The organism is Mesorhizobium sp. P2_E6 (assembly GCF_056403835.1).
In genome coordinates, this window is the sequence record NZ_JBFUEQ010000014.1 from 114,373 (window position 1) to 169,041 (window position 54,669).

Below are 54,669 nucleotides of genomic sequence, written 5' to 3' on the forward strand. Positions count from 1 at the left end.
CGCACCAAACACCCGCCGGATGACCTTCAGCCCGATTGATGCCATAGTGAGAATCCATCCATACGTTCAAGCATGAACATAATAGTTCAAAGATGAACAATAAACAAGAGTTACCTTGGGACAACCCGCGTTTTCGCAACTGGGTCGCAGTGGCGCGCGCCTGCCATGTGCTTGAACGCACGCTGGCGACGAAACTGGCGCCGCTCGACCTGAAGCCGGCGCAGCTCGACGTGCTGATGAACCTCTATCGCCACCCCGGCATGTCGCAGCACGACCTTGCCCGCAAGCTGCTCGTCGGCCGCTCCAACATCACCATGCTCCTGCCGCAGTTGGAGGCGCGTGGCCTGCTGCGCCGCGAAGGCGACGAGAAGGACAAGCGCATCCTGCGGCTTGCATTGACCGAAGCCGGCGAGGCGCTGCTGATGCAGGCGCTGAAAGTGCACATGGCGCTGATCGAGAAGGCGATGAGCCAGTCGACACCGGAACAATGCGACATGATCGGCGAGCAGATGCGCAAGATCTATGATGTGCTGAAAGACGCCTAGAGCCGGATGATTTCAGGTCGGATCGACCTGAAATCTGAATCCGCCTCTAAATCAAAGAGATAGAGCATGATGTCGTCCGAAAACCGCTTCACACTTTTCGGCATCATGCTCTAGCCCTTTCAGCCCCGAAACCTACCACATCGTCTTCTTCGCCCGCTCCGGCCATTCCTTGTCGTAGGTCTCGCCGTCGATGTTCCTGCGGCTGGTGATTTCCAGGATCTGTCCGGGCGTCGGCAGCGACTTCGGGTCGACATGCCTCGCCGGGTTCCACAGCTCGGAGCGGACAATGGCGCGGGCGCATTGGAAGTAGACCGTATCGATATCGACGACCGTGACCGAGCGCGCCGCCTTGCCGTCCACGGTGAACGACGCGCACAGCGCTGTATCCGTCGTGATATGGGCCCGACCGTTGATGCGCAGCGTCGTGCCGGAGCCCGGCACGAGAAACAAAAGACCGACGCGCGGGTCGCGGATGATGTTTTTCAGCGAATCGGCGCGGTTGTTGCCGCGACGGTCCGGCATCATCAGCGTTTTCGGATCAACGATGCGCACGAAACCGGCGAGATCGCCGCGCGGCGAACAGTCCAGGCCCTCTGGTCCGCTGGTTGCCAGCGCGACGAACGGCGAGGCCTCGATGAAGGCTGCGTATTCCGGAATGACGTGATCGAGTTCCTTGACCAACGAGGCTTCGCCAGGAACGCCATAGAGTGCCTCGATCTGCTCGACCGTGGTGATGACCGACATCTTCCTCGTCTCCAAACCTTTGCCGGCGCTACCCCACATCGACGACGTTTTGACGACAGCGACGGCCTAGCGATCCCGGCTCAAACCCTTTTCAGCAAGCTCGGCGAGATAGGCATTCCAGCGCTCGTCCTTTTCGTGGCCGAGCGTGTGCAGGTAATTCCAGGTGAAGATGCCGGTGTCGTGGAAATCATCGAAGGTGATGCGCACCGCGTAGTTGCCGACCGGCTCGATCTTCAGGATCGCCACATTGCGCTTGCCGGGGACCGTCACCCGCTGGTCCGGCGAATGGCCCTGCACTTCGGCCGATGGCGAAGCGACACGCAACAGCTCTGCCGGCAGTTCGAACGGCCGATGATCGGGAAAGGTGACCGACAGCAGTTTGCGGTCCTTCGAGACCCGGAGTTCCCTGGGTGCGGTCATGATGTTCGATCCCGTGGCAATCCACCCTTCCCTACGCTGCTTCGCCGGAAGGGAAAAGGCCGTTGAGGTGAGCCGACATGCGATGTCGGCCAGGGAATGTTACCAAAGATCGAGAAGCGGTATCTTGAATGGCAGGCCGGATCGTATCACATAGCGATATATAACGATGCCGCTCACGGCCACGGGAATTGCTTGAAGCATGGACATGATCGATCCTTTTGGGCGCACCATCAGCTATCTCAGGGTGTCGGTCACCGACCGCTGCGACTTCCGCTGCACCTATTGCATGGCCGAGGACATGGCCTTCCTGCCGAAGAAGGACCTGCTGTCGCTGGAAGAACTCGACCGGCTGTGCACGGTGTTCATCGAAAAAGGCGTCAGGAAATTGCGCCTAACCGGCGGCGAGCCGCTGGTTCGCAAGAACATCATGCACCTCGTGCGCCAGCTGTCGCGGCATCTCAAAAGCGGCGCGCTGGAAGAATTGACGCTGACCACCAACGGCTCGCAGCTGTCGCGCTTCGCCGCCGAGCTCGCCGATTGCGGCGTCAAGCGCATCAACGTCTCGCTCGACACGCTCGATGCCGACAAGTTCCACAAGATCACCCGCTGGGGCCATCTCGACAAGGTCATGCAAGGCATCGATGCAGCACTTGCGGCCGGGCTGAAGGTCAAGCTCAACGCGGTGGCGCTGCGCGATTTCAACGACGCCGAACTGCCCGACATGATGCGTTGGGCGCATGGCCGCGGCATGGACCTGACGGTCATCGAAACCATGCCGATGGGCGAGATCGATGCCGACCGCACCGACCAGTACCTGCCGCTGTCGCTGCTGCGCGCGTCGTTGGAACGCCAGTTCACGCTGGCCGACATTCCCTTCAAGACCGGCGGCCCGGCCCGCTACGTGCATGTCGCCGAGACCGGCGGACGGCTCGGCTTCATCACGCCGATGACGCATAACTTCTGCGAAAGCTGCAACCGCGTCCGGCTGACCTGCACCGGCACGCTCTATATGTGCCTCGGCCAGGAGGATGCCGCCGACCTGCGCGCGCCCTTGCGCGCGTCCGAAGGCAATGAGCTGGTCGCCGAGGCCATCGACGAAGCGATCGGCCGCAAGCCGAAGGGCCATGACTTCATCATCGACCGCCGGACCAGCCGCCCCTCCGTTTCGCGGCACATGAGCGTCACCGGCGGCTGATCTTTTCGCGAAATTCATGCAGGATCGCCTCCGGGTCATTGGCTTCGAGGCGGGATATGCTGAGTCGTTCCTCATTTCTGGCGGTTATCGCAACAATTGCAGCGACAAACGCCATTGCCGCGCCATTCACTTACACCAATGAGCGCTTCGGCACCGTCTGCACCTTTCCCAACGACATCTTCACCGACCGCCAGCCCGAGCCGGAAAATGGCGACGGACAGGAATGGCTGAGTGCCGACGGCGCTAGCCTGATCTGCTCGGGGATCCTCAACGTCGACGACGACACGCCCAAGGGGTTCGTCTCGGCTGAGAAAGCCAGTAATGAACCCGGCTACAAGGTCACCTACAGCAAGGCCGGCAAGGACTGGGTGGCGCTGTCGGGCTTGAAGGATGGAAAGATCTTTTACGAGCGACGTCTGTTCGGCCGGGATGGCGTCATCCGAACGGTCTGGATCGATTACCCGCCGGCCCTGAGATCGAAATACGATCCGCTGGTCGGCGCCATCGCCGGCAGCCTCAAGGGACCATGAGCATTTTCGGCCACACCGTGGACAAATCTCCGCACGCGAATGTTCGCCTGATTTACCGGTGGCGTTTTCCCGCTTAGCCTCCGTCTCGTAGCGGTCTTTCGCTCCGGGGGAATACACCATGCGCAAACTTCTTCTTTCGTTCGCATTGCTTGGCCTCGCCACCTTGCCCGCTGCGGCCCAGTCGATCGGCGGCACGTATACGGTCGCCGGCACCAATTTCGACGGCTCGGCCTATGGTGGCGAAGCCACCATCACGCTGACCAGCGGGACGACCTGCGCGATCCATTGGGAGACGGGCGGCTCGTCCTCGGACGGTATCTGCATGCGCAACGACGACGCCTTCTCGGCTGGCTATGTGATGGGCAAGGACATCGGCCTTGTCGTCTACAAGGTCGAGGATGACGGGTCGCTGCACGGCCTGTGGACGATCGCCGGCAAGGAAGGCAACGGCACCGAAATTCTGACGCCGAAGAAATAAGGTCCGCCGCCATGGCAGGCGATATGCTGGGCACCGGACAATCCTGTGGCCCAGCCCTTTGCTGTTGCTGTTTCATGCCCGACTGCTACAGGCTTCATGCAAAGCAGAGCCGGTAGTCATCTTGCCCCTTTCTCCAAACCTTCGCGGCGCGTTGTTCATGGTTGTGGCGATGGCCGGCTTCACCCTCAACGACGCCATCACCAAATACTCGTCGCAATCGATGAACATGGCGCAAGTCATGCTGATCAGGGGAGCGTTTGCCACCCTGTTCGTCGGCTCGCTTGCCTGGCAGCGCGGTGCCCTCGTTCGGCTGCGCTCGATGCTCGAGCCAATGGTGGCGCTGCGCGTCCTCGGCGAAGCCGGCGGCACGGTGACGTTCCTGATCGCGCTCGCCCATTTGCCTATCGCCAGTGTCTCGGCGGTCCTCCAGGCGTTGCCGCTGGCGGTGACGATGGGCGCGGCACTGGTCTTCAACGAGGGCGTCGGTTGGCGGCGCTGGCTGGCCATCGCCATCGGATTTGCCGGCGTGCTGGTCATCGTGCGGCCAGGTTTCGAGGGGTTCAGCGTCTACTCGCTGGTGGCGCTGGCCTGCGTTGCCTGTTGTGCGGTACGCGATCTTGCCACCAAGCGGATTCCCAAGGCCATTCCGACGCTGCTGGTGTCGACCGCCACCGCGTTTGCCATGACAATCCTGGGAGCCGCGTTGCTTTCACCGATGGGGGGCTGGACGCCGATGACGGGAAACAGCACAGCCTTGTTGGCGCTCGCCGCGGTGCTGGTGCTCATCGGCTACCAGTTCATCATCATGGCGATGCGGGCGGGCGACATCTCCTTCATCGCGCCGTTCCGCTACACGGCCCTGATCTGGTCGATCCTGCTTGGCCTGTTCGTCTTCGCCGACATTCCTGACCTGCCGATGATCGTCGGCGCCACGATCATCATCGGCTCCGGCCTCTATGCGCTCTACCGCGAGCGGGTCGTCGGCCGGCGCAAGATCGTCGCCGAAAGCACCGGGCCAAGCATGGTCCCGGATGGAATCTAGCCGGCTCTTGTGATTTCCGACGGCTGGCGTACAGGCTCGGTGGCATGAAGCGAGATGTTGCAGGGATCATTCTGGCCGGCGGCCAATCAAGACGAATGGGCGGTGGCGACAAGAGCCTGTTGCCGCTTGGTAGCGGTCGCGTGCTTGACCAGGTCGTGTCGCGCCTTGGCCCGCAGGTCGCCCCCCTGGCGCTCAGCGCCAACGGCGACGCCACACGCTTCTCACGCTACGAGCTGCCAGTGCTTGCCGACACTGTGACCAGTTTTGCCGGACCGCTTGCCGGAATCCTGACCGGCCTCGAATGGGCCGCCGCCAACACGGCTTGCAAGGCTGTCGTCACCGCTGCCGGCGACACGCCCTTCCTGCCGCTGGATCTTGTCGAACGACTGGCGACAGCCACCGATCAGCGTCCTGGTTCGATTGCCGTTGCTTGCTCGGCCGGCAAGCGCCATCCGACCTTCGCGCTGTGGCCGACGGACTGTCGCGACGCCTTGCGGCACTTTCTGGTCGATGAGGATATCAGGCGGGTTTCGGCCTTCATCGACCGGCATGGATTTGTCGAGGTGGAATTCCCGGTTCCGCAATCCGCAGGCCAACCGGTCGACCCCTTCTTCAACATCAATGTGCCCGATGATCTTGTTCAGGCTGAACGTTTGTTGCGGAGCATGAAATCATGAACAGACGCGTCTTCGGCATCACCGGCTGGAAGAATTCCGGTAAGACGACGTTGACCGAAAGGCTGGTCACCGAACTTGTCCGGCGCGGCTGGAAGGTGTCGACGGTGAAACACGCCCATCATGACTTCGACATCGACAAGCCGGGCGCCGACAGCTTCCGCCACCGGCAGGCTGGCGCCACCGAAGTCGCGATCGTGTCAGGAAACCGTTGGGCGCTGATGCACGAACTGCGCGGTGAGAATGAGCCGACGCTGGAGGCGATCCTGTCTCGGCTCGCACCGTGCGATCTGGTGCTGGTCGAAGGCTACAAGCGCGAAGCCCACCGCAAGATCGAAACCCGACGGCTGGAAGCGAAGGACCGCACACCGCTATCGGCAACGGATCCCAACATCGTCGCTGTCGCCGCCGATTTTGCGGCCGAAGGCGAGCTCTTGCCGGTGTTCGATCTCGACGATGTGAAATCAATAGCCGACTTCATCGAGCGGGACATTGGGCTCGTTGCTTGAGAGCTAACGCTGCGGCAGAATAGCCTTGCCCATTTTTGCGGTTTTGCAGTTGCTTTTTTCTTGGAAAGAGTGGGAGTATCGCGCCAGCGGGCGGTCAAAAGCACCGCCCCACAGAGCCGTTTGGAACGACGGCCGGGACCATAAAGAGAGGACTATCATGCGTATTGCACTGCGTATCGCGCTTGCCGCATCGGCTGCGCTGCTGACGCTCGGCGTAGCCCAGGCCCAGGAAAAGACCCTGAGGATCGGCACCGAAGGCGCCTACCCACCCTTCAACAACCTCACCGCCGATGGCCAGCTCGTCGGTTTCGACATCGACATCGCCAAGGCGCTTTGTGACCAGATGAAGGTCAAGTGCACCTTCGTCGCCCAGGATTGGGACGGCATCATCCCCGCTCTCCAGGCCGGCAAGTTCGACGCCATCGTCGCCTCGATGTCGATCACGCCGGAGCGCAAGGAGAAGGTCGACTTCACCAACAAATATTACAACACGCCGTCGGCCCTGGCCGTGCCTAAAGACAGCACCCTGAAAGGCGTGACCAAGGCAGATCTCGCTGGCAAGACCATTGGTGTCGCCACCACGACCACGCATTTCAACTATGCCTCGAAGACTTACACTGACAGCACCGTCAAGGGCTATCCGAGCAGCCCCGAGGAGCAGGCAGATCTTGCCAATGGTCGCCTGGACGCCATCGAGGACGATATTGTTGTGCTTCAGCAGTGGCTGGATTCGCCTGATGGCGCATGCTGCAAGATTCTCGGCCAGCCTTCGCCGCAACCGGTCGACATCTTCGGACCGGGCGCCGGCATTGCCGTACGCAAGGGCGAGACCGATCTCGTCAACAAGTTCAATGCGGCCATCGAAGCCATTCGCGCCAATGGAAAGTACAAGGAAATCAACGACAAGTACTTCAAGTTCGACGTCTTCGGCGCCGAATCCTGATAATATGACAGAGGCGGCGGGGGTCTCCCGCCGCCTCTAGGTCTTCTGTGATCGCCGTGGAGACAAGACCAGTCAATGCCAGCCCAGAGCTTATGGACACTTCTTAGTTGGGGACCCGATGGCTGGCTTGATGATATCGCTTATGGCGCCCTGGTTACCGTCGCGCTCGCACTCGCCACGCTGCCGATCGGGCTGACGATCGGCTTTTTCATTGCATACGCCAAACAGTCCGAAGAACCCTCGCTGCGCCTCGCCGCCAACATCTACACCACGGTCTTCCGCGGCCTGCCGGAACTGGTGACGCTTTTCCTGTTTTTCTTCGGCGTGCCAATTCTGCTGCAGCATCTCATCCGATATTTCCGGCCCGACGCGACCATCGACGTCAACGGCTTCGTCGCCGGCATGATCGTGCTTTCCCTGATCTTCTCGTCCTATGCCAGCGAAGTTTTCCTGTCGGCATTCCGCGCCATACCGAAAGGCCAGTATGAGGGCGGCTATGCCATCGGCCTTTCCAACTGGCTGACCATGCGCAAGGTGATCTTGCCGCAGCTGCTTCGTATCGCGTTTCCCGGTCTCGAAAACTGCTGGCTTAGTCTGCTCAAGGATACATCGCTGGTGTCGGTCGTCGGACTCGCCGAGACGCTGCGCAACGCGGGTGTGGCGGCTCGCGTCACCAAGCACTCGTTCCTGTTTTACAGCGTAGCGGCCCTGGTCTTTCTCGGCCTGGCCATCGTTTCGTCCTTCGCCACCAGCGCCATCCTGCGCTCGCTCGGCCGGCGGGAGGCACAACGATGAGCGCCACAGCCACCATGGTCGAACGGCCACCGCCACGGGCGCGGGGCTGGCCGCGTCCCCGCATCGCCGGCTATGCGCTCGTCGGCCTATGGATAGCCTTCGGCCTGGGTATTGTTGCCTATCTCGTCCTTGCCTGGAATCCGGCCTTCTTTGCCAAGTATGCGCCGGCCTATCTGAGCGGGCTTGGGGTCACCCTGTGGCTGGTCGCCATAGCGATGGTGCTTGGGGCAATACTGTCGCTCCCTGTCGCCTACGGCCGTATGTCCAGGAACCGGATCTTGTCCGGCCTCGCCTATTGCTATGTCTACTTTTTCCGTGGCACGCCGCTGCTGGTCCAGACGTTTCTGGTCTATTACGGCGTCGGCTCTTTCCGGCCGCAACTCAGCGAATTCGGCATCTACCTTCCCGTCTTTAGCGATGGGCTGTCCGTCGCCCGATTCACGCTTTGGGATTTTTTCAAGGATGCATTCAACTGCGGCGTCTTTGCCTTTGCGCTCAACACCGCCGCGTACCAGGCCGAAATCCTGCGTGGCGCCATCGAGAGCGTGCACAGGGGCCAGTGGGAAGGCGCTGCTTCCCTGGGCCTGCACAAACTGCAGACCTTGCGCAAGATCATCCTGCCGCAGGCCTTGATTGTTGCCTTGCGGCCTTACGGCAACGAACTCATCTTGATGATCAAGGCTTCGGCCATCGTCGCCATCATCACCGTCTACGACCTGATGGGCAACGCAAAGCTCGCCTTCGCCAACTCCTTCGACATTCAGGCCTATATCTGGGTCGCCGTCGTCTACCTCGTCATGGTCGAGATATTGCGTCATGGCATTGAATGGATCGAACGCCGGATCACCATTCACCTGAAACGCTGACTGGTTCCATATACTGCCTGCACCAGTCGATGAGCCCACAGGCGTCTTGACGAAATGAGCGCAGAGCCTAGAGCTTTTGCAGCAAATTTCGTTTCCGTCTGAAGGATAAGATCATGGCATCTGTGGCATTTCTCGGTCTTGGCGTGATGGGTTATCCGATGGCCGGGCACCTCAGGAACAAGGGTGGCCATGACGTCACCGTCTACAACCGCACCAAGGCCAAGGCCGAGCAATGGGTTGGCCAGCATGGCGGCAGCCTCGCGCTAACGCCGGCGGAGGCGGCCGAGGGCAAGGATTTCGTCTTCTCCTGCGTCGGCAATGATGACGATCTGCGTTCGGTGACGACAGGTCCCGAAGGTGCCTTCAAATCGATGAAGAAAGGCTCGGTCTTCATAGACAACACAACGGCCTCGGCCGAGGTCGCGCGCGAACTGGCGGCGACCGCGCAGGCCGGTGGCTTTTCGTTTCTCGATGCGCCGGTCTCCGGCGGCCAGGCAGGCGCCGAGAATGGCGTGCTAACGGTCATGGTCGGCGGCGAGCAGGAAGCTTTCGACAGGGCCAGGCCCGTCATCGATGCCTATGCCCGCATGGTCGGCTTGATGGGATCGGCTGGTGCTGGCCAGCTCACCAAGATGATCAACCAGATCACCATCGCCGGCCTCGTGCAGGGTCTGGCCGAAGGCATCCATTTCGGCAAGAAGGCTGGGCTCGACATCGAGAAGGTGATCGAGGTGATTTCCAAGGGTGCGGCCGGTTCCTGGCAGATGGAGAACCGGCACAAGACGATGAATGCCGGCAAATATGATTTCGGCTTCGCCGTCGACTGGATGCGCAAGGATCTTGGCATCTGCCTGACCGAGGCCGACCGCAACGGAGCCAAACTGCCGGTGACAGCACTTGTCGACCAGTTCTACAAGGATGTGCAGGCGATGGGCGGCAAGCGTTGGGATACATCCTCGCTGCTGGCGCGCCTGGAAAAATAAGGTTCGCGATGACCGAGCTTTCGCCCCAATCCAGTGCCGACGAAATCGTCGCGCATCTGCGCTCGATCGGCTCGGAGGAAAATCGCCTTGGCATGCTGCGCTACGGCATCAAGATCGAACGTGCGCTCGGCATCTCGCACGGCGTGCAGCGGCAGATTGCCAGGAAAATCAAACGCAACCATGAGCGCGCTTTCGCGCTGTGGCAGACAGGGATCATGGAGGCGCAGTTCATTGCGTCCGTCACGGCCGACCCGAAGCGGTTTTCGGCCGACGATGCAAGGCAATGGGCGTCGAGTTTCGACTCCTGGGATATCGTCGATGGCGTCTCGGACCTTTTCGTCGACACTGACGCCTGGAAAGAACTGATCGGCGAGTTCGCGGCCGACGAACGGGAGTTCGTTCGACGCACGGCTTTTGCCATGATGGCCTGGTCCGTCGTCCACCGGAAGAAAGAGCCGGAAGCGACCTTTCTCGCCTTCCTGCCAATCATCGAAGCGCATGCCACCGACGGCCGCAACTTCGTGAAAAAGGGGATCAACTGGGCCCTTCGTTCGATCGGCAAGCGATCAATGGAAATGCACGGTGCTGCATTTGCTGTCGCCGAAAGGCTCGCGCAATCGACGGACAAGACGGCGCGCTGGATCGGCAAGGATGCTGTGAAGGAACTATCGGATGCCAGGACGCTCGAGCGCCTCGCCGCCAGGAAAGCCTGACGGACCTGAAATCCGCTTTACGGAAGTGACGCGCTCGACGCGCGCCGATTTCGAAAACCTGTTCGAACAGCCGGGCGCACCGAAATATTGCTGGTGCATGGCTTGGCGCTATCTGCCCAGCCGCGAGCAAGTCGAGGGCGACGAGAAAAAGCGGGCCATGATGGCGCTTGTCGACGCCGGCACGCCGGTCGGCATCCTCGCCCTCATTGACGGCAAGAGCGTCGGTTGGTGCTCGGTCGCGCCACGCCAGACCTATCGCAGGTTGTCACGCCAACAGGACGACAGCCAGACCGATATTTGGTCGATCGTTTGTTTCTACGTGCCAAGGGCTTTGCGCGGAAGTGGCCTGGCATCCGCGCTGCTCGACGCGGCCATCGATCACGCCTTCGCCAAGGGGGCCCGAACGATCGAGGCTTATCCGGTCGATCAGGCATCGCCGAGCTACAGCTTCATGGGCTTTCGCGACATGTTTGCGGCTCGCGGGTTCCACGAGATCGGCATGGCCGGTTCTCGCAGACATGTGATGCGGCTCGAGCGTTGACGCCATTGGCAGCGGCGTCTCTACTCGGGTCCAAAGGAAGCGGCCAATGAGCAACGATATCGGATCATCCATAGCGCTCGCGGCGTTGTTTGTGTGCGTGGCCGCCGCCAGCGCTTCGGCCGAGACCACACACATATTCTGGAAGGATCTGCGCCCGGCGACGCAGACCGCAGCCGAAAACGTCGGGCTGACGATGATCGCGGCAAAATTGCCCGACCATGGCGAGACGCTGTCCCTGAATCTGCAGGACAAGACTATCCAGTTGGCAGGCTATGCATTGCCCGTCGATCGCGACGGAGACCTTGTCTATCAGTTCCTGCTGGTGCCGTGGACGGGCGCCTGCAGCCACATGCCGACGCCGCCGCCCAACCAGATCGTGCTGGTCACGCTGGCCCACCCCTACAAGATGTCGGAGGCCTATCAGCCGGTTGCCGTCACCGGCGCGCTGAAGCCGGCTATGGAGAAAAGCCAGCTGTTCATTCTCGATGGCGTCAGCGTCATCCAGTCCGGTTACACCGTGCGCAAGGCCGATGTGGTGAGCGTCGACAGCGTGCCAGACACGATCACGCTGCCGGTGAACTCACCCTGGAGCTTCCTCAACAAGAAAAAGAACTGAGAAGTCCGGTCAGCTCAAGCGGCGTTGGCGCCAGATTCCTTGTCCAGCACCATGTAATCCAGTGGGATCTCGGTCGTGTATTTGATCTGCTCCATGGCGAACGACGACGACACGTCGCGGATCTCGATCTTGGCGATCAGCCGTTTGTAGAAGGCATCGTAGGCGGCGATGTCGGGCACCACGACGCGCAGGAGATAGTCGACATCGCCGCTCATGCGGTAGAACTCGACCACTTCGGGAAATTCCTGGATGACCTCGGAAAACCGCCGCAGCCATTCATGGCTGTGCGAATTGGTGCGGATCGACACGAAGACGGTGACCCGCACATTGACCTTTTCATGGTCGAGGATGGCGACGCGCCGCTTGATGACGCCCTCTTCCTCAAGCTTCTGGATGCGCCGCCAGCAAGGTGTCGTCGACAGCCCGACTTTCTTGGCAACGTCGGCGACCGCGAGTGTCGCGTCCTCCTGCAAGAGGCGGAGAATTTTTCTATCGAGGCGGTCCATCTTTTTCTCTCCGGGGGAATAGATTGGCTATATTCCGCCTTATTGGAGCCTTCCACAAGAAAGAAATTCTGCCGATCGAGCAAAAAGCGAGTGATTTCTTGCTGAAAGTTCAATCGAGACGATAGCGGATTTCCGATCTCAGGAATGGCAGCAAATCCATTTCAAACCATGGATTCTTCTTCAGCCAGCCGGTGTTGCGCCACGACGGATGCGGCAGCGGCAGCACTTTCCGGCTGCCGGGCTGATCCCAGATGGCACGCCAGTCCATCACCGTTTCGGTCAGCGAAGGTCGGCGCACGGCACCCATGTGCCAGGCCTGCGCATAGATGCCGATGGTAAGCACCAGATCGATCCGCGGCATCAACGCCATCAACGGCGCGCGCCACGCCGGCGCGCATTCGCGCCTCGGCGGCAAGTCGCCACCCTTGGCATCCTGGCCGGGAAAGCAAAAGCCCATCGGCACGATGGCGAACTTATCGATGTCGTAGAATTCCTCGCTCGTCACCCCGAGCCAGCTGCGCAGGCGGTCGCCGGAGGCGTCGGTGAACGGCATGCCTGTGATATGCACCTTGGTTCCCGGCGCCTGGCTGGCGATCAAGATGCGGGCGCTGGACGATGGTCTCAACACCGGTCGCGGTTCGTGCGGCAGTGGCTTGCCGATCGGACTTTCGACGCAGATGCGGCAAGCGCGAACCGTCTCGGCGAAGCTTTCGAGCGCATCCTCGTCGACCGTGATCTCGTCCGAAAACTGGCTTCCGCTTTTCAGGATCATGGTCAGGCGGCGGCGCTCGGCCGGCTGGAAACGGCTTGGTGCCAGCGCAACACATTCGCGCATTCGTCCGGCACCTTGATGCGTGCCGGTTTCATGAAGTCGACGGCGATCAGGCCGGTGATGTCGGCAATCGAATAGCTGTCGCCGGCGATGAACTCCCGGCTGCCCAGCTCATCGTCCAGCAGCCTGAGGAATTCCACGGCCTTGGGCTTGTTGGCCTCGCCCCATTCGGCAATCTGCGGAATTTCCCATTCCTTCATCGCCGGGTGGATGTGACGGAAGGCCTGTGCGACGCAACTGAGCAGGTTGAATTCCATCCGTCTCTGCCACATCTCGACTTGCGCCTTGCCGAGCGCGCCACGCCCGAACAGGGCCGGCTCGGGCTGCAACTCCTCGAAATAACGGCAGATGGCGACGGATTCGGTGAGGATCGTGCCGTCGTCGAGTTCAAGCACCGGCAGACGCTGCAAAGGGTTACGCGAACTGACCGACGGCTTCCTGTGCTCCAGCGCGCCCATGTCGATGGGCACCAGCGGAACAGTAATGCCCTTCTCGGCCAGGAAAACGCGGACCCGCCTCGGATTGGGTGCGCGGCCACCGTCGAACAACTTCATTCCCATCCTCCCGGTTTCCCAACAACCATAGAGTTCAACCCCTTACGGGGTTTACCAGAACCGAAAAATCTCACGCACGGCATCGCCGATCGACGCCAGCGTGCCATGCTTTCTCTCAACGACTTCGCCGTGATGGCTGTCGCGCCAGTCCTGCGGCCGGTCGAATGTACCCGCCCACATGCCGACCCTTGCCGCACGGGCCGTGGCCTCCTCGCTCTCGAAGCCGCCAAACGCAACCGCCCAGCCCGCCTCCACCTGCGCGCGGTTGAGATCCTTGCCGCCGGCGGTGCAGTTGCCAAGCAACCGGCCGTAGCGGTCCCGCTGCCAGCCGGTACAGGAGACGGGCTTGCCGGCGATCAGTCGCACCAGCGCCTGGCGCGCAAGCGTGCCGCAGGGATAGTCGGCGCCATTCCTGCGGCAGGTCTGCGTATATTCTGGAGCGTCTATACCGCGCATACGGACACGCTCGGCGCCAAGCGTGATGGAATCGCCATCGTTGACGATTGCCACACCCTCCGTCTTGCGTGTTTCCACCCGGTCGAGACGAGCCGCCAACAGGATCAGCAATCCGAGAATGATGACGGTAAGCCCGTAATCCATCAGCCGGCGCCCCAAGCTTCGGGGTGGCGCAGCGTATCGCCGGCGCGGCCTCGTGCCCCATGAACGGCTCATATGGCAAACGGTTGGTTAATCATTCGAACGTAGCTTAACACTTGGAAACCGCTGCTCGCATAAATTGAAGTTTCATGCCCTTGCAACGCTCGAACACAGCGGACAAGTTCATAGTGGACCGCAGGAAACCTCATCGCAACAGCGATGTCGCGCGCGCGGTGCGCAAGACGCGCGACCGTCTTTCGCAGCAGGCCGGCAATCCCGATTTTGATCGCGAACTCCTGAAGCTCCACGCCCGCGCGATGACAAGCGGCGCCATCGCCATCCCGCTGCTCGTCCTGGCGATCGCGGCAGCCGGCCGGTTTGCCGGCGTCGGCAATGAGATCGGCCTTTGGGCCCTGTTCACGCTCGCCTGCTACATCATCGTCACCTTCCTGGCGCGGCGCATTGAGCGCACTGAAGCTTCCGAGCTCAACCCACTGCAAACACAAAGAGAATTGCTGATCGGCCACTTCCTTTGCGGTCTCGGCTGGGGGTGGTTCGTCTGGCTTGGCTGCAGCACCTGCCTGCCCGACCAGTTCCAGGTTGTCAAAGCGGTGGTGCTGCTGGTCGCCATGGCGGCGACCGCCGTCATGACCTCTTCCCTGGGTGGCGCCCTGTTGGCAACCTTTGCCGTTCCGGTGGCTCTCTATGCCTATGCGGGCGTCAAGCTGTGGATGCCGGTCGGGGCGATCATGGCGGGGCTGCTGGTCGTGTCGTTGCCATTCTTCGCCTATGTCGCCCGTCACCTCAACCGCTCGTCCCTGATGCTGTTGTCGTTCCGCTCCGAAAAGGATGCGCTGGTCGCCGAACTGGAGACGGCGAAATCGATGTCGGACGAAGCACGGCGGCGGGCGGAAGACGCCAATCTGGCAAAGTCGCGGTTCCTCGCTTCGATGAGCCACGAATTGCGCACGCCGCTCAACGCCATTCTCGGCTTTTCCGAGGTGATGTCGAACGAGGTGCTCGGACCGATGAGCAACCCGACCTATCGCGACTACGCCCATGACGTGCATGAATCCGGCCAGCACCTGCTCGACCTGATCAACGAGATCCTCGACCTGTCGCGCATCGAGGCCGGCCGCTACCAGCTCAACGAGGAGCCGGTGATGCTGCTCAACATCGTCGAGGATTGCTGTCACATGATGGAATTGAGGGCCCGCAACAAGGATATCCGCATTGTCCAGGATTTCGAGCATGAGTTGCTGCGCCTGTTTGCCGACGAGCGGGCGGTGCGGCAGATCACGCTCAACCTTCTGTCGAATGCCATCAAGTTCACGGCTACCGGCGGCGAAATCCGCGTTCGCGTCGGCTGGACGGCGGGTGGCGGACAGTACATTTCAGTCAAGGACAACGGTCCCGGCATCCCCGAAGACGAAATCCCGGTGGTGCTCTCGGCCTTCGGTCAGGGCTCGATTGCCATCAAGAGCGCCGAGCAAGGCACCGGGCTCGGCCTGCCGATCGTGCAAGGCCTGCTCGCCATGCATGGCGGCGAGTTCGAACTTCATTCCAAGCTGCGCGAAGGCACCGAAGCGATCGCCATCTTCCCGCTGAGCCGGGTGATGGAAGAACTGCCGGCGCTGCCGACCGCGGCGGTGGCGGCGCGGCGGCGATAGCAGACTTCGCTCGTGTGTCTGGCGTCTAACCCCGAACGGCCGCCGCCATGCCTGAACTGGTCAGCGCCGCTGCCTTGACCAGGCCTGCGGCAAGAGCGGCCCCTGCTCCCTCACCATGGCCGATGCCCAGGTCGAGCAACGGGCGAAGACGGAGGCGTTCGGCGGCCCGAGCATGCGCGGGCTCCGACGACACGCTGGCAAGAAGGCAGTGGTCGAGTGCCGTGGGGTTGGCGGCATGCAGCACTGCTGCAGCCGCCGTTGCCGCAAATCCGTCGAGCAGAACCGGTATCTTCTGCATCCGCGCGGCGAGGATGGCGCCGGCGATCGCTGCGAATTCCCGGCCACCGACCCGGCGCAGCGCCTCCAACGGGTCACCGAGATGGCCGCCGTGAAAGGCAAGTGCCGCATCGACCACTTCAGCCTTGCGTACCTGCATCGCCGCACCGGCGCCGGATCCCGGGCCGACCCAGTCGGCGCCCTTGCCTCCGAACAGCGCCGCAAACAGGGCCGCAGCAACAGTGGAGTTGCCGACGCCGAGATCGCCGAGGCAAAGCAGGTCGGTGCCTCCCGCGATCGCTTCCATGCCAAAGGCCATGGTGGCGGCGCAACCGCGCTCGTCCAATGCTGCATCCTCGGTGAAGTCGGCGGTCGGGATGTGCAGGGCGAGATCGAAAACCTTCAGCCCGAGATCATTGGCAATGCAGATCTGGTTGATGGCAGCACCTCCGGCGGCACAAAGCTCGACCGCGTTGGCCGTCGCCGCCACCGGCCGTGGCGAAATGCCATGCCGGGTGGCGCCATGGTTGCCGGCAAAGACCGCCATCAACGGCCTTGTCACGGCGGGCGGAGCCCGCCCGCTCCAGGCCGCGAGCCAGGCGGCAATGTCCTCGATGCGACCAAGCGAATTGACGGGCTTGTCGGCCTTGGCAAACAGCGTTCGAACACGGACCTCGGCAATCGTGTCGGCCGCCGGCAAATTGGCCAGCAGGTTGCGAAAATCATCGAAAGGCAGCGCGCTGGTCATGTCGTCGGCATTCATTCCCTGGAGTTGGTGAGCGGCATAGCCGCCTTGCGCGGTTGGCACAACCTCCTGGATCATGCTCACGCATTTGCCGCAAAGGTCGCCGCGAAAGGCGTAATTGCGAGGGCTTGCATTGGCTTTGCGGTTGCACCATGTGGAGGTGCAACAAGGGATTCCTAATGGAACCCTCAAGAGAAAGACATGACGGTCATCGAATCCCCGTGCATCCTCGTCTGTTCGATCGACATGAAAACCGGCTTCTGTTTCGGTTGCGGACGCACGCGCGAGGAAATCGGCGCCTGGATCGGCATGACGCCCGAAACGCGTCGCTCCGTCATGGCTGAATTGCCTGCCCGTCTGGAAACGGTCGAGCGTCGGCCGCGACGGGAAACGCGCCGCGCTCGTATGACGCGCGAACGCGACGCGCTTTCGTGAGGCGACCACACAGATGAACCGCCTGTTCTGGATACTGATTGCCGCAATTGGGATGGGAGCAGTCCTGCTCATGCTCACCGATTCCGCCGGCAGCACGCTCGGCGTCGAGAATTACGATTTTGGCCGGCTGATCTGGCTTGGCGCCTTTGGCGCGCTGGTCGGCGCCGGCCTGCTTCGCTCGGGCAGGCCCCTGGGTGCCATGGCCCGGAACCTTGGCGCCTGGGCGGCCATCGCGCTCGCGCTGATCGCCGGCTACCAGTATCGTTACGAACTGCAGGATGTCGCCAGTCGGGTCACCGCGGGCCTTGTTCCCGGCAGCCCGCTGGCTCTGGGCGTCGAGGACGGCCACGCGACGGTGACACTCGACAAGGCGGACAATGGCCATTTCGAAGCCCGCATCCTGGTCAACGGCAATCCAGTGCGGGCTGTTGTCGATACCGGCGCGACCAGCACCGTTTTGACGTCCGAGGACGCCCAGGCATCCGGATTCAATCCAGCGGCGCTCAACTACACCATACCGGTCTCAACCGCCAACGGCATGGCGCGCGCCGCGGCCGTCAAGACCGATCAACTGGCGATCGGCGGCATCGTGCGCAAGGACATGCCGGTGATGATCGCGGCACCCGGTATGCTCAGCCAGAGCCTGCTTGGCATGAACTTCATCGGCTCGCTGTCGGGCTTCGATGTGCGCGGCGACCGCATGATCCTCAGGGATTGACCCCGACCTAACGCGTCAGGCGGCTTCGGCCGCCGCTCCACCGAACTCTACGGCTGCGAAGGCCGTTTTCAGTACGTCCGGTCCGGCACCGGGCCGGGTCGCATCGGTGGACAGGATCTGGCGGTAGCGGCGCGCGCCGGGCAAGCCATGGAACAGTCCGACCATATGGCGGGTGACATGGCCAAGCCGCCCGCCCTGTTCGATATGGTGGGCCGCGTACTCTGCCATGGCATCGATCAGCGCGGCGAAATCGAACGCGTCGGACTCGACGCCGTAGAAGGCGGCGTCGACGCCGGCCAGGATGCCAGGCGTGTGGTAGGCGACGCGGCCAAGCATGGCGCCGTCGACATGGTCGAGATGCGCCCGCGCCTCTTCGATCGACTGGATGCCGCCGTTGATGCCAATGAATTCGTTTCGTTTTCTGGCCTTCAGCCGATAGACGCGGCCATAGTCCAGCGGCGGGATGTCGCGGTTTTCCTTGGGGCTCAGCCCTTCCAGCCACGCCTTGCGCGCATGCACCCACAGCGCGTCGGCGCCAGCCTCGAAAACACCGTCCGCCAGCGTATCGAGCGCCGGCTCGGGATCCTGCTCGTCGACGCCGATGCGGCATTTGACGGTGACGGGAATCGCCACCGCCGCTTTCATCGCCGCGACGCAGTCGGCGACGAGGTCAGGCACTTTCATAAGGCAGGCGCCGAAAGCGCCCGACTGGACGCGGTCGGACGGGCAGCCGACATTGAGGTTTATCTCGTCATAGCCAAAGGCTTCGCCGATGCGCGCCGCCTCGGCGAGTTTTCCGGGATCTGAGCCACCGACCTGCAAGGCGACGGGATGCTCCGCCGCATCGAAGCCAAGCAGCCGCTCGCGCGCGCCATGGATAACCGCGTCGGCCACCACCATCTCGGTGTAAAGCAGCGCACGGCTGGTCAGCTGGCGATGGAAGAACCGGCAATGCCGATCCGTCCAATCCATCATAGGCGCAACGGAAATCCTATGAGCTTGATTTATCACACTTTTTCTCGTATTTTCAGGACCTTAAAACGTGCACACGTTCGCCGTTTGTACGACACGATATCCGTCTGTTTTCGCATTTTGTACTCCTCCCTGTGCACACAGCGTGCACGAAAAAGAGATCACCCATGGCATCCATCAACAAGTTGGCTTCCGGCAAGTGGCGTGTGCAGGTTCGCTGCAAGGGCCACTACCTCACCACCAGCTTCTCGCTCCGCAAGGACGCCGAGATGTGGGCGCGCCGAATTGAGCGAGAAATCGACCTGGGTCAGAAGCCTGCTCCCAAGCACAAGGACGGGATCAAAACGGTTTCCGACCTGATCGACCTGCATATCGCGGATATGACGGAAGTTGGCAAGGTGATCGGGCGCTCGAAGGCATTCAGCCTGGACCTGCTGCGAGCCAGGCTGGGAAGGCTCAACATCGCGGATCTCAATCGCGAACAGGTCATAAAATTCGGCAAGGAACGAGCCGAGGAAGGCGCCGGACCTGTCACCGTTGGAATAGACATCGGATACATCCGGACATTGCTGGTGCACGGCGCGGCTGTGCATGGACTGCCTTGTTCAGCGGAGCCTGTGGAACTTGGTCGTGTCGCCCTCACCCGCTTGGGTCTTGTTGGCAAGGGCAACGAGCGCGATCGGCGACCGACGCTTGAAGAGATAGAGGCCCTGATCCGATACTTCAGAGGAAACAACTTCCAGATTATCCCCGTCGACAAGATCATCCGCTTTGCGATCGCAACCGCAATGCGGCTCGGGGAAATCTGCAACGCCACCTGGGAGGACCTCAACGATCGCAACAACACCCTGCTGATACGAGATCGCAAGGACCCACGCCACAAGAAGGGCAATCACATGCGTATCCCGCTCCTCGATGTGAGTGGTTACGACGCCCGCGCGATCCTCGAAGAGCAGCGTTTTTCCACTGAGGGAAAGGGACGCATCTTCCCCTACAATGGGAAATCGGCCGGAACCGCCTTCCGACGTGCCTGTCATGAACTTGAGATCGAGGACCTGCACTTCCACGACCTGCGTCACGAAGGCACAAGCCGCCTGTTCGAAGCTGGCTTCACCATCGAGCAGGTCGCGATGGTCACCGGGCATAAGGATTGGAAGATGCTACGCCGCTATACCCATTTGAGGCCGGAGCAGCTTCATGTGATCGCGGCGAGGCTTCAACAGACATCGTTTGAAAGCCGAGCTGCAACTGGTTGACGAACGCATTGTCGGACCGGCCCCGGCGTCGCTGTCGGCGGGTGCCGCTGCGGCACTACCGCTGACGGCGCTCAGGGCCTGGGGGATGCTGTTCGATCGCTTCGACGTATCGGCGGCTCACCGACGTCGCCGGCAGCTTCTTGCGCAACCTGTGGCTCGGAAGAGGCCGCCATGCACGAACAGGCCGTCGCCCACGATCGGCGTCAGCAACCCTGGCGGGCAGCGGGCGGGAAGCACTACGAGTTCTTGGAGGTACTACTTGAGGCCGTTGCCACAGTTTCAGTCTGCGTTTGCTAACGGCGCTATTTCAACAACCACATCCGCAACCACGTCCCCTCACCGCTCCAAGGCCGCGTCGGCAATTGCAACATCGCGGCTCTCGATCGCGAACGGCTCAGATGTCTTATCGAGCGTAGCGTCCTGTCAAGGCGATGAGACAGCGGCCGCTCCGCACCAATTGCAGACCGAAATAGTCCCATGGAGAGAATATCCCCGTGGCACACGACGACGCCATGCAACTGTGCAAGACCATCGCCCATAACATGGGGCGCCTGTCCGGCTTTGCCGAGCAACATTATCGGCATGCCACCGGGGCATGGAAACTGACGTAACGGTGCTGCGAAGGAACGCCGTGGAGGTGGTGCGCGACATGACCGGTGCCCTGGACGCGCTCCTCGATTTGGCCGAGGTGTCACCGGGGCCGTGGGGTGATGTTGGTCGCGGTGCCGACCCTACGTTGACGACGGAGGTCGTTCTCTGCGAACAGATCGCGTATAATCCCGCCCCTGCAGATTCATAAGCCGCCTCGCTCACGAAACGGGCCAGCCTGTCGTTTCCGCGCACATGGGCACAAATAGTTGGCAAAGTAGCAGCGGTCGGGAAGAGCGTGGTCAGCTATGACGTTGTGGTGCCGTCGGAGCTGCGGCTTGCTCTGTAGTGGTCGCTACGCCTATTGCCAGTACAATTGAACACCACAAGGAATGAATATGACCGACGAAACCCACAACCATTCAGCCGAATTAGCCGAGTTGACAGCGAACGTAGTCTCCGCTTACGTCGCCAATAACCCGGTCCCGGTGACGGGTCTGCCCGAGCTGATCGCTGCGGTTCACGCGTCCCTGTCGGGGATTGGACAGCCAGCAGGGAACCCTCCCGCGGAGCTTGTCCCCGCGGTGAACCCGAAGAAATCGGTTTTTCCGGACTACATCATCTGCCTGGAGGACGGGAAGCGGTTCAAGTCGCTAAGACGTCACTTGAACGTAGATTTTGGCCTCTCCCCTGAGGAGTACCGCACAAAATGGAATCTGCCGCACGACTATCCCATGACGGCTCCGAACTACTCCGCGACGCGATCCGCCCTGGCGAAAGCAGCCGGATTGGGCGTGAAGGCGGCGCCGGTAAAGAAGGCGCCAGACAAGCGGAAAGCAAAATAAGGCAAAAGGCTCGCCGTCCCATTCGCGAGACGGCGAGCCTTCCCCGTGCCCCAACCCCAACACAACTAGCGATGCAATTTCAGTGCCAGCTTATATGCCCCATCGCGGGACGGTATGACGTTACGTCAAGAATCAGCTATCGCTTGGGTTGCGGCGGACCTGATACCGTCTGGCTGGCGCCGATCAGGCAACACCTCCCAAGCTGGCGCCAGCCATTTCTTAGGCTCGAAGCATAGAATTGACGCACCCACTCAAAGCTGAGAACTATGTCGGCGGGGGAACAGATGGTTTTTCGCCGTCTTGGCGCGCTCGGTCTCGGCATGGCATCCTTCATCGGTTGCGCTCATGCACAGGAAGCCTGCGACCCTAACTACGCGGGGGCCTGCGTCCCCATAGCCAGCGACGTCGATTGCTCATCCGGAAAGGGCAACGGTCCCGCATACGCACACGAGCCGGTCACTGTCATAGGCACGGATATCTACGATCTCGACCGAGACGGCGAGGGGATAGGCTGCGAGAACGGCTAGGGCTAGCTACTCGCCGTTTTCGTGCAGCGTTATGTGAAACCCCTTGGCGGCCAGCCGGTCAAATTCTTCATGGCCTCCATGATGAGTATGAGACTCTAGGACGATGGTCAGCGACGGTTGTGTGATGCTCCTCAAAATCAGCGATTTACGCGTCCCGCTTGTTTTTCTCTCAACCTGCGCTTCCTTCGGAACTAGAAACGTTATCACCTTAGAGCCCCTCCATTTTAGACCTTCGCCTTCCGCCACCCCGCCCACCAAGCGTCCCATTGGGAGCAAAACCAGCGCTCGCCCTTGGCGGGGTTGATGACCGTTTCGTCGTAATAGCGCTGACCTGGCATGTGATAGATGCGCTCGCCTGTCACGCTGACATTGCCCTTGATGGCGCAGCCGCTTGGCGCACTAGAGCCGCTGCCCTGACGGTGCACTGTAGGAAGAGCATGCTGTTCGGTTTGAGGTATGAGGTAGCTTGCCCCGGCAACGCCGCAAAGCAAGACAGGGATTAGCGGTCGCTGCTCTAACAGCGAACGCCTACGCCGCCTTATAGGCTTGGAAGCCTTCTGCGCCTGTATGCCCACGCCCTCTCTCCCCGATGGGAGAATGCTACTCCTAAGGCTTGGAGTCCAGATGGAGCGGCTTTGACGGCCCTGTCCCGTTCCACTGGATGAACGAGACTTCCTTGCCGGTTACTTCCCGCACGGCTTTCAACAAGACCTCATGCAGGACGCGCGTCTGCCGGTAGTGATCGCAATGGGGGGATATAAACGGCTTGATGATGCTCAAGTGCAGAGCTTCCGCCGCCGCCACAAAGCGCTCAATTTCAGCCTGCGATAATTGCTGCGAGCCTTTCGACCTGACCATGTCCTATCCTCGAAAACGTTCGGTGTGCCACACAATCTTGCCGTCGACTTTCATCGGCTTGTGGATCATCAGGCGCTTCGGGAGGTGTTCGGGATGCACCTCCAGCAGGGTGATTTTGATTTGCGGCTTGCAACGACTGCAGTCGAATTTCAGCCTCATCGGATCGACACCGCCACCATAGACCATCATCAGGTCGGCCGATCGGCAGTAGCGGACGTTGCCGCAACTGCACTCGGCCTTCACAAGCATGTTGTGCCGGGTCGCCTTTCCCAGCGTGTCGATCGGGTCGTGCGCCATAATGCCTAAAAGAGGAACATATTCCTCGCCAGTCAAGACCATCTTGACTCTATCGTTCTCATTTTGTTCACTGTCGGCGCGATAGCCACAGGACGCGAGGCATGCAGCTCAGTTTATCGATCAAGGGCGCCCTGCCCGATGAAAAACAGCGTGGGATTGAAGCCGCGCAAGCTGTTTTTGCCGCAGCTGGGATATCGCCCGAGCAGGCCGCCGATGGAATGTTCGCGTTGGAAGGCTGGGATGACGCCAGCTTTTCGGCGGACGAAGAGCCTACTGAAGATGAGGACAACGCGGCGAGCGTTTGGATGGATGCAAACAAAGCGGCAATCGCTGCGTGCTGCGCCAATTGGCCGGTCGACGCAGTCCCTGAAAATCGCCTTTTCCTTGAACTGGTAGAGTGACACGAGTCGCCGGAAGCCGTGGTCGCAGCGAAGGAGAGAAATTATGATTGAGGTGCTTTACACCGCCGAGAAACGGCAAGACGAACTGACTGCCAACATTATGCGCGACCGCCCGGAAATCGAGAAGGCGGTCAAGAAGGCATGCAAGCTCTTGAACAAGCTTACGCCTGACGGGGCCTTGTATGCGAGTGGCTGGATTGTTGCCGATCTGATCGTCAGCCTCATGCCAAACGAGGAAGAGGCAAGGGAGTTGTCCCGCATCGTGCAAGGCCAGATCGAACGCGAATTCAAGACCGCATACGCTAACCTGGCGCGCGGGCCGGTGAATTAGCGAGGGCTGAGAATTATGTGCGGACGCTACACCAGATACCTGTCGTGGTCGGAGATCCACCGGCTCTATCGGCTGACGGCGCCGGCCGAGATCGGCCGCAATGACGAGCCACGCTACAACATTGCGCCGACCCAGGATGTTCCATTCGTAACAGCCGGCGAGGACGGTAATCACAAGCTCCGCGAAGGGCGCTGGTGGCTGGTTCCCTTCTGGGCAAAAGAGATGCCCAAGGCGGCGATGTTCAATGCGAGAATCGAGGGCGTCGATACTGCGCCAGCCTTCCGCGACGCCTTCAAATCGAAGCGATGCCTGATCCCTGCCGATGGCTTCTATGAATGGACCATCTCACCAGCGGACGGCAAGAAAGACCCATGGCACATCTACCAGCCAGGCCACACGCCGTTCTCGTTTGCCGGCCTCTGGGCCTACAATTCCAATCTCGACATAACAAGCTGCACCATCATCACAGAGCCTGCCGCAGACCCGATGAAGCAATTGCACGATCGGCAGCCTGTCATCCTTGACCAGGCTTATTATGACGCCTGGCTAGATCCTGCGACACCCCAGGACAGCCTCAAGGATATTCTAAGTCACGACATTGACGGCCAGCTTCAGTTCAACCGTGTCGGGCGTGATGTGAACACGAGCGCCGTCACTAAGTTGCCCAATGACCATCCAGGTCTCGTTGGGCCAATCAACCCGTTATGAGCGACGAACCCTCACGACTTTCCGAAGGTATGACAGCGCCCCCACGCGATCGACGACGCATCGACAATCACGCGTGCGAGCACGACGGCTGCGGCAAGGATGCGGGTTTCGGCTTTTCGAAGCCGCGTCAGCCCTCGCACTGGTTCTGCATGGAGCACCGCGGCGAAGGCGAGCAACATCTTTCTGGAGCAGGATGGCGCCAATGACCCGCGCGACAAAGCGCGACGTGTTCGCCGTGAGCCGCGCTGGTCTCCAGATCACCGCCCAACGACGTTGACGACCGCCGCCTGCGGGATAGACGGATGAAACGCGAGGTCAGGGAGGCCCTGTCCGACGTCCGCGCCTTCGGTCTCGCGCCTTATGACATCATGAATTCTTAGTTGATGTCGCTGCGGCCGGAACGGCCCGAATTTACCATGTTTGTTTGGGTTTGATTAAAATGGGCAGCGCAAGCTCACCATATGCGAAAGATCAATCCCACCTGCGCTGCAATCCTCTTGGCTCCATTTCTGATTTCGGCAGCACTATTTGTAGCTGCGCTGACGCTTGACGGAGGTTCGCATACGGACCCTCGGATCACCTCGTCGGTGAGGTAACAACCCCTGCTGCTGGGACCAGCGTCCGGATAGCGTCAGGTTCTTGGCGGATTAGCCTTACCTTGCGTAAGAACGGACAGGGCCATTTAGGTGAACGGCAGGCGCGGAGCAACCGGAGTACCAGCCAACTCTATTTGACGTTGCGATTTTTCAACCAAGCATGCAATGGGGTCGAACAGGCGCGCGTCACGCGCCTTCAGCTCAAAAGGCAGCGATGATCGCTTCGAGCGATACATTCAATGCGTTGGAAAAGGTCCTGCCCTTCTGCCAAATCGCCACGTAGTGATAGAGCGCGGACGGCTCCACTGGCCTTATTCCCAAGTGAAACGCCGCGTATTCGCGCGCAATGATCTCATTGGTTATCGAAATGCCTAGGCCAGCCGAAACGTATCCGGCTTCGTGACCGTTGCAATCGAACTCCACCAGTATATCCGGCTCGACGCCGGCGAAGCGCAACGCGTTGAAGTTCATTTGGTGGGCGGCGAACTGGGGATCGATATCGACGATCGTTTCGCCTGCCAGGTCGTGCGCCTCGATACAGGTCTGTTTTGAAAAGCGGTGGTCGGGGTGAAAGATGCATACATTTCGGGCCGACCCAAGCGGCGCCCACTCAAACAGACTCGGATCCAAGGGCAACCTCGAGATACCGAGATCTGCCCGCCCGGCCAGGACGTGCTCGCCGATCTGCTCGTAGCTTCCCGATAGCGATCGGACATTCGAAGCCGTCTTTGCGTGGATAATCGCCACGACCTTGGGCAAGGTCACGAAGCCGAAAACAGAAGGAGCGGCAATCGCGATCCGCTGCTTTTCCTCGTTCTTCATCGCGAAGATCGATGCTTCCAGCCGATCCAGGGACGTCAGGGCGAGTTCCACGTTTCGCAGGAGTTCCCAGGCCTCCTGCAAGGGGACGATCCGGTTGGCTGATCTCTTGAAGAGTGTGATGCCGAGCGCGGTCTCGAGTTGCTTCACATGTTGACTGACGGCGGGCTGGCTTATCCCGAGCGCAACCGCTGCTCGCCTTGTCGAGCCGGCCCGCAACACTTCCCGGAACACCTTCAGTTGACGGAGCTTCAGGTCGCTCTGCAGCAACTCCATCCCTGCGCTCCTTTCCCTGATAACGCCCACCCGGGAAGCAGATACCGCCAACCTGGGGAGCAACGAACCGCCTCAGTATATAACGGTGCGTTATAGATAAAATAATAAAAATTATAGATTGAGTGTGTAATTTCAAGCGTTTAGAATTGGGCAATATCTGGATTAACTCTCAATTATCAATATAACAATTCGCAACCTTGGGTTATACGACTTGGTCTGAGTGACAAGGACCGTCGTATCTCGCGGTATTGCGAGTCGAGGAATGCGCCCCATGGGTGGTTTTACTACTCAGTTTGTTGTCGCACTCACGGTGACCATAAGCCTGGCTCTTGTCAGCGGCTGCCTGGGTACGGCATTCGGGCTGTTTCTGGCCATTTCGAAGAGCACGGCACAGCGGCGGCTCAACAGCGTCGTGACGGCCTACACGACGGTTCACGGTAAAGGCCATGAGCTGCTCGAGCTGCATGCCCTCCTGCTCGTAGACCTCGTGCAGCTTGGGCGAAACTTTTGCGAGTCGCAGGCGCTGCTGGACAAAGGTAGCGGACACGAAGAAGCGTGCCGCAATTTCCTCGTGGCTGGCGCCTTGGTCGTGCAGGGTCTGGAAGGCGCGAAACATGTCCAACGGATGTAAATCTTCGCGCTGAAAATTCTCGGCAAGTGAATCCTCCTCGATCGGGACCTCACTGTTGGCGTTGGTGACGACGCAGGGAACTGGCTCGGTCTTGATCATGCGCTTCTGCTTGACCAGCAGTTCCAGCGCGCGATAGCGGCGCCCGCCAGCCGGCACCTCAAACATGCCGGTCTCGTTGCCCTCGCCATCCAACACTGGCCGGACGTTGAGGCTCTGGAGCAGGCCACGCCGGGCGATCGAGGCGGCAAGGTCCTCGATCGTTTCCCCGCGCTTGATGCGCCGGACATTGGACTGGCTCAGCATAAGCTTGTTGAAGGGGATGTCACGCGAGGCGTTGAGGGTGATCTTCTGCTTGGGCGTAACCATGTGGACTATCTCCGCGACGGGCGGCCGAGACTCTCTCGACCTCCAAACCCGTCACAAAGGAAGGCGCAGCCCTCTTACTCTGAGGAGTGCGCTGCACTCGGATCTGAAGGGACACAAGGCCGCAGACACGCTTTGCGCATCTGCGGCCTTGCGGATTTCAAGCTGAGATCTCACGCGCCCTCCCGACCAGACTGGGCGGCCAGGTAGAGGACGCGTTCGGCGTTGCGAATGCTTCCGGCCCGGCGGGCGGCTTGTGCCCAGGCCGAAATCGGCAGGTCGGTGGCAAAGAGAATGTCGCGCTCGATGCCCATGCCGAAGGGCAGCCGGACCGACGTCATCTCGAGGAGTGAGAAACTGCCCAACTCGGGATAGCCGAGATCGGCGAGACCGAACATGGCGTCGCCATCGGCACCCAGCTCCGTTGCGAGCCAGGTTCCTTCGCCGAGCGGATTGAAGAACTTCACGACCGGTGCGTGATCGGCGTTGCGCTCGCGGCCATTGGCGAGCAGGCGTTCACGAAGTTCGGCGGTGAGGAGGATCATGCCGCCCTCCTGTCGATCTCGGCCTCATCGACGTCGGCCGGGCCTGACCTGGCCGCACCGTCAGGTTGCGGCAGGAAGGCAAGCAGCCAGTCGGCCGCCTTGCTGGCCTGGGAGGCGGCACGAACGATGGCGCGGTTGTCTTCGCGCAGGACCTCGAGCCAGGAGGCCAGGTAATCGGCGTGGCGCACGGTTGGCACGATGCCAAGCGAGGCGCAGCAAAAGGCTGCGTTCATCTCGGCGACCAGTTCCTCGAAAGCATATTTCTTGGTGCCGAAGGCGCCGCTGAGGTCACGGCCGACGCGGGAGGCATGGCCGGTCGCATGCCCGAGCTCGTGCAGGGCGGTGCGGTGCCAGTCGATGGTCTCGAAATAGGCCTGCGGCGGCGGCACCCGAACATAGTCATGCGCAGGCACATAATAGGCGCGATCGCCACCGATGCGGAAATCGATGCCGGTCGCCTTGATCAGTGCGTCGACGGCCGGCTCGATTTGTCCAGGCTCTGGTTCAGGCGGAGCCACGGCCAGATCGTCGGGCAGATTTTCGCATTGCCCGACGTTGAACACGCTAAAGCGTTTCAGGAACGGTATCGCCTGTGCTGGTTCGCCGGTTTCTCGTGCGCGATTCTTCTCATCGTCAGGGATGAAGCGGTCGGCATAGACTACGGTGGTGCCGTGTTCGCCCTTGCGGACATGACCGCCCAGCGATAGCGCCTGGCGGAAAGTCAGCCAGCTTTGGACGGGAAACCCCTGCTCGACGACCGCACCCCACAGGATCAGCACATTGATCCCGGAATAGGCGCGGCCGGTCGCGGCGTTGGCCGGCATAGCCAGAGAAGCTTTCGTCGCCGTCGTGCCCCAGGGCTGCACCCAGGGAAAGCGCCCAGCCTCCAGCTCGGCGATGATCTTGTTGGTGATTTCGTCATAGAGGCTTGCCCGGTCGGCGCCGGCGCGAGCGTAGTGTCTGGACATCGCGGTTCTCCGCGACGGGCGCCGGAGGCCCTCCTCCAGCTCTCAACCCGTCACGGCAACCCGGTCCGTACTCTCACTCTAGACGGCGTTGCGGGGGGTCCTCTCAGAAGGGAGGAAGCTCTCGATTTGGGCAAAGGCGGTCGGGCGCCAAAAAGGCAAATGTCGCTGACCATCTTGCTACCGGACTGCGTGGCGGATGCGGTCGGTAAGCGTTTGTTCGACGTCGAAATAACCCTCCCAGGCTTCGGGTAGCTGAGCCCGCGCGGCGGCCGCGAAAACATCGAAACCGTTGGCGCTTTCGCAGGTGGGCAACTCCTCCCAACTGACCGGCACCGCGCACGACGCCCCCGCGCGTGCCCGAGTCGACCAGGGACAGATAGCAGTGGAGCCCTGGCCGTTGCGCAGGTAATCGACAAACATTCGGCCCTTGCGCTTCGCCTTGCTCATGTTGGCGACGAAGCGCGACGGATCTGTACGGGCCAGTAGTTCGGCGAAGTCTTGGCAGAAGCTCTTGACCTCGTCCCAGTCTGCCTCCGGGACGAGCGGCACGACCACGTGCACGCCCTTGCCGCCGGACAGCAACGGCCATGACTGCAGTCCAAGCGCTTCCAGAATGCCCCGAATGTCGAGGGCTGCCTGCTTGACGGCATTGAAGCCCAGACCCTCATCGGGATCGATGTCGAAGATCATACGGTGCGGCAGATTTGGCTGCTGGCGCAGGCTTCCCCAAATGTGGAATTCGAGCACGTTCATCTGGACGCCCGCGATCAGCCCCGCCAGGTCGCCGACCCAAAGGATGCGGCTTTCCTTACCGGACATCTTCGCCAACTGGCCGTCATGAATGGCCTTGGGCATGCCTGGCAGTTTATGCTTCTGAAAAAAGGTCTGCTGAAGGTCGCCGTCGGTATCGCGCACCAGCGACAGCGGCCGATCCTGGATGTGCGACAGCATCTTCTCGGCGACCACGGCGTAGTAGGCGGCGAGCGTGGCCTTGGTCACCCTGGTCCCCGGATACATGACCTTGTCCGGATGCGTCAGCTTGACGCCGACAGCAGCGGCGATCTCCTTGCCGATTCCCGGATCCAGATTGGCGGAGCCAAGAGTTGCCGGCGTCTTCGGCATTTCCATCACCACCTGGTCGGCTCGCTTGTCTCCGCGCATGCCCTCAAAGCTTGGATGTCGCAAGCTGCCGTTCGGGGTCACTTCGGCATAGGTGACTTCAGCGACCAACTCTGGCTTCACCCACCGGGCACGGCGGGCAATGTCTCTCGGAACGGATGCGAAAGCCGGTTTCTCAACACGGCGTTTCTCGAGCTTCGCCAGGATGTCCTTGCGCATGGCCTCGGTGAATCCAGTGCCGACGCGGCCGCGATAGATGAGCTTGCCACTGTCGTAAGTGCCGAGGATAAGCGAGGCCATGCCATGTCCTGTGTCACTTGGGCGATAGCCGCCGACAACGAATTCCTGTCGCTTCGTGCACTTGATCTTGAGCCAACTCCAGGTGCGGTCGCCGACGTAGGAGCTATCGGCGCGTTTGGCGATGACACCTTCGTGGCCGCCCTCGCACATGGCGTCAAACACCCTTTTACCCTGGTCGACGATGTGGCTGGAGAATTGCAGGCAATCGTCAGGTGAGCGAGCGCCCAGCAGGGACTCAAGTCGCTCCTTGCGCGCAAGGAGCGGCTGGTTCGACAGATCTTCGCCGTTGAATTCAAGCAGATCGAAGGCGTAGAACTTGAGCGGCAGACCCGCGGCAATGCCGGTTTTCAGCAGGGAGAAGTTCGTGCGGCCCTGGCTGTCGATGGCGACGATCTCACCATCGATCAGCACCGCGCCTTTGGTCAGTCTCTGAAGCGGTGGCAGGATGACCTTGAATTGTCGGGTCCAGTCGTGGCCATTGCGGGTATAGACGACGACCTTCGAGCCCGAGATGGCGACTTGGGCACGATAGCCGTCGAACTTCATCTCGAAGAGCCAATCCCCGCCCACCGGTAAATGGTCTGTCAATGTGCAGAGATGGAAGGACCGAAACCCCGGCAGCGGATATGTAGGGATAGATTCTGAGCCTCTGCGCCGTGTGCGCCTTTTGCTGATGTTGAGGGTGCCATCTACAGCCGACATGCGGAACTCGGATACATAGTCCGATTCAATACCCTGCCTGGGATTCGGTTCCATGCCCAAGCATCTCCACGCCGGCGACCGTCGGCGCTCTAAGGAAGGACGGCGTATAAGCCGCAGTCCTGCGCGCGTCCGCAACAGCGGATCATTGTCGCGCGTAGGACGGAGGAAATTCGCCCCCGCCGCGGGCGGTGAACGGGACAGCCGTAGGAGCATCAGCATAGCGCCGGCCGCAGGACGGGACGCGGGACCGACTGTCCCCGTTCGCGGTGGTCCGCATGTTTTGCATCGAAGCCGACCGGCTGAGATCGCGCGCATTTCCGGCTCTCGACAGGGGAGAGCGGCTCTGCGGCAAGGCTGGTGGTAAAATCCCAAGGCGTAGCTGTTGATTTGCGTTATCGGCAACGATGGAGATCAGTGGTGTCGATGTGATTTAGTCCGACAGTAACTCCCGGTAGGCGCGCCTAGCCTTCAGAAAATAATCGACGGGAAAGCCAATCGGGACGCCCTCAAGCGCAGCAGCCAGCATCTCAAGATGGGCGTCAAAGCCAGCACATGCCTTGGCGACATCTTCTCCCGCAGGTAACCGCAGAGTCAGCACCAGCTGTGTTCCGCCAGCGGCCGCGTTCAGTTCCCAACGCAGCGGACGCTTGGGTTCATCGCCACTGCTCCATGAGTACTCAAGCAGCCGTGGCGGGTTCAGTTGAAGCACGGTACTTTCGATCGTCCGTCCGCTATCTGCGAAGTCGATATGAACCACGCCACCAGCCCGTAGGTCGATAGAGCCTGGCGCGAGCCACTGCGCAAGCGCCTGTGACACGGTAAGCATATGCCAAATCGTATTTCGATCATGCCCAATAAGCCGCTCGAGCCGTGCCTCAAAACCGTCGCCAACGCGCATGACTCGGCCTACCTGAACGCCACTTTCACCCATTGAATTTCCTCGCTAATGGTTTCTGGTCCGGTAGACATCGATCGGCGGGGTGTTGGCGCAGGATGCCGATCATGCCGCCCGGCATGTTCTTGTTAGAGTGATCACGCCAACCATCGTACTGGCACTGTCGCATACTATAATCATGTGACGAGTATCGTCGGAAAGGCGCGATGCGGCTTCCATGAGTTGCCGGTCGTCACCGATGACACCGAGACGATCGCGGGCTGTCGCCAGTGGGTTTTCGAACCGTATCATGAAGTCGCCGTCACGTTGGCATCCGTAGCAATCGTCGCAGCTCGCCCGACCAAGCCGCCTAAGGCGCTTCCAATCGGCGTTGAACAATTCGTGACGACCACCGAGAGACCTCGAGCAAGCCGTCATTCGACCCGGAGGCTATCCGCCTGTGCGATGCAACTGGCGCGGCAAGACAGCTTGCCCAAAGTCGATCATCGAGCGGCGTATGACGTTTCCTGTGGAGTCGATGTTGAGGCGCGCGCGGCGATTGCCATAAAAGAAGCTCAATCGATATTCGCCTTCGTTCTCGCCAATCCCGCGTTCACAAAAGGATGTAATCTCCCGTGTCCTCATTAACGAGTGCACAGCCGTTGGATCAAGACGAAGCAAATCGGCAAGCAATGCTGCGTCGATGAGGATATCGTCCGAGCCGATCTCGATTTGCATTGTGTTCACCCGCAACTCAGGGAGTCTTTGCGCGAAAGCGCGGATCTTACTGCTTCTCCACTCGGTCGGTCGGCAAGCCCTGCCGCGCGACCACTGTCTCAAAACTACAGCAGTATGGACGTCCGAACTTTGTCCAAACGCAACCTTCGCCGCGAAGTTGTTGCGATAGGACCGGACGCAGCACCCCCTTGCGGAGAGAGGCGAGCAAAGCTGGGGACGCAAGTCTTCGAGTTCATCACACGGGCGCTCCGGACTCTGCGAACCCTGCCCTGCCTTCCAGAGTAGCCGATCATTTTGGCGGCAGCGTGCCGAGGATACTTACGATTCCGATGAGGGCCGCACTCAGCACCATCTCGGCGATCGTCCCCCTGGCGAGTTGGCGTGCGCCGGGGCCCCCATTGGGAATCCTCGGAACGAACACGTATCGATTTACGACGGCGAGCCCGACCATCGTCATGGCGATCAGAACCTTGGCGCCGAGCAGTTGCTGGTACGCGGACCCTGGATCAAGCGTCCCGCCGCGGAGGATGAACCAGGTGTTGGAAACGCCTGTGCCGAGCACGATGGCGACGGCCAGGTGGCCGAGCCCCGAGAAGCGACGCAATGCAAGATCAACCGCGGCGCCATGGTCTGGCCGGTCGATCTCGACAAGGCAGTAAAGCAACGGCACCAGCGACCCGACCCAGAATCCGGAGCTTAGCAGATGCAATATCTGGCTGCTCCTATTGAGGATGCTCATGAGTCCGGTATCGATTGCGGCGTGCCCGACGAGCCCCAGGCTCCCCAGCGCGAGCGTGGAAAGTAGCAGCAACGGCAGCCATCCTTCCGTCCGGCGCCATACCAAGGCTAGCAGGGCAAGGACACAGAAACCGAGGTGCCATCCCCAGGCGTGTCCAAATGCCGTTTCTGAAAGGACGATTGCTATCACCTGCGGGTTCAAGGCGTCCGACCAGCCCTCGCCCATGCTGCCCGCCTGGGCGGCCAGCCACAGCAGCCCGCCCAGCAGGAAAAAGGCCGCGCTTACCCAGGCGAGACGGCGGCTCGGGTTGTCGAGAGCTTGCCGCAATCCCGCGGGGGCGAGCACGGCCTGGAACGCCGCCAGGCCAAAAAGCTGGATGCCCGCCGCATAATGTATAAAACGGGCCGCGTAGAGCACCGCGTCCAAGGCGCTGCCTATTTCACATCGAACGTGTAGCGGCCCGAACTCTTGTGGCCGTCGGTCGAGACAACCGACCAGTCGACGACGAATGCACCTTTCGCAAGAGGCTTCCCGACGTTAATCACCACAACCTTGTCGTCGGCGGGATCGAGCGTCGGCCTGCCCAGTTCGACAGGCTGCTCGTCCGGACCAGTGACCTTCACCTTGCTGAACGCCTGCTCCACCGGCTCCGAAAAGCTAAGCCGGAGCTCGGTCGGGGAACTGCCGGCGCTTTCATTGGCTGCCGGGACGGAACTGACGAGTTCTGAATGAGCGAAGGCCGAGGGTGCGACCCCCAGTACAAGCACCGCTACGAAAGCGGGCAAAAAGGCCCTGCGGACCGATTTTGAAACGAAGTTCATCTCCAGACCTTTCTCGTCTTCATCCCAGTTCTAATGACCCGATGCGTTCTCGTTCGGCGGAGCGTCGAAGATGTCCTTGTTCTCGGCGCCCTCGACGATGAGATAGCCGGCAAGACCGCGTTCGGCCCGCGACAGCGCATGATCGACCAGGACGAAACGGCCGGGCACTTCCAGCTTGAATTCCACGATATTCGCCGAACCAGGCGGAACGGAAATGCTCTGGACATGCTCGATCGGTGGGCTGGTTACCGAGCCGAGCTGGTAGGCACGGTCGAAGATCTCGCCGATAACGTGGAAGGAGGAGGTGAAGTTTGGTCCTCCCACGCCGAAGAAGATGCGCACCGTTTCTCCGACCTTCGCCTTCATGGGATAGTGATCGGTCAGGGCGCCGACATGTCCGTTAAAGACGAAATATTCTGGCCTTTCGCTGATGAGTTTATCGTAGCTAGCGGTCAGAAGTCCCGCCGTCCCGAATGGCTCCTCGCTATAGATCTCGCCCTGCATCACATAGAACTCCCGGTCGACGGGCGGCAGGCCCCCTTCCGGTTCGACCAGGATCAGCCCGTACATTCCGCTCGAAATGTGCATGGCGACGGGGGCTACGGCGCAATGGTAGACATAGAGACCGGGGCTGAGCGCCTTGAAGGTGACCATCCTCTCCTCGCCGGGGTTGGCGCTGGTGGCGCCCGCGCCACCGCCCGGGCCGGTCGCCGCGTGAAAGTCCACATTGTGCATCATGACGCTGTTTTCATTGTTTTTGAGGTGGACTTCAACGGTGTCGCCAACGCGCACGCGGAGGAACGGTCCAGGCACGCGGCCATTGAACGTCCAGAACGGATACGTCGTTCGCTCGTCAAGGCGCGCCTCAATTTCGACCGTCTCGAGGTCCACGCGCACGTGGTCCGGGCCGGTACGGGTGATCGGGGCGGGGATGTCGGTAGGATCTCGGGCGATGTCAACCACGCCCTTAAACTTGTTCACGTTGTAGAGACGATTGCTCAGCGAGCCGGCGGACGTGTCGCTCGTGGCCGTTTCCATGCCATGCATGTGTGCGGCCGTATTTGTTGTTTCCTGTGCCAAGGCTTCCTTCGCCCCTGCCAACGTGACCGAAGCAGCGCTCAGGCCGGCCGTGGCAACAAGCAGGCTTCGCCGGGAAATCAGCGGCCTGTCCGTGTGAGGTTGAGGCGCTGCATCGTCCGTTGGCGTGCCGGATGGATTGGAACCGGTCATGACTTGCTCCTCACTCTCAATGTTATGGGTTATGGGCTACCTAGGGCACCCGGAGCACAATGCCACTGGGCGAGACAGAATTTCGCCTTGTCCGAAACCCACTTTATCCTATCTGCTTTGCCATGCGGCACAACTTGCCGTTTAAGAAATCGAAGGAAATCTCGCTCATGATCAGCCGTTTTGCACTAACTGCCCTATTCACGATTGCGTTTGCCGCGTCCGGACTTGCGGCCGATCATCAGGTGAAGATGGTCAACAAGGATTCGGAAGGGCACGTGATGCAGTTCGAACCGGCCTTTCTGAAGATTGCCCCGGGAGACACCGTCACGTTCGTCGCCACCGATAAGGGCCATGACTCAGAGTCAATCAAGGACGGCATTCCTGAAGGCGCGGAGGACTGTTAACGGCCACCTTCACCAAGGAGGGTCTATACGCATACAAATGCACACCGCATTTCGGGCTAGGCATGGTCGGGCTGGTGGAGGTAGGCGACAGTTCCGCGAACCTCCCTGCAATCCAGAGTCTGAAGCTACCAGGTAAGGCGAAACGCGCATGGCCGAACTGCTAGAGCAGGTCAGCAAGTAAAGCCCGGATCCGCCGAGATTGTTGCCGAACCCGGTCCGGCACTGTTTCATCAATCCTGCGACTACTGTGACCAGGATGTGCTGCTCGGCCAGGCGACGATACGCCCTTCTATATAGGCGCTTCGCAATCCGAGGACTGAAAGCGTATCGATCTCATCGACATTGTGCTTGGTCGCAGCGGCATGTTCTCGCTCGGCAATGGACGCCGCTTGCTGGAGACGCGGCAGGGCGCGCAAGGCCGATATTACTCACAAGGAGTTCCGCCTTAGTCGCAATGTCCCCTCCCATCCTGTCGAAGGCCATAACGCTCTGCCAAAGCGCGCGGTGGAGTGGTTCTTTCACGTCGTTCTGTGTCTTCAATCTGAATTGAGAACGCTCGAAACGATCGAAATACCGGCGCAACGGGCTGTGTTGCTGATGTGATTTTGCATCTCGCGCGTTGCCTTTGCGGCATCGCGATTTCGCAGAGCCCGTATGATGCGCCTGTGCTCTGCGATCGACGCCCGCATGCGAGCCGGCTCGGTGATTGGAATTGGCTGGATTTGTGTCTCGGTCAGCTTGTCACGGACAGACTGGTAGAGATCAACGATCATCCTGTTTGGGCAGGCAGATGCGATGATTGCATGGAATTCAAGATCCGCCTCGACATTAGCCAACAGGTCGCCGCTTTCCCAATTCCTTTCCATCGTATCCGTTTCAGTCTCGAGAGCCTGAAACTCGGCTTCTGTGAGGGTCTGTGATGACAGGCCAGCTATCCGCCCTTCCAGCATGATGCGCGTCTCGAAAACATCGGCAACCGGATAGCTGTCGGCATAGCGCCACCGCGCCATGTTACGCGACGCAGAAGGCCTTTCCTGCGAAACGAAGGTCCCTCGCCCCGGTTCCGTCTTCAGCAAGCCCAGTGTCTCGAGTGTCAGCAGGGCTTCGCGCAATGAGGCACGGCTGACGCCGAGACTGAGCGCGAACTCGCGCTGCGACGGCACCTTCTCACCTGACTTCAGTTCTCCACCGAGGATCATGCCCTGGATTTTCCTAGCGGCGGCGTGGGGTACTGGAACACGCGAAAGCATCGAATTTCTTCCATTCTGGGGCGGCAGCGCCGATCCGGCTGCACCTCTGCTCGCGTCAGAGGTAACCGATCCGGCTGACGGACGGAATGCCTTGCATTTTTCAGGGGCACATGGTTGGTTGGTCGGACTGGTCAGACCGGTCTAACCACCTCAATCAAAAAAGTCATCAAAAAAGGGGAATTCAATGAGAGTGTTGAAAGCAATACTGATCTCGGGAGCACTTGCCCTGGGGTCTTTCACTGCCGCCGTTTCGCACGCCGCGGAGATCAATGTCGGCGCCAACATCGGCAATGTTCCCTGGGAGTTCCAGGACGCCAGCGGCAAGATGGTGGGCTTTGAAATCGACCTGATGACAGAGGTCGGCAAGCGGCTCGGCATGGACGTCAAGTTCACGAACATCCCGTTCGCCGGTCTGTTCGCCGCAGTTCAGTCCGGTCAGATCGACGCAGCGGTCTCATCGATCACGATCACCAAGAAGCGCCTTGAATCGGTCAGCTTCGCCCAGCCCTATTACGACAGCGACCAGTCGCTCACCGTCAAGAGCGACAGCGGCATCACCGGCCTCGCCGGCATGGCTGGCAAGACCGTCGGCGTCGATACCGGTTCGACCGGTGATATCTGGACCACCGCGCATCAGGCCGAGACGAAGATCGCCACCATCAACAAATATGAGGGCTTGCAGCCGGCAATGCTGGATCTGCAGGCGGGCCGCATCGACGGCTACATCTCGGACATACCGGCATTGCTCTATTACTCGAAGGACAAGCCGCAGTTCAAAGTTGTCGAACGCATCAAAACCACGGAGCAGTACTCCGTGATGTTTGCCAAGGATGCGCCGCTGGCTGCCAAGGTTAACGACGTCATCACCGCGCTAAAGAAGGATGGCACGCTGGCAAAGATCCACGAAACCTGGTTCGGCACCAAGCCCGATGAAGGGCTTGCCACGTCGACTGTCCTGGATATGCCAAAGCTCTGATCTCGGTCATCATGTGAAAGGAGACCGCGTTGCGGCCTCCTTCTCCCGTGACGCAGAGGCTGGGACATGTCCATTTTCGATACGTTTTTGAACTACCGCGTCTTCGTGGAGACGCTGCCGCTCATCCTGAGTGGCCTTGCCACCACGCTGACACTTGGCATCGTCTGCATCCTTGTCGGGTTCTTCGTCGGCATTGGTCTGGCGATGCTGCGACTTTACGGGCCTTCGCCTGTGCGGTTTGTGACCGTCGCCTATATCGATGTGTTCCGCTCTATACCTGTTCTGGTGCTGCTGTTTGTCGTCTACTACGCGCTGCCCTTTGCCGGCATCCGGTTCAGTTCGTTCACGGCCGCGTCAACCTCGATCTCGATGATCTCGGCCGCCTATTCGGCCGAAATCATCCGCGCCGGCATCGTCGCTATTCCGAAAGGTCAATTCGAAGCAGCACGGGCGCTTGGGCTCCACTTCTATTCGACCATGCTCAAGGTGATCCTGCCGCAAGCGATCAAGATTGTCGTACCGCCGCTGACCTCGAACGCCATCAACGTCATGAAGGACACGGCATTGGCTTCCGTGGTGGCAATGCCCGACCTGCTAAAACAGGCAAACCAGGCGCAGGCGCTAGCAGCCAATCCCACGCCGCTGATCGTGGCGGCCGCCATCTACCTCATCATCCTGCTTCCCCTGGTCCGGCTTGTCGGCATGCTGGAGAAGCGTCTCGCCAAATCTGAACGTTGAAGACTTTCCCCACGAGGCCATCCATGTCGTTCGATATCGATTTTGTTCGTTCCCAATTTCCGGCGCTGGAAACAGGCTGGGCGTTTTTCGACAATGCCGGCGGTTCGCAGGTTCTGCGCCCGGTGGCCGAGCGAGTAGCCGACTATCTTCTGACGACAAGCGTCCAGACCGGCGCCTCCTACGGGCCGTCGGTCAAAGCCAGCGAGATGCTGGCGCAGGCACGCGCCCGCATCGCCACATTCGTTGGCGCGGCGCGGCCCGAAGAGGTCTTCTTCGGACCTTCGACAACCGTGCTGGTGCGCTTTCTGGCAACCGCCATGGCAAGCCAGTTGACGGCGGGTGACGAGATCGTCGTGACCAATTTCGATCATGAGTCGAACATCGGTCCCTGGCTAATCCTAAAAGAGCGCGGCATCGTCTTCAGGGTTTGGGAGATCGATCCCGAAACGCTTATGCCATCCCTCGACACGCTCGACGCGCTGATGAGCGATCGCACGCGGCTGGTCTGCGTGACCCATGCCTCCAACCTGCTCGGCTCCATCAACCCGATCCGGCAAATCGCCGATTTCGTTCATGCGCGCGGGGCTCGCATCTGCGTCGACGGTGTCGCTTACGCCCCGCATCGCGCGCTCGACGTCCAGGAACTCGACGTCGACTACTACGTATTCTCCTTTTACAAGACCTACGGACCGCATTACGCGGTCATGTACGGGCGCCATGAACTACTGCTCGAACTCGATGGCCTCTATCACTATTTCTATGGCAGGGACAAAGTACCGGGAAAACTCGAGCCCGGAAATCCCTGCTATGAACTTGTCTGGGGCGCGGCCGGCATTGTCGACTATCTGGAGACGCTGGGCGCAGGTAAGGGCCGCCAGGCAATCGAGAGCGCATTCGACCATATCGCGGCGCACGAGGCCGAGATCGGCGAACGGCTGCTGTCATGGCTGCGCGTGCGCAATGGCGTCCGGATCGTTGGCGATCGGAGCTCGCAGGCGACACTTCGGGTGCCGACGATCAGCTTCACGGTCGACGGCCAGGCGCCCCAGGATATCATCCCGCGAACCGACCAGGCCAGGATCGGCGTGCGCCACGGCGATTTCCATTCGCGCCGCCTGGCCGAAGCGCTTGGGCTGTCGCCAAATGGCGTCATTCGCGTATCCATGGTTCACTACAACACTGTCGCGGAAGTCGACCGGCTGATCGATGTGCTCGACCAATCGCTGAGATAGACTAGGTCCAATCGACATTCAGGATTCAAAACTGGGATGAAGCATGATTCATAGGCTTCCAGATTCGATCTGGAGGACGATGAATGGCGTCTCGTTGCGAACTGAGCCCCGCACCGCGCTCATGTCGGCAGGAACCGAAACGACCGATCCTCTCACATCACGAATTGTTGTTGTCTGTGTCGGGAACGTTACCAGGCGGGTGTCGGTTGCGATGGAGTTAGAAGAAACCCGCGTGCTCCTTGTACATAAAGGCGGTCGTTTGGGGACGCTCCCTTAATCGTAGCCCGAGGAACCATGCATGCGGCCAGCAGGTGCGGTGAACTTCATGTATCGGATAATCCTCTCACTCGTAATCTTTGTTATCGGGGCCGCGCTGCTAGCGGGCGGCGGCTGGCTCGCACTGCTCGGCGGATCGTGGTTCTACATTGTGCTCGGCGCTGCCCTTGTGATTTCAGCAGCGCTAACTTTTAGGCGCAACCCCGCCGGGCTGGCGCTATACGGCATAACGCTGCTGGTGACGCTCGGCTGGTCGATATGGGAAGTTGGCTTCGACTGGTGGGCGCTTTCCGCGCGCGGCAGCCTGCTCATCATGCTCGGCGTCCTCCTGCTGCTGCCGCCGATGGTGCAGTCACTTCACAGAATTGACATGGGCTCAGCCCGATACAACGGCCCCGGCGGGCTTCTGGCCGGCTCCCTCGTAGTCGCGGTGCTTGCCGGTGTCTACGCGATGTTCCAGATGCCGCACGATCTCGCCGGCACCTTCGCCGACGATCGCATGTCCGCCACACGGGAGATCAAAAGCTTCGTTCCAGATGGAGAATGGCAGGCCTACGGCCGAACCGCGGCCGGGGACCGCTATTCGCCGCTCAGCCAGATCACGCCGAAGAACGTCAGTAATCTGAAAGTTGCCTGGACTTACCACACCGGCGACATACGCGGTCCTGCCGATCCGGGCGAGGCGACCTATGAGGTGACGCCGCTGATGATCGACAACACCGTCTACGTCTGCACGCCGCACAATTTGGTGATTGCGCTTGATGCGGTGTCCGGCAAGGAGAAGTGGCGCTTCGATCCGCACCTCAAGCAGACGGTAAAGCAAACAACCCAACACCTCACCTGCCGTGGTGTCGCCTATTTCGACGGTTCGCCAGTCGCGAGCCCACCCGCCGGCGGTGCAGAGCAGCCGGCCGCGTCGGCGGCCGCCCCCGCAACCGGCGCACCACAGGCGGCATCGACCGAAGAACAGCGCCTCGCGGCAAGTGTGGCCGAAGTGACCACACAAGCGGCAGGCGTGCCACAAAACGTGGTGACCGGCCAGGCTAAGCGCGGCGACCCCAATCCCGAAGTTGACCGCAAGGATCCCACGACCACAGCCTCGATCGAACCATCCTGCGTCAAACGGCTCATTACGCCGACGTCCGATGGTCGGCTGATCTCGATCAGCGCTGAGACCGGTAAAATCTGCCCCGGTTTCGGCGGCGACGATGGCACCATAAATCTGTGGGCCAACATGCCCAACATCACGCCCGGCTCGGTCTATTCAACCTCTCCGCCCGTCGTTACCGACCACCTGGTGATTGTCGGCGGCGCCGTCAACGACAACGCGTCGACCACGTCGCCATCTGGCGTCATCCGGGCCTTCGACGTCAACACTGGGGCGCTTGTCTGGAACTTCGATTCCAAGAAGCCCGATGCAACCGCACCAATTGCCAACGGCCAGACCTATTCGGAAAACGCCCCGAATTCTTGGAGCGTTTCGAGTTACGACCAAAAGCTCGGGCTGATCTACCTTCCGATGGGTAACCAATCGCCTGATCAGTATGGCGTCAACCGCAGTGCAGAAGTCGAGAAGTTCTCCTCCTCGATCCTCGCGCTGGACGTGAACACGGGCAAGGTCGCCTGGGTCTTCCAGGCTGTGCACCACGATCTATGGGACATGGACGTGCCGGCGCAGCCGAGCCTTGTCGATCTCACCATTGGTGGCAAGGTCGTGCCGGCGCTCGTGGCGCCGACTAAGCAAGGCGAAGTCTATGTTCTCAACCGTAAGACTGGCGAGCCTGTGCTTCCGGTCACCGAGGAACCCGCCCCGAGCGGTGCTGTCAAAGGAGATGCCACCGCACCGACCCAACCAGTCTCGGCGATTTCGTTCAAGCCTGAGCCGCTTACCGAAAAGGATATGTGGGGCGCAACGCTGCTTGATCAGCTCGCTTGCCGCATTGAATTCCGCAGCCTCGACTACAAGGGCCGCTACACGCCGCCTACGGAAAAGGGCTCGATTATCTATCCCGGGAATTTCGGCACGTTCAACTGGGGCGCGGTGGCCGTAGACCCGGACCGTCAAGTGATGTTCGCCATGCCGGTCTATCTCGCCTTCACATCCAAGCTCGTACCGCGCCCTGATCAGTTCGCCCGCGTCGTCAGCAAGGATGGGGAGGATGTTTTCAACGAGAATTTTGGGGCTCCTTACGCGGCGAAAATGGGCGCCTTTCTGTCTCCGCTTGGCCTGCCATGCCAGTCGCCACCTTGGGGCTACGTCGCCGGCGTCGACCTGACCACCGGCAAAGTCGTCTACAAGCACGTCAATGGCACCGTGCGCGACCTGTCGCCGATCCCACTGCCATTCAAAATGGGAGTGCCCGGAATTGGCGGGCCGATCATCACCAAGGGCGGCGTAGCCTTTCTCAGCGGCACTCTCGACTATTACATCCGCGGTTATGACCTTAAGACCGGCGCCGAAATCTGGCGCGACCGGTTGCCGGCGGGAGGACAGGCGACGCCCTCCACCTACAAGGGCGCGGATGGGCGGCAGTACCTCGTCGTGGTTGCCGGCGGCCACGGATCGACGGGGACAGAGGCCGGCGATGCCATCATCGCTTACGCCCTGCCAAACGCGCTTTGACAACGAGGATCAGTCCGTTCGGACTGGCAACAAGGAGAGCGTGATGACGACACCTGGGGATAAGCCAACCGGGTGTCAGCTTACCGCTGGGTTTTGAGATTTCGCGATGTCTGCCCGCTAGGATCGCGCCAGGAAAGCGTCAGTGCCCTAGCGCCACGAATTCAGATATCCTGGCTGCCGGCTATGGTGCAGTTCAAGTCATAGAGCAAACCGTCCTTCAATCCATATATCCAACCATGGATCGATACGTTCTTATTTGACCTCCACGCCGCACGCAGGATCGGCGTGCGCGCAAGACGTGTCACTTGGGAAACGACCGAGCATTCGCAGAGCCGGTCAAGATCCGGGTCGCTCCAAGTACCACAATCCCGGCATTCGAATTCGGCCTCGGCAACATCTCTGATTGGCTGCAGCCAATGATCGATAAGACCCAGACCTTTGCCGCTTACAGCGGCACGGATGCCACCGCAGCCATAATGCCCGCAAACGATGATGTGCCGCACGCCGAGTTGATTTACCGCATATTCGACAACGGAGAGCATATTCAGATCGGTGGGATGGATGAGGTTGGCGACGTTGCGATGCACAAAAACCTCGCCGGGTTCCAACCCGGCAATCACATTGGCCGGCACGCGGCTATCGGAGCAGCCGATCCAGAGATATTCAGGATTTTGCAAGTTCGAAAGACGTTGAAAGTAATCAACCCTCTCGGCTTTCCGTTCGTCTGACCAAATTTTGTTGCGGATAAAAAGGTCTTCAATCATCATTAAATCCGGCTAGGCTTTGGGCTTGCTTGCGGCGGTATGTGAAAAGTTGGCGGCCCTAACCATTCCGTATCGCCTCGAAGATCAGTCTATTGGACCCCATTTTCGCTATCAACTTCCGGCGCGCATCCTGGATCTGTTCGGCTTGGTGTCTTGTATACGGACCCATCGGTCGGGTCTTCTCACCTCCTCGACAAACCTGGCAATACCATCTGCCATTGTCGCAGAAAATTTCCACCGAGGTGTCCGCCTCTGCAGGCTCACCCTTAGCCGCCTTACTCGTGAACTTGATTATCTTTGAGTGATTCTGAGCAGGCCGGACTGCATATAGACTTTTGGTGGCGTCTTCTTGGTTCGGTGCCTGGGACATGGGTGGCTCCTTTCCTATGCACTCGGTTCTCAATCCGCGATTGCATACACCGCGACTAAGGCCGAAGTTCAGCGCTGCGCGGCCAACTGCGCCGACGGACGTTCCGGACCCGACGGTAAGTGCGGCAGCCAGCGTGCGCCCTTTGCATCAAGACAACAGACAGTCATTCGCGAGGATATCACCCTCGATAGCGATCTGGCTCTCGACATTGCTCGGCGCTTCTATCGACTAACAACTGCGTTGTGTTCCGCAGATAACTCCTTCCCGATCAGAGTTGCAAGAAATGAGCGCATTCGGTCCGCTCTTCCAGACCAGCGCCTACTTGCTGCCTGCGCGACCGCTCTCGACGCACCGCTGCTATTCAAAAACCCGGGGTTCACGCAAGGGTGATGGCTGTCGATGAAACTTCGCCTGACGAGGCGCGTTGTGAGAGTTCAGCCAATTCGAGGCGGGCCGCCCCATGTATGATGCGTGGTTTTCCAAGCCAATATCTGTTGCCACCGGCATAAGCGGTGACATCCGAAACCTGACCAACGCTCGACAAGCTTACCTGCTTAACGACCATTGGCGTGACGGAGGTAGCGATAAACACCGATCCGCGAAACGGGCATGCCAGCAGGCCTTGAACGGCTGACGTCGCGAGAGACGCGTTCATCGACGCAGCACGGGAAGCGCGCATATTGGTCGAGTGAACTGCGCGCTGCATATGAGAATGGGCGAGGGTGAATCACTTTCTCGCCCACCACCGAGGTCGCCATGAACGCAACAACCCGATTGCATGAACTCGGCCAAAGCCTCTGGCTGGACAACATCACGCGCGATCTGCTGAGCAGCGGCACCCTTCAGCGCTATTGCGCCGACTTTTCGGTGACGGGATTGACGTCGAACCCCACGATTTTCGATGAGGCTATCAGAAACAGCACAGCTTACGACGAGGCCCTTCATCGAAAAGCCAGAGAAGGGAAAGCGGGCGAGCAGCTATTCTTCGAATTGGCGCTCGAAGACCTGACGCAAGCTGCGGCACTCTTCGGGCCGGTCCATGAAGCGACGGGCGGTGTCGATGGCTGGGTTTCGCTGGAAGTTTCGCCCTTGCTGGCTAACGATGCCGGCGCCACTGTGGAGGCTGCCAGGCGATTGCACGCGCAGGCGCGTTGTTCCAACCTGTTTATCAAGATTCCGGGCACGCCGGCTGGCGTCGAGGCCATAGAGGAGTCGATCTTCGCCGGCGTGCCGGTGAATGTCACCCTGCTGTTTTCGTGCGAGCAGTATGTGGCGGCGGCCGACGCGTATTGCCGAGGCATTCAGCGCCGGATCGATGCCGGGCTCGACCCGAAGATCGCCTCTGTCGCCTCGATCTTCGTCAGCCGCTGGGACAAGGCGGTCATGGATAAGGTTAGCCCCACGCTGCGGAACCGTCTCGGTATCGCCATATCCGGGCAAGTCTATAAAGCCTACCGGGAGCGGCTTGCCTCTACCGGATGGCGCAAGCTGGCCGATGCCGGCGCACTGTCCCAGCGTTTGCTATGGGCGAGCACCGGCACCAAGGATCCGCACCTTCCGCAATCCTATTACATCGAGGCGCTCGCCGCGCCGGCTACCATCAACACCATTCCGGAGAAGACGCTCCTTGCATTTTCGAAAAAGGGTGTGTTGCGCGGCATCATGCGGGAGGATGGCGGCGACAGCGAAACCGTGCTTGGCGATTTCGCAAAAGCCGGCGTCGACATTCAGGCGCTTGCCGCGCAGCTCCAGTTGGAAGGCGCGCAATCCTTCACCAAATCATGGGCTGATCTGATGGCGGTGATTGCCTCGAAGAGCGAGCAGTTACATCGCCACGGTTCGGCCACCGGATGATGAGCGCGCCTCTCGCGGTCAGGACGTTGCCACTCGCGGAACTTCCAGCATGGCAGGCGTTGCTGGCGCATTGCCAGGAAGTGCGCCCTTTGCATCTGCGACAGCTCTTCGCCGACGATCCCCAGCGTGGCAAGCGTTTCGCCATCGACGCCTGCGGACTCTATCTCGACTATTCGAAAAACCGCATCACGGCCGAGACGGTCCAGCTACTCATTGAACTTGCCGAGGCCTGCGGGTTGCGTGAGCGCCTCGAAGCGATGTTCAACGGTCAGAAGATCAATGTGACGGAGCGGCGCGCGGTACTTCACACGGCCCTGCGCGCCCCTATCGGCGAGCGAATTTTAGTAGACGGTACCGACGTCGTGCCGGAAGTCCACGCGGTGCTCGGCAAGATGGCCGATTTCACGGACAGGATTCACAGCGGCGCATGGCGCGGCCATACAGGCCTGCCGATCCGCAACGTCATCAATATCGGCATCGGCGGCTCGGACCTCGGGCCGGTCATGGCCTATGAAGCGCTGCGTCAGTACAGCCGACGCAACATGATTTTCCGCTTCGTCTCGAACATCGACGGCACCGACTTCGCGGAAGCGACGCGGGATCTGAACCCTGACGAAACGCTGTTCATCATCTGCTCGAAGACGTTCAGGACGTTGGAAACGTTGACCAACGCCCATACGGCACGTGAATGGGTACTGCGCAAGCTAGGCGACGAGCAGGCGGTGGCCCGGCATTTCGTCGCCGTCTCGACCAATACCGAAGGGGTCGCGGAATTCGGCATCGACACCGACCAGATGTTTGGCATGTGGGATTGGGACGGCGGCCGCTATTCGATGGATTCAGCGATTGGCCTGTCCACCATGATCGCCATCGGGGCGGAAAATTTCCAGGCGATGCTGTCGGGCTTCCACGACATGGACCAGCACTTCCGCACCGCGCCGTTCGGTCAGAACTTGCCGGTCCTAATGGGCCTGCTCGTGGTTTGGTACACCAATTTCTTCGAGTCGCAGACGGTCGCGGTTCTGCCCTACGAGCAATATCTGAAGCGTTTTCCCGCCTATCTCCAGCAACTGACAATGGAAAGCAATGGCAAGCACGTCACGCTTGACGGCACGAAAGTCGATTACCAGACAGGGCCGATCTATTGGGGCGAACCTGGCACCAACGGGCAGCATTCCTTCTACCAACTCATTCACCAGGGCACCAAACTGGTTCCATGCGACTTCATTGGGTTTTGTCGGGCATTGAACCCGCTTGGACGCCACCACGATCTCCTGATGGCAAATCTGTTCGCGCAGACCGAGGCTCTGGCCTTCGGCAAGACGGAAGAGGAGGTCAGGGCCGAAGGGACGCCGGACTGGCTGGTTCCGCACCGCACCTTCGAAGGCAACCGACCCACCAATACCTTGCTTGCCGAGCGCCTGACCCCAAGGACGCTGGGCAGCCTGGTCGCGCTCTACGAGCACAGCGTCTTCACGCAAGGCGTCATCTGGAACATCGACTCTTTTGACCAATGGGGCGTTGAGCTGGGCAAGGCCCTGGCCGAGAAAACGATCCCGGAGCTGGAAGCCTCCGAAACTCCGCACCTCCAACATGACAGCTCGACCAACGCTTTGATCGAGCGCTATCGCCGGTTCAGGAAACGAAAGAGGTAAAGGGCAGTGAGCCCGGCCGCGCCTATGGCGCCGACCTGACCAACATACTGCCTCGCAACCCAGCCAGCACTTGGACGATCGGGTTGCCTACATCCGATCAAAGGAGCCCCATGAAACAGGTGCCACTCGACCAGCTCAGCATCAACACGCTGCGAATGCTTTCAATCGATGCGGTTCAGAAAGCAAAATCCGGCCACCCCGGAACGCCGCTGGACGCCGCGCCGATGGCCTATTGCCTGTGGCAGCGCTTCCTGCGCTACGACCCTGCCGATCCCGACTGGCCGAACCGCGACCGTTTCGTGCTGTCGGCCGGCCACGCCTGCGCCCTGCTCTACAGCCTGCTTCACCTGTGCGGTGTCAAGGCAAAAGGCGCGGGCTATCCATCGGGCGATCGACTTGCCGTGACGTTGGACGATCTCAAGAGTTTTCGCCAGGCAGGCAGCCATTGCACGGGACATCCCGAATATGGCTGGACGTCGGGCGTGGAAACCACCACGGGGCCACTCGGACAAGGTGCGGCGACAAGCGTCGGCATGGCAATTGCGCAACGGTGGCTGGCGGCCACCTACAATCGACCCGATTATGATCTGTTCTCGCACAACGTCTATGCGCTGTGCAGCGACGGCGACATGATGGAAGGGCTCAGCAACGAGGCGGCATCGCTGGCGGGACACCTCAGATTGTCGAACCTCTGTTGGATTTACGACGACAATCACATCACCATCGAGGGTCCGACCGGCCTTACATTCACCGAAGATGTGGCAACCCGCTTCGCCGCATACGGATGGCACGTCGAGCGGGTAAGCGATGCAAACGATCTGGTGTTGCTGGGCAAGGCTTATCAGACGTTCATCGATACGCATGACCGCCCCACGCTGATCATCGTTCAAAGCCATATCGGTTATGGCGCGCCGCATAAGCACGACACAAACAAAGCTCACGGAGAGCCACTGGGCGCCGAAGAAGTTCGGCTGACGAAGGAATTCTACGGCTGGGATCCGGACGCCGATTTCAAGGTTCCGGAAGGGGTCGTGGCGCATTTCCGCGCACATATAGGCAAACGCGGAAAAGCCGCTCATGCTGTATGGCGCAAGTTGTTTGCCGCTTACAGGGCTCAATATCCGGACCTGGCCGAACAAATCGATCAGATGCAGCGACGCGAAGTTCCCCCTGGATGGGACGCCGCGCTACCAAGTTTTGGAGCCGATACCAAGGGACTCGCGACGCGCGACGCGTCCGGCCAGGTGTTGAACGCCATTGCGGAACACATGCCATGGCTGCTAGGGGGCGCGGCGGACCTGGCGCCGTCAACCAAAACGAACCTCGAATTCGACTTCGCCGGCGACTTTCAGGCCCCTGAGGGTGAACAGGCCGCCAGCTACCGCGGGCGAAATTTCCACTTTGGCCTGCGCGAACATGCCATGTGCGCCATCGGCAACGGCGTGAGCCTGTCCAAGCTGCGGCCGTTCGTTTCCAGCTTCCTGATCTTCACCGACTATTGCCGCGCGGCGCTGAGGCTGAGTTCGATGATGGAACTCCCGCTCATCTCCATTTGGACCCATGATTCCATAAGTCTCGGCGAGGACGGGCCAACCCACCAGCCCATCGAGCAGCTTGCCTCGTTCCGCGCCATGCCCGGCATGGTCGTGCTGCGCCCGGCAGATGCGAATGAAGTCATAGAGGCATGGAAGGTCATCATGCATCTCAAGGACAGGCCTGCCTGCCTCGTGCTGACGCGACAGGCGGTGCCGACGCTCGATCGCTCGACCTATGCAAACGCAGGCGGCGTGGCGCAGGGCGCTTATGTGCTGGCCGATGCTCCCGACGGCAGACCCGACGTCCTGCTGCTGGCGACCGGCAGCGAAGTCGCGCTCTGCGTGACGGCCTATGAACAGCTGAAGGCCGAGGGCATCAAGGCACGTGTCGTCAGCATGCCGTCATGGGAATTGTTCGAAAGCCAACCAAAGGAGTATCGCGACACCGTCCTGCCGCCAACGATAACGGCCCGCGTGGCAGTGGAGGAAGCATCCGGTTTCGGATGGGAACGCTATACCGGCTTCGACGGCGCCATCCTCGCTCTGCATAGTTTCGGCCTGTCCGCTCCATCGAAAGTCGTCGCAGAACACTTCGGATTCGAACCGGCACACGTCGTTGCGGCTGCCAAGGCGCAAATTGCAGGCCGCCGGTCAACCAAACAAGTCGGGATTGCCCGAACCGAATGAGGCAACCAGCATGGCCATGAAAATCAGTCCATTGGCCGGAAAGCCGGCCCCGCCCGACCTGCTGGTCAATGTCGCCAAGCTCGTCACCGCCTATTACAGCCAGGCACCGGACCCTGCCAATCCCTTGCAGCGGGTGGCGTTCGGGACGTCCGGGCATCGCGGCACGGCGTTTGAGAACACGTTCAACGAGGCGCATGTGCTGGCAATCAGCCAAGCCATTTGCCTCTACCGCAAGCGACAGGGTATCGACGGTCCCATATTCGTCGGCATCGATACCCATGCGCTATCGGAGCCAGCCTTTGCGAGCGCCCTTGAGGTGCTGGCCGCGAACGGAGCGGAGGTGATGATGGCAGCCGGTGGCGAGTATACGCCCACCCCAGCCATCTCCCACGCAATCCTCAACTACAACAACGGCCGCAAGACCGGGCTCGCCGATGGCATCGTCATCACGCCCTCGCACAACCCACCCGACGACGGAGGCTTCAAGTACAACCCGCCCAACGGCGGGCCGGCGGATACCGATGTCACTGGCTGGATCGAAAAACAGGCCAATGATCTGCTTGGCAACGGCCTGAAAGGCGTGCGGCGGATGCCGTTCGAGAAAGCCCTCCGTGCGCCGACAACCCACGCACTCGACTTCCTGAACGCTTACGTGAACGATCTTGGCAATGTCGTCGACATGGATGCCATTCGCGGAGCGCGTATCCGCATGGGCGTCGACCCGCTCGGCGGCGCGGGAGTCCACTACTGGCCCGCCATTGCCGACCACTACAAGCTCGACTTGACCATCGTCAATCGGCAGGTCGATCCCACTTTCCATTTCATGACGGTCGATTGGGATGGCCAGATCCGCATGGACCCGTCTTCATCTTACGCCATGCAAGGCCTTATCAGCCTGAAGGGCCAATTCGACATCGCTTTCGCATGCGATACCGATCACGACCGGCACGGCATCGTCACGCGCAGTGCCGGGCTGCTGCCGGCCAATCATTACTTGTCGGCGGCGATTGATTACCTGTTCCAGCATCGCCCTGAATGGCACAAGGACGCCGCCGTTGGAAAAACGGTGGTGAGCAGCCAGATGATCGATCGCGTCAGCGCCAGGCTGAAGCGCAGGCTGTATGAAGTGCCGGTCGGTTTCAAATGGTTCGCCGAGGGCCTTCAGGACGGCTCGCTGGGTTTTTGCGGCGAGGAAAGCGCTGGAGCGACGTTCATGCGCCGCAACGGCGCCGTCTGGACGACCGACAAGGACGGCATTGTCCCGGCGCTGCTGTCGGCCGAGATCACGGCAAGGATGGGTCGCGATCCCGGCGAGGTTTATCGCGACCTGACGAAGGCGTTGGGCGAACCGGTCGCCGACCGGCTCCAGGCAACCGCAACCCCAGCACAAAAGGAGAAACTGTCGAAGCTTTCACCGCATGAGATCACGTCGAAGACCTTGGCTGGCGAACCGATCCGGTCGGTGCTTAGCCGGGCACCGGGCAACAATGCCGAAATCGGCGGCGTCAAGGTGTCCACGGAAAACGGCTGGTTTGCCGCGCGCCCTTCAGGCACCGAGGAGATCTACAAGATCTACGGGGAGAGTTTTCGCGGACAGGACCACTTGCGCGACATCCTGACCGAGGCGCAGACGATCGTCGACCACGCGCTCGGGGCAACCAAAGGAAACTGAATCGGCTTGCCGCTGGCGGTGATCGATACCTATTTCCCGAGGAGATGCTCCCCGGGATAAACAATCGTTCCATCCTCGCGCATGACAGCGCCGGGCGTCACGCTGGCCTCCTCGACATGACCGGCCCCAAGGATATGCATGACGCGTTCGCCTTCTGCGAGCAGGTAATCGGCAATGATGCGGCGGTGGCAGCGCCACCAGACGGCTTCCGCGCACATGATTGCGCAGCGATGCCGGCTGCCGAGCTCTCGCAGTTGCGCCAAGCCTTTGGCGAACGGCTCGGTCAGCGCATAGTCTGCGTAGTTGCGAAAACCACGTACGCGCCAATAGCTATTGGGAGAAGGTTCCGCCCCCAGCGCCCTGCCCCGCAAGCCGCCAAGCGCAGCGATATGCTCATAGCCGATCTGCCACGGCGCCAACGCTCCCGGAAGGCTTTCGCCGTTGAACTGCGGATTGGTGCGCGAACGCGGCATCGAACGCACATCGACGACGAAATCGACACGAGACTGCAGAAGCAGTTCGGCGAACTCGACGATCGTGCGCGTGGAATGGCCTATGGTGAAGAAGGTACTCGTTTCGATTCCAATCTGGGGGCGCATGGCGAACGGGCCATCTCGGTGCGGATCGTAGCTGGTTTATCCTACAGATCAAAAAGGCCTTCCAACGGGAAGCGATTCACTGGAACCGAATTCGAGCGCGACGGTTGAGTGAAGGATCATCGCCATTCGACCGCGCCATCCCGGTGCGAAACGGCGTCATGGTTCCGTGAGAATCCCTATTACCCTGGTCGAGCTTCATGGCGGATAGATTCAAAGTCGGCGATCACGTGAGCTGGAACTCGGAAGCCGGGCGCGTCAGCGGTACGATCGTCCGTGTCCACACACTCGATTTCCAGGTCCATGGCTACACACACCATGCGAGTGAGGAAGCGCCGCAATACGAAATCAAAAGCGGCAAGACCGAACACATCGCTTATCACAGGGGTTCGGCGCTCACCAAACTTCACGATTGACGCTCCCGCCAGGGCGCGATTGATGCCAGAAAGATCGCCGATACCCATGACTTCCCAGCCGCCCTCACCCGAACTGCTCCACGCAAAGCTCAGCGATGCAGATGATCGCATCCGACTCGATCACTGGATGCCCCCACAGCAAGGAATTTTTCCACGCATACGGATCGGGCGAAAGTGGATCAATACACTATGGGCGCTTCCCATCGGAGCGGCGGTGCTGCTATGTCTGATCGCGCTCGCGCAAAGCCTTCGCGAGCTTCCCGAGGTTAAGGCCTTCATCCAGAACCACCCCGGCATCGCTCAATCGACACCATTGGTGGACTCCGGTTTCCCTTGGTGGCTGCAGCTACAGCATTTCCTGAACATGTTCTTCATGTTGTTCATCATGCGGTCCGGCCTGCAAATCCTGGCCGACCATCCACGACTGTATTGGGGGCGAGACTGCACGCCGGGAACCGATTGGTTTCGTTTCCAGGTGCCGGTGCCGAAGGACCGCGTCTGGACGGCGAAGGATGATTCCGTCACGCTGCCGACATGGCTTGGCATTCCGGGGCTCCGGCACACGCTCGGCCTATCGCGCTGGTGGCATTTCTCGGTCAATCTCTTATGGCTGATCAACGGAGTAGCCTTCTACGTTCTACTCTTTTCAACCGATCAGTGGCGCAGGCTGGTGCCCATGACGTGGGACGTTTTCCCGGCCGCGCTCTCGACGGCGATCCAGTATGCCTCGCTGAACTTCCCGGTCGATGAGGGCTGGACCCGCTACAACGGCCTCCAGCAACTCAGCTACTTCGTCACCGTGTTCATCGCTGCGCCTGTCTCGATCGCCACAGGGCTGATGCAGAGCCCCGCGATTTCCAATGCGGCAGGATGGTTTGGCCGATTATTCAACCGGCAGGCCATGCGATCGGTTCATTTCATCTCGTTCGCCTGGTTCGTCGGCTTCATCGTGGCGCATGGCGCGATGGTCTTCGTCACCGGCATCCGGCAGAATACCAACCATATGTTCGCCGGCATCGACGACGCTTCATGGACGGGTTTCCCACTGTTCCTCGTCGCGATGGCCATCCTCCTCGCAGCATGGCTAGTCGTCTCACCCTTCACCATCAGCCACGCCCGATTGGTGCAGCGCACCGGCGCGTTCATGATCGGCTGGCTGATGGGGCTGGCCGAAGGCTGGGATCCGCGCTCGCAACTGACGAAGAAGGATATCTCGCCCTATTTTTGGCCGAACGGGACGATGCCGAATTCCAAGGAATTCGACGATCTCGTGGCCGAGAATTTCGCCAGCTACCGACTCCACGTCGGCGGCCTCGTCGAAGCACCCCAAGACTTCTCCCTGGCCGATTTAAGGGCAATGCCAAAGCAGGAACAGATCACTACGCATTTCTGCATCCAGGGTTGGTCCGGCGTTGCCGAATGGAGCGGCATGCCCATGCGCGATATTCTGGACCTGGTGAAGCCGACACCAGCGGCCCTCTACGCCGTGTTCTACTCGCTGGCCGATGGCGCCGATGGTGGTCGCTACTACGACGTCCACAAGATCGAAAACATGAGCCATGACCTGACGATCCTTGCCTATGAGATGAATGGCGCGCCACTCAGCGTTTTGCACGGCGCGCCCTTGCGGCTGCGTTGCGAAAACGAGCTTGGTTTCAAGATGGTCAAGTGGGTCGCGGCGATCGAGTTCGTGCGCGATTTCGCCGACCTCGGCGCGGGTCAGGGCGGTTACAATGAGGATCATGAGTTCTACGGCTATCGCATGCCGATTTGATCGCCGATAAGAACGGGGCGCTGTTACCCTACGGAAGATCCTGAGCGCCCACGGATTTTCACGCCAAAGCGATTTCACAGGAATAGGAACGATGTTGGTCGAGAAGATGTTGCCACGCGCGTTCGAGCGGCTCGCGGTAATCGAAGCAAAGGCTCAGATTAAAGAAGCGGCAAAAATGATGTCCAAGCCGCACACCGACCTCGTTGTGGTGTGTGAGCGAGGGAACATGGTCGGTGTCGTTACGAAGACCGACATTGTTGGCCAGATCAGTCAGTGTCTCGGATTCGGTTGTACGGCCAGGATAGATAGCATCATGACGCGCGATGTTACCTATTGCCGAGAGAATGAGGGGCTTCTTGACGTGTGGACGGTGATGAATGAACGGGGTCTTCAGCGTATTCCGGTCCTCAACGACG

At 60.4% G+C, this 54,669-nt stretch carries 60 protein-coding genes and 1 pseudogene (2 of these 61 cut by a window edge); 36 read left to right on the forward strand and 25 right to left on the reverse strand.

All coding sequences use genetic code 11. The annotated features are described in order from the left end of the window. On the reverse strand, positions 1 to 45 hold the 5' portion of the coding sequence (locus AC1D08_RS28660; RefSeq protein WP_457152136.1) for an alpha/beta hydrolase. Its footprint begins 867 nt before the window's first position; 45 of the gene's 912 nt are visible here — the first part of the coding sequence; the start codon lies at positions 43 to 45; its stop codon lies beyond the left edge, outside the window. 47 nt (positions 46 to 92) lie between these two features. Between AC1D08_RS28660 and AC1D08_RS28665 the strand changes: the two genes are divergently transcribed. After that, on the forward strand, positions 93 to 545 hold the full coding sequence (locus AC1D08_RS28665; RefSeq protein WP_378916515.1) for a MarR family winged helix-turn-helix transcriptional regulator: 453 nt from the start codon (positions 93 to 95) through the stop codon (positions 543 to 545). Between the two features lie 132 nt (positions 546 to 677). On the opposite strand, the gene AC1D08_RS28670 is transcribed toward AC1D08_RS28665, so the two are convergent. Continuing rightward, positions 678 to 1,289, reverse strand: a complete 612-nt coding sequence (locus AC1D08_RS28670; RefSeq protein WP_457152137.1) for a pyridoxamine 5'-phosphate oxidase family protein — start codon at positions 1,287 to 1,289, stop codon at positions 678 to 680. A gap of 66 nt (positions 1,290 to 1,355) precedes the next feature. Then, on the reverse strand, positions 1,356 to 1,709 hold the full coding sequence (locus tag AC1D08_RS28675; RefSeq protein ID WP_095091538.1) for a gamma-butyrobetaine hydroxylase family protein: 354 nt from the start codon (positions 1,707 to 1,709) through the stop codon (positions 1,356 to 1,358). A gap of 199 nt (positions 1,710 to 1,908) precedes the next feature. Here AC1D08_RS28675 and moaA point away from each other — a divergent pair, with 199 nt between their 5' ends. From moaA to AC1D08_RS28740, 13 genes are all read left to right on the forward strand, one after another. Continuing rightward, complete coding sequence (moaA, locus tag AC1D08_RS28680; protein ID WP_477396621.1) at positions 1,909 to 2,904, forward strand: GTP 3',8-cyclase MoaA; 996 nt, start codon at positions 1,909 to 1,911, stop codon at positions 2,902 to 2,904. Positions 2,905 to 2,960: 56 nt separating this feature from the next. After that, on the forward strand, positions 2,961 to 3,434 hold the full coding sequence (locus AC1D08_RS28685; RefSeq protein WP_457152139.1) for a hypothetical protein: 474 nt from the start codon (positions 2,961 to 2,963) through the stop codon (positions 3,432 to 3,434). A gap of 118 nt (positions 3,435 to 3,552) precedes the next feature. After that, positions 3,553 to 3,912 (forward strand): hypothetical protein, encoded by a 360-nt coding sequence (locus AC1D08_RS28690; protein WP_095091535.1) that lies wholly within the window; start codon positions 3,553 to 3,555, stop codon positions 3,910 to 3,912. 121 nt (positions 3,913 to 4,033) lie between these two features. Beyond that, positions 4,034 to 4,954: a DMT family transporter gene (locus AC1D08_RS28695; protein WP_457152140.1), complete on the forward strand. Its 921-nt coding sequence runs from the start codon at positions 4,034 to 4,036 to the stop codon at positions 4,952 to 4,954. Between the two features lie 44 nt (positions 4,955 to 4,998). Next, positions 4,999 to 5,631: a molybdenum cofactor guanylyltransferase MobA gene (gene mobA, locus AC1D08_RS28700; protein WP_457152141.1), complete on the forward strand. Its 633-nt coding sequence runs from the start codon at positions 4,999 to 5,001 to the stop codon at positions 5,629 to 5,631. Next, positions 5,628 to 6,137, forward strand: coding sequence for a molybdopterin-guanine dinucleotide biosynthesis protein B (gene mobB, locus AC1D08_RS28705; RefSeq protein ID WP_095091532.1), 510 nt, complete (start codon positions 5,628 to 5,630; stop codon positions 6,135 to 6,137). Before mobA ends, mobB begins: the two co-directional genes overlap by 4 nt. A 157-nt stretch (positions 6,138 to 6,294) precedes the next feature. After that, positions 6,295 to 7,080 (forward strand): ABC transporter substrate-binding protein, encoded by a 786-nt coding sequence (locus AC1D08_RS28710; RefSeq protein WP_095091531.1) that lies wholly within the window; start codon positions 6,295 to 6,297, stop codon positions 7,078 to 7,080. 75 nt (positions 7,081 to 7,155) lie between these two features. Next, positions 7,156 to 7,875, forward strand: a complete 720-nt coding sequence (locus tag AC1D08_RS28715; protein WP_095091530.1) for an ABC transporter permease — start codon at positions 7,156 to 7,158, stop codon at positions 7,873 to 7,875. Continuing rightward, on the forward strand, positions 7,872 to 8,741 hold the full coding sequence (locus AC1D08_RS28720; protein WP_477424611.1) for an ABC transporter permease: 870 nt from the start codon (positions 7,872 to 7,874) through the stop codon (positions 8,739 to 8,741). Before AC1D08_RS28715 ends, AC1D08_RS28720 begins: the two co-directional genes overlap by 4 nt. Positions 8,742 to 8,854: 113 nt before the next feature. Beyond that, complete coding sequence (locus tag AC1D08_RS28725; RefSeq protein ID WP_477424613.1) at positions 8,855 to 9,724, forward strand: NAD(P)-dependent oxidoreductase; 870 nt, start codon at positions 8,855 to 8,857, stop codon at positions 9,722 to 9,724. A gap of 8 nt (positions 9,725 to 9,732) precedes the next feature. Continuing rightward, complete coding sequence (locus tag AC1D08_RS28730) at positions 9,733 to 10,437, forward strand: DNA alkylation repair protein (protein WP_457153938.1); 705 nt, start codon at positions 9,733 to 9,735, stop codon at positions 10,435 to 10,437. Then, the gene (locus AC1D08_RS28735; RefSeq protein ID WP_457153939.1) at positions 10,397 to 10,978 is read left to right on the forward strand and encodes a GNAT family N-acetyltransferase; all 582 of its coding nucleotides are present in this window, start codon (positions 10,397 to 10,399) and stop codon (positions 10,976 to 10,978) included. Before AC1D08_RS28730 ends, AC1D08_RS28735 begins: the two co-directional genes overlap by 41 nt. Before the next feature lie 46 nt (positions 10,979 to 11,024). Next, the gene (locus AC1D08_RS28740) at positions 11,025 to 11,594 is read left to right on the forward strand and encodes a DUF3299 domain-containing protein (RefSeq protein WP_477424616.1); all 570 of its coding nucleotides are present in this window, start codon (positions 11,025 to 11,027) and stop codon (positions 11,592 to 11,594) included. Positions 11,595 to 11,608: 14 nt separating this feature from the next. Here the strand turns inward: AC1D08_RS28740 and AC1D08_RS28745 are convergent, their stop codons facing one another. The 4 genes from AC1D08_RS28745 to AC1D08_RS28760 all read right to left on the reverse strand — a co-directional run bounded on the left by AC1D08_RS28745 (position 11,609) and on the right by AC1D08_RS28760 (position 14,158). Then, entirely contained in the window at positions 11,609 to 12,100 is a 492-nt protein-coding gene (locus tag AC1D08_RS28745; protein ID WP_006205209.1) for an Lrp/AsnC family transcriptional regulator, read from the reverse strand. 109 nt (positions 12,101 to 12,209) lie between these two features. Then, positions 12,210 to 12,935, reverse strand: a complete 726-nt coding sequence (locus tag AC1D08_RS28750; protein WP_457153121.1) for a uracil-DNA glycosylase family protein — start codon at positions 12,933 to 12,935, stop codon at positions 12,210 to 12,212. Further along, positions 12,875 to 13,486 carry a glutathione S-transferase gene (locus AC1D08_RS28755; RefSeq protein ID WP_095091523.1) on the reverse strand — a complete coding sequence of 204 codons (612 nt, stop codon included), beginning with the start codon at positions 13,484 to 13,486 and terminating at the stop codon, positions 12,875 to 12,877. The genes AC1D08_RS28750 and AC1D08_RS28755 overlap by 61 nt, the downstream gene beginning before the upstream one ends. 51 nt (positions 13,487 to 13,537) lie before the next feature. Then, complete coding sequence (locus AC1D08_RS28760) at positions 13,538 to 14,158, reverse strand: thermonuclease family protein (protein WP_095091522.1); 621 nt, start codon at positions 14,156 to 14,158, stop codon at positions 13,538 to 13,540. A 74-nt stretch (positions 14,159 to 14,232) separates the two neighbouring features. On the opposite strand from AC1D08_RS28760, the gene AC1D08_RS28765 reads away from it, so the two are divergent. Beyond that, a complete protein-coding gene (locus AC1D08_RS28765) occupies positions 14,233 to 15,753 on the forward strand; it encodes a sensor histidine kinase (protein WP_477424618.1) in 1,521 nt (506 codons plus the stop codon). Positions 15,754 to 15,778: 25 nt separating this feature from the next. On the opposite strand, the gene AC1D08_RS28770 is transcribed toward AC1D08_RS28765, so the two are convergent. Next, positions 15,779 to 16,777 carry a nicotinate-nucleotide--dimethylbenzimidazole phosphoribosyltransferase gene (locus AC1D08_RS28770; protein ID WP_457153122.1) on the reverse strand — a complete coding sequence of 333 codons (999 nt, stop codon included), beginning with the start codon at positions 16,775 to 16,777 and terminating at the stop codon, positions 15,779 to 15,781. 198 nt (positions 16,778 to 16,975) lie between these two features. On the opposite strand from AC1D08_RS28770, the gene AC1D08_RS28775 reads away from it, so the two are divergent. Beyond that, the gene (locus AC1D08_RS28775; RefSeq protein WP_095091520.1) at positions 16,976 to 17,209 is read left to right on the forward strand and encodes a DUF1289 domain-containing protein; all 234 of its coding nucleotides are present in this window, start codon (positions 16,976 to 16,978) and stop codon (positions 17,207 to 17,209) included. A 13-nt stretch (positions 17,210 to 17,222) separates the two neighbouring features. After that, positions 17,223 to 17,927, forward strand: coding sequence for a TIGR02281 family clan AA aspartic protease (locus AC1D08_RS28780; protein WP_457153118.1), 705 nt, complete (start codon positions 17,223 to 17,225; stop codon positions 17,925 to 17,927). Between the two features lie 15 nt (positions 17,928 to 17,942). Here the strand turns inward: AC1D08_RS28780 and dusA are convergent, their stop codons facing one another. After that, positions 17,943 to 18,938 carry a tRNA dihydrouridine(20/20a) synthase DusA gene (gene dusA, locus AC1D08_RS28785; RefSeq protein WP_477424620.1) on the reverse strand — a complete coding sequence of 332 codons (996 nt, stop codon included), beginning with the start codon at positions 18,936 to 18,938 and terminating at the stop codon, positions 17,943 to 17,945. 128 nt (positions 18,939 to 19,066) lie between these two features. Between dusA and AC1D08_RS28790 the strand changes: the two genes are divergently transcribed. Next, complete coding sequence (locus AC1D08_RS28790; protein WP_477424622.1) at positions 19,067 to 20,155, forward strand: site-specific integrase; 1,089 nt, start codon at positions 19,067 to 19,069, stop codon at positions 20,153 to 20,155. Positions 20,156 to 21,141: 986 nt separating this feature from the next. Further along, a complete protein-coding gene (locus AC1D08_RS28795; RefSeq protein ID WP_477424624.1) occupies positions 21,142 to 21,588 on the forward strand; it encodes a Ros/MucR family transcriptional regulator in 447 nt (148 codons plus the stop codon). Between the two features lie 751 nt (positions 21,589 to 22,339). Here AC1D08_RS28795 and AC1D08_RS28800 read toward each other — a convergent pair. From AC1D08_RS28800 to AC1D08_RS28810, 3 genes are read right to left on the reverse strand one after another with little or no spacing between them, the layout of a single operon-like run. Beyond that, on the reverse strand, positions 22,340 to 22,690 hold the full coding sequence (locus AC1D08_RS28800; RefSeq protein ID WP_477424625.1) for a sunset domain-containing protein: 351 nt from the start codon (positions 22,688 to 22,690) through the stop codon (positions 22,340 to 22,342). Positions 22,691 to 22,721: 31 nt separating this feature from the next. Then, entirely contained in the window at positions 22,722 to 22,973 is a 252-nt protein-coding gene (locus tag AC1D08_RS28805; protein ID WP_477424627.1) for a hypothetical protein, read from the reverse strand. Between the two features lie 3 nt (positions 22,974 to 22,976). Continuing rightward, the gene (locus AC1D08_RS28810) at positions 22,977 to 23,312 is read right to left on the reverse strand and encodes a hypothetical protein (RefSeq protein WP_477424629.1); all 336 of its coding nucleotides are present in this window, start codon (positions 23,310 to 23,312) and stop codon (positions 22,977 to 22,979) included. A gap of 59 nt (positions 23,313 to 23,371) precedes the next feature. On the opposite strand from AC1D08_RS28810, the gene AC1D08_RS28815 reads away from it, so the two are divergent. Genes AC1D08_RS28815 through AC1D08_RS28825 form a run of 3 tightly spaced genes read left to right on the forward strand, consistent with a single transcriptional unit; the run spans position 23,372 to position 24,710 of the window. Beyond that, the gene (locus tag AC1D08_RS28815) at positions 23,372 to 23,671 is read left to right on the forward strand and encodes a hypothetical protein (protein WP_477424630.1); all 300 of its coding nucleotides are present in this window, start codon (positions 23,372 to 23,374) and stop codon (positions 23,669 to 23,671) included. A gap of 43 nt (positions 23,672 to 23,714) precedes the next feature. Further along, positions 23,715 to 24,002, forward strand: a complete 288-nt coding sequence (locus tag AC1D08_RS28820) for a hypothetical protein (RefSeq protein ID WP_477424632.1) — start codon at positions 23,715 to 23,717, stop codon at positions 24,000 to 24,002. Between the two features lie 15 nt (positions 24,003 to 24,017). Then, entirely contained in the window at positions 24,018 to 24,710 is a 693-nt protein-coding gene (locus tag AC1D08_RS28825; protein ID WP_477424634.1) for an SOS response-associated peptidase, read from the forward strand. Between the two features lie 797 nt (positions 24,711 to 25,507). Here AC1D08_RS28825 and AC1D08_RS28830 read toward each other — a convergent pair. The 10 genes and pseudogenes from AC1D08_RS28830 to nirK all read right to left on the reverse strand — a co-directional run bounded on the left by AC1D08_RS28830 (position 25,508) and on the right by nirK (position 35,431). Then, the gene (locus AC1D08_RS28830; protein ID WP_477424636.1) at positions 25,508 to 26,401 is read right to left on the reverse strand and encodes a LysR family transcriptional regulator; all 894 of its coding nucleotides are present in this window, start codon (positions 26,399 to 26,401) and stop codon (positions 25,508 to 25,510) included. A gap of 358 nt (positions 26,402 to 26,759) precedes the next feature. Next, positions 26,760 to 27,398: pseudogene (locus AC1D08_RS28835) on the reverse strand (ParB/RepB/Spo0J family partition protein); the annotation flags it as partial. Between the two features lie 170 nt (positions 27,399 to 27,568). After that, the gene (locus tag AC1D08_RS28840) at positions 27,569 to 27,940 is read right to left on the reverse strand and encodes a DUF2958 domain-containing protein (RefSeq protein ID WP_477424638.1); all 372 of its coding nucleotides are present in this window, start codon (positions 27,938 to 27,940) and stop codon (positions 27,569 to 27,571) included. Next, entirely contained in the window at positions 27,937 to 28,908 is a 972-nt protein-coding gene (locus AC1D08_RS28845) for an ArdC family protein (RefSeq protein WP_477424640.1), read from the reverse strand. Before AC1D08_RS28845 ends, AC1D08_RS28840 begins: the two co-directional genes overlap by 4 nt. 177 nt (positions 28,909 to 29,085) lie before the next feature. Next, positions 29,086 to 31,029, reverse strand: coding sequence for a DNA ligase D (ligD, locus tag AC1D08_RS28850; protein WP_477424680.1), 1,944 nt, complete (start codon positions 31,027 to 31,029; stop codon positions 29,086 to 29,088). 430 nt (positions 31,030 to 31,459) lie between these two features. Further along, positions 31,460 to 31,960: an SRPBCC family protein gene (locus tag AC1D08_RS28855; protein WP_477424642.1), complete on the reverse strand. Its 501-nt coding sequence runs from the start codon at positions 31,958 to 31,960 to the stop codon at positions 31,460 to 31,462. Between the two features lie 393 nt (positions 31,961 to 32,353). Next, entirely contained in the window at positions 32,354 to 32,641 is a 288-nt protein-coding gene (locus AC1D08_RS28860) for a DUF6522 family protein (protein ID WP_477424644.1), read from the reverse strand. 289 nt (positions 32,642 to 32,930) lie between these two features. Beyond that, the gene (copD, locus tag AC1D08_RS28865; RefSeq protein ID WP_477424682.1) at positions 32,931 to 33,797 is read right to left on the reverse strand and encodes a copper homeostasis membrane protein CopD; all 867 of its coding nucleotides are present in this window, start codon (positions 33,795 to 33,797) and stop codon (positions 32,931 to 32,933) included. Between the two features lie 17 nt (positions 33,798 to 33,814). Further along, positions 33,815 to 34,201 (reverse strand): copper homeostasis periplasmic binding protein CopC, encoded by a 387-nt coding sequence (gene copC / locus AC1D08_RS28870; protein ID WP_477424646.1) that lies wholly within the window; start codon positions 34,199 to 34,201, stop codon positions 33,815 to 33,817. A 30-nt stretch (positions 34,202 to 34,231) separates the two neighbouring features. Then, the gene (gene nirK, locus AC1D08_RS28875; RefSeq protein WP_477424648.1) at positions 34,232 to 35,431 is read right to left on the reverse strand and encodes a copper-containing nitrite reductase; all 1,200 of its coding nucleotides are present in this window, start codon (positions 35,429 to 35,431) and stop codon (positions 34,232 to 34,234) included. A gap of 167 nt (positions 35,432 to 35,598) precedes the next feature. On the opposite strand from nirK, the gene AC1D08_RS28880 reads away from it, so the two are divergent. Both AC1D08_RS28880 and AC1D08_RS28885 read left to right on the forward strand, forming a co-directional pair. After that, entirely contained in the window at positions 35,599 to 35,835 is a 237-nt protein-coding gene (locus tag AC1D08_RS28880; RefSeq protein ID WP_477424650.1) for a plastocyanin/azurin family copper-binding protein, read from the forward strand. After that, positions 35,829 to 35,999, forward strand: coding sequence for a plastocyanin/azurin family copper-binding protein (locus tag AC1D08_RS28885; protein WP_477424684.1), 171 nt, complete (start codon positions 35,829 to 35,831; stop codon positions 35,997 to 35,999). The genes AC1D08_RS28880 and AC1D08_RS28885 overlap by 7 nt, the downstream gene beginning before the upstream one ends. A gap of 372 nt (positions 36,000 to 36,371) precedes the next feature. On the opposite strand, the gene AC1D08_RS28890 is transcribed toward AC1D08_RS28885, so the two are convergent. After that, entirely contained in the window at positions 36,372 to 37,085 is a 714-nt protein-coding gene (locus AC1D08_RS28890; RefSeq protein ID WP_477424652.1) for a FadR/GntR family transcriptional regulator, read from the reverse strand. A 184-nt stretch (positions 37,086 to 37,269) separates the two neighbouring features. Between AC1D08_RS28890 and AC1D08_RS28895 the strand changes: the two genes are divergently transcribed. The 4 genes from AC1D08_RS28895 to AC1D08_RS28910 all read left to right on the forward strand — a co-directional run bounded on the left by AC1D08_RS28895 (position 37,270) and on the right by AC1D08_RS28910 (position 42,930). Next, positions 37,270 to 38,061 (forward strand): transporter substrate-binding domain-containing protein, encoded by a 792-nt coding sequence (locus AC1D08_RS28895; protein ID WP_477424654.1) that lies wholly within the window; start codon positions 37,270 to 37,272, stop codon positions 38,059 to 38,061. A gap of 66 nt (positions 38,062 to 38,127) precedes the next feature. Next, positions 38,128 to 38,799 (forward strand): amino acid ABC transporter permease, encoded by a 672-nt coding sequence (locus tag AC1D08_RS28900; protein WP_027033714.1) that lies wholly within the window; start codon positions 38,128 to 38,130, stop codon positions 38,797 to 38,799. Between the two features lie 23 nt (positions 38,800 to 38,822). Further along, positions 38,823 to 40,031 carry a cysteine desulfurase-like protein gene (locus tag AC1D08_RS28905; protein WP_477424656.1) on the forward strand — a complete coding sequence of 403 codons (1,209 nt, stop codon included), beginning with the start codon at positions 38,823 to 38,825 and terminating at the stop codon, positions 40,029 to 40,031. Between the two features lie 298 nt (positions 40,032 to 40,329). After that, entirely contained in the window at positions 40,330 to 42,930 is a 2,601-nt protein-coding gene (locus AC1D08_RS28910) for a membrane-bound PQQ-dependent dehydrogenase, glucose/quinate/shikimate family (RefSeq protein ID WP_477424658.1), read from the forward strand. Positions 42,931 to 43,091: 161 nt separating this feature from the next. On the opposite strand, the gene AC1D08_RS28915 is transcribed toward AC1D08_RS28910, so the two are convergent. After that, complete coding sequence (locus AC1D08_RS28915) at positions 43,092 to 43,694, reverse strand: carbonic anhydrase (protein WP_477424660.1); 603 nt, start codon at positions 43,692 to 43,694, stop codon at positions 43,092 to 43,094. 830 nt (positions 43,695 to 44,524) lie between these two features. On the opposite strand from AC1D08_RS28915, the gene AC1D08_RS28920 reads away from it, so the two are divergent. The 5 genes from AC1D08_RS28920 (at position 44,525) to pgm (ending at position 51,467) form a co-directional block, all read left to right on the forward strand. Then, positions 44,525 to 44,698, forward strand: a complete 174-nt coding sequence (locus tag AC1D08_RS28920; RefSeq protein WP_477424662.1) for a DUF982 domain-containing protein — start codon at positions 44,525 to 44,527, stop codon at positions 44,696 to 44,698. Between the two features lie 122 nt (positions 44,699 to 44,820). Then, positions 44,821 to 45,918, forward strand: a complete 1,098-nt coding sequence (tal, locus tag AC1D08_RS28925) for a transaldolase (protein ID WP_477424664.1) — start codon at positions 44,821 to 44,823, stop codon at positions 45,916 to 45,918. Further along, positions 45,918 to 47,573, forward strand: a complete 1,656-nt coding sequence (gene pgi / locus AC1D08_RS28930; RefSeq protein WP_477424666.1) for a glucose-6-phosphate isomerase — start codon at positions 45,918 to 45,920, stop codon at positions 47,571 to 47,573. The genes tal and pgi overlap by 1 nt, the downstream gene beginning before the upstream one ends. 110 nt (positions 47,574 to 47,683) lie before the next feature. Then, positions 47,684 to 49,795, forward strand: a complete 2,112-nt coding sequence (tkt, locus tag AC1D08_RS28935; RefSeq protein WP_477424668.1) for a transketolase — start codon at positions 47,684 to 47,686, stop codon at positions 49,793 to 49,795. A 10-nt stretch (positions 49,796 to 49,805) separates the two neighbouring features. After that, entirely contained in the window at positions 49,806 to 51,467 is a 1,662-nt protein-coding gene (pgm, locus tag AC1D08_RS28940) for a phosphoglucomutase (alpha-D-glucose-1,6-bisphosphate-dependent) (protein WP_477424670.1), read from the forward strand. A 29-nt stretch (positions 51,468 to 51,496) separates the two neighbouring features. On the opposite strand, the gene AC1D08_RS28945 is transcribed toward pgm, so the two are convergent. Continuing rightward, positions 51,497 to 52,066 carry a DUF488 domain-containing protein gene (locus AC1D08_RS28945; RefSeq protein WP_477424672.1) on the reverse strand — a complete coding sequence of 190 codons (570 nt, stop codon included), beginning with the start codon at positions 52,064 to 52,066 and terminating at the stop codon, positions 51,497 to 51,499. A 197-nt stretch (positions 52,067 to 52,263) separates the two neighbouring features. Between AC1D08_RS28945 and AC1D08_RS28950 the strand changes: the two genes are divergently transcribed. The 3 genes from AC1D08_RS28950 to AC1D08_RS28960 all read left to right on the forward strand — a co-directional run. After that, positions 52,264 to 52,479: a hypervirulence associated TUDOR domain-containing protein gene (locus AC1D08_RS28950; protein ID WP_477424674.1), complete on the forward strand. Its 216-nt coding sequence runs from the start codon at positions 52,264 to 52,266 to the stop codon at positions 52,477 to 52,479. Positions 52,480 to 52,525: 46 nt separating this feature from the next. Continuing rightward, a complete protein-coding gene (locus AC1D08_RS28955) occupies positions 52,526 to 54,253 on the forward strand; it encodes a molybdopterin-dependent oxidoreductase (protein ID WP_477424686.1) in 1,728 nt (575 codons plus the stop codon). 91 nt (positions 54,254 to 54,344) lie between these two features. Then, positions 54,345 to 54,669 carry the 5' portion of a CBS domain-containing protein gene (locus tag AC1D08_RS28960; protein WP_322414363.1) on the forward strand. Its footprint extends 116 nt past the window's final position, so 325 of the gene's 441 nt are visible here — the first part of the coding sequence; the start codon lies at positions 54,345 to 54,347; its stop codon lies off the right edge, out of view.

Bases quoted from the DNA above. Each gene is read 5' to 3' on its own strand.
- AC1D08_RS28665 (WP_378916515.1), top strand. From the start codon at position 93: ATGAACAATAAACAAGAGTTACCTTGGGACAACCCGCGTTTTCGCAAC.
- AC1D08_RS28670 (WP_457152137.1), bottom strand. From the start codon at position 1,289: ATGTCGGTCATCACCACGGTCGAGCAGATCGAGGCACTCTATGGCGTT.
- AC1D08_RS28675 (WP_095091538.1), bottom strand. From the start codon at position 1,709: ATGACCGCACCCAGGGAACTCCGGGTCTCGAAGGACCGCAAACTGCTG.
- moaA (WP_477396621.1), top strand. From the start codon at position 1,909: ATGGACATGATCGATCCTTTTGGGCGCACCATCAGCTATCTCAGGGTG.
- AC1D08_RS28685 (WP_457152139.1), top strand. From the start codon at position 2,961: ATGCTGAGTCGTTCCTCATTTCTGGCGGTTATCGCAACAATTGCAGCG.
- AC1D08_RS28690 (WP_095091535.1), top strand. From the start codon at position 3,553: ATGCGCAAACTTCTTCTTTCGTTCGCATTGCTTGGCCTCGCCACCTTG.
- mobA (WP_457152141.1), top strand. From the start codon at position 4,999: ATGAAGCGAGATGTTGCAGGGATCATTCTGGCCGGCGGCCAATCAAGA.
- mobB (WP_095091532.1), top strand. From the start codon at position 5,628: ATGAACAGACGCGTCTTCGGCATCACCGGCTGGAAGAATTCCGGTAAG.
- AC1D08_RS28710 (WP_095091531.1), top strand. From the start codon at position 6,295: ATGCGTATTGCACTGCGTATCGCGCTTGCCGCATCGGCTGCGCTGCTG.
- AC1D08_RS28715 (WP_095091530.1), top strand. From the start codon at position 7,156: ATGCCAGCCCAGAGCTTATGGACACTTCTTAGTTGGGGACCCGATGGC.
- AC1D08_RS28720 (WP_477424611.1), top strand. From the start codon at position 7,872: ATGAGCGCCACAGCCACCATGGTCGAACGGCCACCGCCACGGGCGCGG.
- AC1D08_RS28725 (WP_477424613.1), top strand. From the start codon at position 8,855: ATGGCATCTGTGGCATTTCTCGGTCTTGGCGTGATGGGTTATCCGATG.
- AC1D08_RS28730 (WP_457153938.1), top strand. From the start codon at position 9,733: ATGACCGAGCTTTCGCCCCAATCCAGTGCCGACGAAATCGTCGCGCAT.
- AC1D08_RS28735 (WP_457153939.1), top strand. From the start codon at position 10,397: ATGCCAGGACGCTCGAGCGCCTCGCCGCCAGGAAAGCCTGACGGACCT.
- AC1D08_RS28740 (WP_477424616.1), top strand. From the start codon at position 11,025: ATGAGCAACGATATCGGATCATCCATAGCGCTCGCGGCGTTGTTTGTG.
- AC1D08_RS28745 (WP_006205209.1), bottom strand. From the start codon at position 12,100: ATGGACCGCCTCGATAGAAAAATTCTCCGCCTCTTGCAGGAGGACGCG.
- AC1D08_RS28750 (WP_457153121.1), bottom strand. From the start codon at position 12,935: ATGCGCGAATGTGTTGCGCTGGCACCAAGCCGTTTCCAGCCGGCCGAG.
- AC1D08_RS28755 (WP_095091523.1), bottom strand. From the start codon at position 13,486: ATGAAGTTGTTCGACGGTGGCCGCGCACCCAATCCGAGGCGGGTCCGC.
- AC1D08_RS28760 (WP_095091522.1), bottom strand. From the start codon at position 14,158: ATGAGCCGTTCATGGGGCACGAGGCCGCGCCGGCGATACGCTGCGCCA.
- AC1D08_RS28765 (WP_477424618.1), top strand. From the start codon at position 14,233: ATGCCCTTGCAACGCTCGAACACAGCGGACAAGTTCATAGTGGACCGC.
- AC1D08_RS28770 (WP_457153122.1), bottom strand. From the start codon at position 16,777: ATGACCAGCGCGCTGCCTTTCGATGATTTTCGCAACCTGCTGGCCAAT.
- AC1D08_RS28775 (WP_095091520.1), top strand. From the start codon at position 16,976: ATGACGGTCATCGAATCCCCGTGCATCCTCGTCTGTTCGATCGACATG.
- AC1D08_RS28780 (WP_457153118.1), top strand. From the start codon at position 17,223: ATGAACCGCCTGTTCTGGATACTGATTGCCGCAATTGGGATGGGAGCA.
- AC1D08_RS28790 (WP_477424622.1), top strand. From the start codon at position 19,067: ATGGCATCCATCAACAAGTTGGCTTCCGGCAAGTGGCGTGTGCAGGTT.
- AC1D08_RS28795 (WP_477424624.1), top strand. From the start codon at position 21,142: ATGACCGACGAAACCCACAACCATTCAGCCGAATTAGCCGAGTTGACA.
- AC1D08_RS28805 (WP_477424627.1), bottom strand. From the start codon at position 22,973: ATGGTCAGGTCGAAAGGCTCGCAGCAATTATCGCAGGCTGAAATTGAG.
- AC1D08_RS28810 (WP_477424629.1), bottom strand. From the start codon at position 23,312: ATGGTCTTGACTGGCGAGGAATATGTTCCTCTTTTAGGCATTATGGCG.
- AC1D08_RS28815 (WP_477424630.1), top strand. From the start codon at position 23,372: ATGCAGCTCAGTTTATCGATCAAGGGCGCCCTGCCCGATGAAAAACAG.
- AC1D08_RS28820 (WP_477424632.1), top strand. From the start codon at position 23,715: ATGATTGAGGTGCTTTACACCGCCGAGAAACGGCAAGACGAACTGACT.
- AC1D08_RS28825 (WP_477424634.1), top strand. From the start codon at position 24,018: ATGTGCGGACGCTACACCAGATACCTGTCGTGGTCGGAGATCCACCGG.
- AC1D08_RS28830 (WP_477424636.1), bottom strand. From the start codon at position 26,401: ATGGAGTTGCTGCAGAGCGACCTGAAGCTCCGTCAACTGAAGGTGTTC.
- AC1D08_RS28840 (WP_477424638.1), bottom strand. From the start codon at position 27,940: ATGATCCTCCTCACCGCCGAACTTCGTGAACGCCTGCTCGCCAATGGC.
- AC1D08_RS28845 (WP_477424640.1), bottom strand. From the start codon at position 28,908: ATGTCCAGACACTACGCTCGCGCCGGCGCCGACCGGGCAAGCCTCTAT.
- ligD (WP_477424680.1), bottom strand. From the start codon at position 31,029: ATGTCGGCTGTAGATGGCACCCTCAACATCAGCAAAAGGCGCACACGG.
- AC1D08_RS28855 (WP_477424642.1), bottom strand. From the start codon at position 31,960: ATGGGTGAAAGTGGCGTTCAGGTAGGCCGAGTCATGCGCGTTGGCGAC.
- AC1D08_RS28860 (WP_477424644.1), bottom strand. From the start codon at position 32,641: ATGCAAATCGAGATCGGCTCGGACGATATCCTCATCGACGCAGCATTG.
- copC (WP_477424646.1), bottom strand. From the start codon at position 34,201: ATGAACTTCGTTTCAAAATCGGTCCGCAGGGCCTTTTTGCCCGCTTTC.
- nirK (WP_477424648.1), bottom strand. From the start codon at position 35,431: ATGACCGGTTCCAATCCATCCGGCACGCCAACGGACGATGCAGCGCCT.
- AC1D08_RS28880 (WP_477424650.1), top strand. From the start codon at position 35,599: ATGATCAGCCGTTTTGCACTAACTGCCCTATTCACGATTGCGTTTGCC.
- AC1D08_RS28890 (WP_477424652.1), bottom strand. From the start codon at position 37,085: ATGCTTTCGCGTGTTCCAGTACCCCACGCCGCCGCTAGGAAAATCCAG.
- AC1D08_RS28895 (WP_477424654.1), top strand. From the start codon at position 37,270: ATGAGAGTGTTGAAAGCAATACTGATCTCGGGAGCACTTGCCCTGGGG.
- AC1D08_RS28900 (WP_027033714.1), top strand. From the start codon at position 38,128: ATGTCCATTTTCGATACGTTTTTGAACTACCGCGTCTTCGTGGAGACG.
- AC1D08_RS28905 (WP_477424656.1), top strand. From the start codon at position 38,823: ATGTCGTTCGATATCGATTTTGTTCGTTCCCAATTTCCGGCGCTGGAA.
- AC1D08_RS28910 (WP_477424658.1), top strand. From the start codon at position 40,330: ATGCGGCCAGCAGGTGCGGTGAACTTCATGTATCGGATAATCCTCTCA.
- AC1D08_RS28915 (WP_477424660.1), bottom strand. From the start codon at position 43,694: ATGATTGAAGACCTTTTTATCCGCAACAAAATTTGGTCAGACGAACGG.
- AC1D08_RS28920 (WP_477424662.1), top strand. From the start codon at position 44,525: ATGTATGATGCGTGGTTTTCCAAGCCAATATCTGTTGCCACCGGCATA.
- tal (WP_477424664.1), top strand. From the start codon at position 44,821: ATGAACGCAACAACCCGATTGCATGAACTCGGCCAAAGCCTCTGGCTG.
- pgi (WP_477424666.1), top strand. From the start codon at position 45,918: ATGAGCGCGCCTCTCGCGGTCAGGACGTTGCCACTCGCGGAACTTCCA.
- tkt (WP_477424668.1), top strand. From the start codon at position 47,684: ATGAAACAGGTGCCACTCGACCAGCTCAGCATCAACACGCTGCGAATG.
- pgm (WP_477424670.1), top strand. From the start codon at position 49,806: ATGGCCATGAAAATCAGTCCATTGGCCGGAAAGCCGGCCCCGCCCGAC.
- AC1D08_RS28945 (WP_477424672.1), bottom strand. From the start codon at position 52,066: ATGCGCCCCCAGATTGGAATCGAAACGAGTACCTTCTTCACCATAGGC.
- AC1D08_RS28950 (WP_477424674.1), top strand. From the start codon at position 52,264: ATGGCGGATAGATTCAAAGTCGGCGATCACGTGAGCTGGAACTCGGAA.
- AC1D08_RS28955 (WP_477424686.1), top strand. From the start codon at position 52,526: ATGACTTCCCAGCCGCCCTCACCCGAACTGCTCCACGCAAAGCTCAGC.